Origin of the sequence: Pantoea sp. M_9 (assembly GCF_008631385.1) — a bacterium.
Classification (GTDB): Bacteria; Pseudomonadota; Gammaproteobacteria; order Enterobacterales; family Enterobacteriaceae; genus Pantoea; species Pantoea eucrina.
The window spans coordinates 519,045-576,715 of record NZ_VWUF01000002.1; the positions used below are offsets into that span (position 1 = coordinate 519,045).

Genomic DNA, 57,671 nt, shown 5'->3' on the forward strand with positions numbered 1-57,671 from the left:
TTAAGGATTGATGAGGCGTGGCGGGCGCGGGCAGATGCATTCTGCCCGCGCCTTTGCCTGCCAGGCTTATGGCGCTTTCTCGTCGTCCGCCGGGAACTGAGGTTCATCGATAGCAATCGACTTACCGGATTTAAGCAGCTGAATATCGAGCATGACGTAAGTCATAGTGGTGATAAACAGAGAGATCACGCTGCCAATAACGCCGCTGGTGGTAAAGGTAAAGAAGTTATACATCACCACCCAGGTGACGCAGATAAACAGCGCCAGCGCCACGCTGATAGCGGATTGTGAATAATTTGTCGTGCGCGCGCCCATTTCGTTGATCTGCATACTGAGGTTGCACCCTGTGTATTTCTCAAGTACCCAGATGCCCTGGTCCCAGCTGCGCAGACGACGGGCGCTGCCGCGCGTCACAAACAGAAACAGTAGCGAGATAAACAGGCCTGAGAAAGCGATCAGCACCGGCACTGCCGCCAGAGCATAAGCGATACTTTTATGCAGCGAATCCTGTGCCAGACCGGTGAGATCCAGGGTTAACGACGCGCCGAGTACGCCATATAAAAACAGAAACAGCACCAGATAGAGCGCGTTACGTTTCCAGTCGAGATCGGCTTCGTGGTTTTTCTGCTGACGAGCGATAACCAGAGCCTGCTGCAGGCGCTGCGATTCAGCGGAGCTCGCGTCGATGGTGTCAGGTTCACTGCCCAGCAGTCGGTGGATAAAAGGCCGATCGGCCGGATCGATAGTCACGTGCATAAGGGTTCCGCAAACAGAATATAAGTGGCAACAGTGTAACAGTTGCCGGCTCAAAATGATCGTTAAGGCGCGGCTGAAAGCCGTCCGGCGCACCGATCTTAATCAGCGCGTACCGCTGGTTATTGGCGATAGCGCATTATTCGGGTAACGTGGAATACTCACCGTTTTCTTCACCAGCCAGCCCGGACTGGCAGGAGCCTCTTTGATGTCAGCTTCCTCTTCACTTGTCGCGCTGATCTGCTGCGCGCCTGAAAATGTGGCAACCGCCCGTCAGCTCAGCGCATTCAGCGCTCAGCTCAACAAACGCGGCATGGTCAGCATACTGATCCATGCGCGGTCACGCGAGGAGCTGCAGCAGGCGCTGCATAATGCTGCCGCGCTGCCGGTTACACATCTGCTGTATCTCTCATCTGTCTGCGACGATGAGCAGACTCTGGCCGCAGAGATCCTGCCTGCGGTCGCGCAGCTTCATACTGATGCACTGGCCAGCGATCGCTACAGCGCCGGCGAAGCGCTCGCCCTGCTGCTGCTTTCGCAGGGGCATCAGCGGACAGGCTTTATGCACGCTGGTGACACGCCAGCTATAAACCAGCAGCTGGCAGGCGTGAATGCCGGTTTGCAGACGCAGGAAAAAGAGATACAGCTTTTGCTGACGGCCGGCAGTGAGCAGCGCGAAGCGGCATATCTGAGTATGATGACGTACCTGAAGAAAACCCGTGCCGCCGAACGTATCAACGCGCTAATCTGCAGCAGTGATGAGCTGGCGTTTGGCGCGCTACAGGCCGTGCGTGATTTTGGGCAGGGTGCGCACGTTGCGGTAACGGGCTATGGCAGCGTGCCCGAAGCGGCGACATCCACCTGGCATCTTACCCGCTGGGCACCGCGCAGCGAGTTACAGATAGCAGAAACGCTGAACCGGTTACTGGAACAGCGTGCTGACAGCAGCAACGGCTGGCAGCAGGGTGAGCTGGAAGTGCGTCATTCTCATCAGGGAAAATATATCCCGGGCGAAATGTCGCAATGTGGCTGCGCTATTCGCCACTGAAGCGCGGCTCCGGACAAGCATGAATGCGTATCCGGAGCCCTGCTCTTAACGCAGCACGCCGCTGCTGTCAGCCTGCGTGGCACCGGAAGGCTCAATCACCACCGGAATACTTTTATACGCGGGAATACCGCTTTGCGTATCGTGGCTGTCGAGCGGCACCATGATATTCGCTTCCGGATAGTAAGCGGCTACCGAACCAGGCGCCATGTCATAAATTACAAGGGTCAGGTTCTCCATACGACGCTGCGTGCGGTTGCCCTGCGGATCGAGCGCGGTCATATTGACCGTATCGCCGGAGCGCAGCTGCCGGCTCTCCGCTTCATCGGCAGAAATAAAGAGTACGTCGCGCCGGCCGGTAATGCCGCGATAGCGATCGTTCAGCCCATAAAGCGTCGTGTTGTATTGATCGTGGCTGCGCAGCGTGGTCAGCACCAGATCGTGACACTGCAGCGAGCGCGGATCCTCATTGATGCCCTGCATCACTTTAAACTGCGCGCGCTTCGACGGCGTCAGCCAGACACGTTCAGAAGCCGCGTTGTACAGGCGGAAACCGCCTGGCTGCATCACGCGCTGGTTGAAGTTCTCAAACGCCGGGAAGACGGCTTCAATCGCATCACGAATGTTACTGTAGTCGCTGACCATGTTGTCCCAGTTTACGCGGGAAGCCGGCAGCGTCGCTTTTGCCAGCCCTGCTACCAGCGCCGGTTCCGATTTAAGATGCGGAGAGGCAGGCTCCAGCGTGCCGCGCGAGGCGTGCACCATCGACATAGAATCTTCCACGGTAACACTCTGGTCGCCCGACGCCTGGCGATCCCGCTCCGTACGGCCCAGCACCGGCAGCAGATAACTATGTTTAGCCATCAACAGATGAGAGCGGTTGAGCTTCGTCGCCATATGCACCACCAGATCGAGCTTGCGCATCGCTTCAAAAGTGATTTGCGGATCGGAGATCGCTTCGGCAAGGTTGCCGCCCAGGCAAAGCAGCGCTTTTGAGCGTCCGTCACGAATCGCCTGAATTGCCGCTACCGCGCCGTGCCCGTGCTGCTGCGGAGGCGTGAAGCCAAAGACCTTCTGCAGACTATCCAGCAGCGTCTGCGAAGGAATCTCTGTAATGCCCACGGTGCGATCGCCCTGTACGTTGGAGTGTCCGCGCAGCGGGCAGATGCCTGCGCCGCGCCGGCCAATATTGCCGCGCAGCAGCAGCAGGTTCGCAATCTGCTGCACATTTTGCGTGCCGTACTGATGCTGGGTAATGCCCATTCCGTAGCAGATAATGGTGTTTTCCGCAGCGGCGTAGAGGTGGGCAATATTCTGGATTTCGGCGATATCCATGCCGGACACTTTCAGAATATGATCCCAGCTGGTGTCATCCAGATCCGCTTTCAGCGCCGCGAAGCCTTCAGTATGCTCACGGATAAACGTCTCATCCAGAACCGGCGGCTCGCCGGCCTCAAGCGCCTTATCATGCATAGCCAGCAGCGTTTTCATCACGCCTTTGAGCATGGCCGCATCGCCACCTACGCGAACTTTATAGTAGGTAGAGGCCAGCTGCGTGGATCCCATCGAGAGCATTTCGATCGGGCTTTGCGGAGAGGTAAAACGCTCCAGCCCGCGCTCGCGCAGCGGGTTAATGGCCACAATTTTTGCACCACGCTTAGAGACTTCCCGCAGCGTCCCCAGCATACGCGGATGGTTGGTGCCAGGGTTGTGACCAATACAGATCACCAGATCGGCATAATCGAAATCCTCCAGCTCTACCGTGCCTTTGCCGACGCCAATGGATTCAGGCAGGCCTACGCTGGTGGGCTCATGGCACATATTGGAGCAGTCGGGAAAATTGTTGGTGCCATATTCGCGGGCAAACAGCTGCCAGAGAAAGGCCGCTTCATTGGAGGCGCGTCCGGAAGTATAAAATTCCACGCTATCAGGATCGTCATAACCGCGCAGCAGCGCGCCAATCTCCTGCAGCGCGGTCTCCCACTCAATAGGCTGATAAGTATCGCTGGTAGCATCATATTTCATCGGATGCGTGAGCCGGCCTTCGCCTTCCAGTTCAAAGGCGCTGCGCTGCCAGAGTTCGCTGACGGTGTGCGCGGCGAAAAAAGCGGGCGTGGTGCGTTTGCTGGTCGCTTCCCAGGAGACAGCTTTGGCGCCATTCTCACAAAACTCAAACGATGAGGCGTGACGCGGATCGGGCCAGGCGCAGCCCGGACAGTCAAATCCCTCCGGCTGGTTGACCTTAAATAACGCAATCACATCCTGTTTCACCGCCATCTGACGGCGAATGGCATCTGCTACCGCTTTCAGTGCACCCCAGCCGCCGGCTGAGCCGCCATAAGGTTTAATGCCGGCATCCCGATTCTGCTCTTTCATCGCTGCTTATCTCGCGTAAAAAATTATCTCATAAGCCTGGAATAAGCTGCCGGGTCCGCAAGGAAACTATTTAAAACAGGTTATTTTAATGTTTACAGAATATTGCAGCGCTGCGATTGCTAAACGGGCATATAAGCGCATCAGTTTCTCGCCTTGCCGCTATAACATGCTATATAAATGATAATTATTATCAGCAAATTGATGCGGAACTGACAGAATGCCCAACGGTAAAACTCTCCATACTGACTGCTGTATTGCAGGCGGCGGCCCGGCCGGACTGATGCTGGGATATCTGCTGGCGCGTGCAGGCGTAAATGTGATTGTGATTGAAAAACATGCTGATTTTTTGCGCGATTTCCGCGGTGACACCATTCACCCTTCAACGCTGGAAGTGATGCATCAGCTCGGGCTGCTGGATGAGCTATTAACGCTGCCGCATCAGCGCGCTGAAAAGCTGCAGGCGGAAGTGGGCGGGGAAGAGATCACCATGGCGGACTTTTCCCGCCTGCCGGTGCGCTGCCGTTTTATCGCCTTTATGCCGCAGTGGGATTTTCTCGATTTTCTGGCGCGTAAAGCCCGCGCCTGGGACAATTTTACGCTACTGCAGGAGACCGGCTTTGCTGACTTTATCAAGGAGGGAGACCGGGTTACTGGCCTGACGACGTTGCAGGGACATACTATTCACGCACCGCTTGTGGTCGGGGCAGATGGCCGTCATTCACAGGTACGCGCCAAAGCCGGATTAACCAGCCAGAGTTTTGGCGCACCGCGTGACGTGCTGTGGTTTTCACTCCCTAAGCATCCCGACGATCCGGCGCTCGGCATGGGCCATAAAGGACCGAAGCAGAATTTTATTGTGATCGATCGCGGTGACTACTGGCAGTGCGGCTATACCATCGAAAAAGGTGAGTTTGAACGGCTCAAAGCGGGCGATGTCGCTGCGTTTATTACGCGGCTTGCTGAGGTTGCTCCCTTTAGTGAAGCGCGCCTGCAGGTGCTGACTCACTGGGGGATGTTTCACCTGCTGTCGATCCGGATCGACAGGCTCGACAGCTGGTGCCGGCCAGGGGTGCTGTGCATCGGAGATGCGGCGCATGCGATGTCGCCCATCGGTGGCGTAGGGGTCAACCTGGCTATTCAGGATGCGGTGGCCACCGCTAATCTGCTGACGCCTTCACTGCTCAGGGGCAGGGTGAGCCTGAAAACGCTACAGAAAGTCCAGCGGCGGCGTCAGTTTCCGACGGTTGCCACGCAGTTTCTGCAGATAAAGATGAGCAGTAAAAAACGCACGCGCAGCACGCCGTCAAAAGTACCGCAGTTCATCAGCCGCTACCCGTTCCTGCGTCACCTCTTTGGGCGTCTTATCGGGCTGGGATTTCGCCCGGAGCGCCCGCGCCTGACCGGCAAAGCCTGAATTGCAGCCAAAAAAAAGCCCGCGAGGCGGGCAGGCGAACGATAACCGGTAAACTTTCTCGTCAGCAACGCATTGCTGTTTAGCGTCACTATAATAGCAACGTTTCGGCGAGCGTACGAATTTTGTTCGATGAGTTAATTTTGCTGAACAGATAAGTAATTTATGCAGCCGGATCGGTTCAGGCTAATCCTTCGGTAATAACAATCGTTGCGTCAGCGATATCAGCACGCGCGGCACGCGCCTGCTGATATTCGGGTGAATGGTAACAGGCCAGGGCCGTCTGATAATCGGGAAACGCGATTAACACATGCCGGCCATAGCTTTCGCCTTCCAGCGTCAGCGCCTGTTCGCTCCGCGCGAGAAAAGTTGCCTGATATTTATTAAAGGCCGCCGGTGCAAGATCCCGGTAACGCTGATAGCGCTCAGCATCATGCACCGTCACGTGTGCTATCCAGTAAGCGGTCATGGTTACTCCTCCGTTGTCAGAATTGTTTTTGCCAGCTGCGCCGCTTCCGTCAGATGCTGTATCACCGCTTCTCTGGCCTGCTGCGGATCGCTGGCTTCAACCGCCGCACAGATACGCGACATACGTTCAAATCCGGCAACCTGGCGTTCAGGGCTGCGCAGCGTCATGGCGCGCAGCCGGCTGATACGGCTGTTGAGCCGCTGCACGATCTCCCAGGCGATATGATGCTCTGCAATCGAAAACAGCGTTTCATAAAACGCCTGAGACGCTTCAACCCGTTCAATATCGTCGTGATGTTCAGATGCTCTGGCGATACGCATCAGCCGGGTGTGCAGCCTCTGCTTATCTTCCGCTGTGGCTTTGCGGGCGCAATCTTCTGCAGCAGCAGATTCAAGCAGCTGCCGTATGCTGTAGATCTGCTGCGCAATCTCCCAGGTGAGCCGCGCCACAATAGGCCCTTTTTTAGGCAGATTTTCGATCAGTCCTTCCGCTTCCAGATAACGGATCACTTCCCGCACCACGGTACGACTGACCCCCAGCTCATCACACAGTGAGCGTTCAACCAGACGATCGCCCGCTTTAAAATAGCCCGAGATGATTGCCTGTCTTACTTTCACCAGCGCCAGTTCCCGCAGTGTCACCGGCGTGTTTTCAATCCTTAAGGAGTGAATCGCAATCATGATCTTCCCTATTGTCCTGCGTTAAGAATCGTTGCGCGAAGCCCCCTGCGCGCGCTCTTTTTTACTATTAGCACTGTTCCGGCAGTTAACGCAACGTCGCGGGCGTGGCGGCAACAGAGTCTGAGGTCATGAAGCCCTCAGCGGCGCTGTGATTGATCCTGTTATCGCCGGAACAGGAATTTGTCATTGCTCACATTTTTATCACTTATCGCTAAAGCATTTCTTTTTCCCGCGCTGAATTTAAAAATTATGCATATTTATCAGCCACATGATTTTTTTGCGCTGCGCTGGCCTGCATCACTTTTATGATGCCAGTCACACTCCGATAGCTGATTTTCTACCCGCTAAAACCTGCACTGGCAGCCCGCTTAAAATGGCTCAGGACCGCGTCTGGCGCATCCTGGCGCATAAAAAGCAGGCAATTTAGGTATTACCGTATGATGGTATACCATGTTTTGACATCTCGAAAACGGCAATGCTATACCCCTTTCACCAGTAGCAATTAACAAACCGTTAACTTGAAAGGGGTTTACATGCATCCGGATATTCGTAAAACCGTCGTCACCACTGAAACCGTGTATACCGATGGCGGCAAAGCGGCGGGCACGCCGCTGGTGATGATTGCGGCTGCAGCCGTGGTCAAAAATCCGTGGGCTGGCAGAGGCTTTGTTGAAGATCTGGCACCAGAAATCCGTGAGATGGCGCCGGTATTAGGCGAATTGCTGACCGGACTAATCGTTAAAGAAGCGGGGGGCGGCGAGCGCGTGGTCGCCTATGGCAAATGTGCCGTTACCGGACTAAACGGCGAGCTGGAGCACGCCTCGGCGCTGATTCATACATTGCACTTTGGTAACCACTACCGTTCTGCGGTCCAGGGCAAAACCTATCTGGCATTCAACAATACGCGCGGCCCGGCCAACACCCCGATCCTCGTCCCGATGATGGGAACAGAAGATGAGGGATCGCGCGAACACTATCTGACCATGCAGTTCACCATCAATGATGCCCCGTTCAGCGACGAGATCGTGATTGCGCTGGGCGCTGCGCTGGGCGGCCGCCCGCATCATCGCATCGGTAACCGTTATCTTGATCTTAAAGAGCTTGGCCATGATCAGAAAAATCCAGCCGCTGTCTGAGGCGTCAGCGCAGGTCAGCTATCTCGAAGCGGGAGCCGGCACTCCGCTGGTGCTGATTCACGGCGTGGGCATGAATGCGGAAGCCTGGTTTCCCCAGATAGCGGTACTGAGCCGCCATTTTCGGGTTATCGCAGTGGATATGCCCGGGCATGGCGACAGCACAGGCTTCGGGCATCACGCGACGCTGACCGACTACGTTTCCTGGCTGGCAGCCTTTCTCAAGACTCAGCCAGAGCAGCGTTTTGCGGTTGCCGGCCACTCAATGGGTGCCCTGATCACCGCCGGGCTGGCAATTGATTGTCCGCACTCTGTCAGCCGCGCCATCGTCATGAGCGGCGTCTTCAGGCGCTCAGCCGCGGCCCGCGCTGCGGTCCTGCAGCGCGCTCACGAGCTGGCGAGCGGCGATGTGCAGCTGGACGCGCCACTGGAGCGCTGGTTCAGCGCGACCCCGCAGGAGCAACCGCTGCGCCACAAAGTCGGCGAGTGGCTGCAGCAGGTCAGCCCGGCAGGCTATGCGCGCGCCTATCAGGCGTTTGCTGAAGGCGACTCGCTGTATGCCGATCGCTGGGCAGAGATGCGCTGTCCGGTGCTGGTCATGACGGGCGAACTGGATGCCAACTCCAGTCCGGAAATGACACGCCAGATGGCCAGCGCAGCACCTCACGGTGAGGCAGTGGTTATCGATAACGCCAGACACATGTTGAATCTGACCGATGCTGAACGGGTTACGCAAGAGATGCTCTCTTTCCTTAAGCCGGTTGCAGCCCCCGTCACGTCACAAGAGCTTATTCAGGAGTAACTTATGGACGCAGATAAACGCAGAGAGTTGCGCGACGCCTTTGGCGCCTTTATGACGGGCGTAACCGTGGTCACCACCCACGATGCGAAAGGTGAGCCGATTGGTTTTACCGCTAACTCTTTTTCATCGGTATCACTCGACCCGGCGCTGCTGCTGGTCAGCATCGACAAGCGTTCAGCTAACTTTGAACATTTTACGCAGTGCCGCCATTTTGCCGTCAATATTCTGGCAGAACAGCAGAAAGAGACGTCGAACGTATTTGCGCAGAAAATTGCCGATCGCTTTGCGCGCGTCAGCTGGCATCGCGGGGAGCAGGGCACGCCGCTGATTGATGAGAGTTCGGCCTGGTTTGAGTGCTCGCTGCATCAGGTGATTGATGCAGGCGACCACGCGATCCTGATTGGTAACGTGCTGCAGTTCGCTTCCAGCGGCACGGCGGGTCTGGGCTACTATCGCGGCGCCTATTTTACCCCTTATCAGCAGGCAGAGTCGCTGATTAGTGGGCCGGATGTCGTGGTCAGCGCGCTTATCGAGTCCGCCGGTAAGGTACTGCTGGTCAGGCAGCCAGAGGGGTATGGCCTGCCGGCACAAACCATGCGCGGTCGCAGCGTCGATGAAACGCTGACGCAGGTATTCAGCACGCTGCAGATTACCGCCAGTCCGGGCTTTATCTACTCCATGTGGGAGGATCGGCAGAAAAAGCAGCAGCATATTGTCTTTTTATGCGCGCAGCCCACCGGCAGTACGCTACCCGCTGTTGACCAGGGAGAGTGGCGTGATCTGCAGGATCTGGCTGCAGTACCGGTTGCGAACGGGGCGCTGCAGGCGCTGCTGGGACGCTATATGCGTGAATATGCGGCGGGTAATTATGGTCTCTATTACGGCGATGAAGCGCAAGGCTCGGTGCGCCAGTTCTCTGCGCCAGCCCATCAGGAGGTAGTATGAAGCTTTCTCTGTTTCTGCATATGGAGCGCGTCTCGGCTGATGATGCACAGGATAAGCTCTACGAAGAGATGATGACGCTGTGCGAAATCGCCGATCGCGGCGGGCTGCATGCGATCTGGACCGGTGAGCATCACGGTATGAACTTCACCATTGCACCGAACCCTTTCATCAATCTGGTGGATATTGCGCACCGCACCCGACATGTGCGCCTCGGTACCGGCACCATCATTGCGCCGTTTACCCATCCGATTCGGCTTGCCGGGGAGGCGGCAATGACCGATATCATCACTAACGGACGGCTGGAGCTGGGTATTGCGCGCGGTGCCTATGCGTTTGAGTATGAGCGTCTGCTGCCGGGCCTTGATGCCTGGGGAGCCGGCCAGCGCATGCGGGAACTGGTGCCGGCAGTAAAAGCGCTCTGGCGCGGTGATTATGCTCATCAGGGCGAGTTCTGGCAGTTCCCGTCCACCACGTCATCGCCGTTACCCAAACAGCAGCCGCATCCCCCCATCTGGGTTGCTGCCCGCGATCCCAACAGCCATGAATTTGCCGTTAAGCAGGGTTGTAACGTGCAGTGCACGCCGCTGCATCAGGGCGAAGAGGAGATTGTCCGCCTGATCACCACGTTTAAAGAGGCGCGTCGGGAGTACGCTCCGGAGCAGCCGCTGAAAATTATGCTGCTGCAGCACGGTTTCGTGGCGGCGGATGAGGCGGATGCACAGCAGGCAGCGCAGGAGCTGAACCGCTTCTACCACTACTTTGGCGCCTGGTTTAAAAACGAGCGTCCGGTGACGCAGGGGCTTATTGCGCCGCTCAGCGATGAAGAGATTGCCGCTAACACCTATTACAGCGCGGAAAAAATGCGCCAGAACCTGGCTATCGGTACGGCGGACGAAGTGATCGCCCGGCTGAAAAACTATGAAGCACTGGGCTATGACGAATATGCGCTATGGCTCGACAGCGGTATGACCTTTGAGCGCAAAAAGGCATCGCTGATGCGCTTTATTGATCAGGTCGTTCCGGAATTCCACTAAGCGGAGAGAGAGATGGACGCGTTTAAACTCTATATTGACGGGCAGTTTGTAACCGGCGCAGCCTCGTTCGCATCCCTTAATCCGGCGACCGCAGAGCCCTGGGCAACCATTGCCGGCGCAGAACAGCAGGAGACTGACCGCGCAGTGGAGGCGGCTGCCCGCGCGTTTACGTCAGAGGCGTGGCGCGCGCTTACCGCCAGCGCGCGCGGTAAACTGCTGCTGCGGCTGGCCGATCTGATTGAGCGGGATGCGGCGCGCCTGGCACGCATTGAAACGCTGGATACCGGCAAAATTATTCGCGAGACCCAGGCGCAGATAGCCTATGTGGCGGAGTATTACCGCTACTACGCGGGCATGGCCGATAAAATGGAGGGAGCCACGCTAAGTATCGATAAACCCGATATGGAAACGTGGGTTAGACGGGAACCGGTGGGCGTGGTGGCGGCAATTATCCCCTGGAACAGCCAGCTGTTTCTGTCAGCGGTGAAGATCGGCCCGGCGATCGCCGCTGGCTGTACGCTGGTGGTGAAGGCAGCAGAGGTGGCTCCGGCGCCCTTACTGGCACTGGCAGAGCTGATTGATGAAGCGGGTTTTCCGCCCGGCGTGATTAACGTCATCACTGGATTTGCTGAGCAGTGCGGTGCACGGCTCACCGCACACCCGCTTATCGATCATATCGCCTTCACCGGCGGCGCAGAAACCGCGCGCCATATTATACGCAGCAGCGCGGAGAACCTGGCCAGCACCTCACTGGAGCTGGGGGGCAAATCCCCCTTTATTGTCTTTGCCGATGCCGATCTGGAGAGTGCGGCTAACGCTCAGGTGGCGGCGATCTTCTCAGCCTCGGGACAGAGCTGCGTTGCAGGTTCGCGCCTGCTGGTTGAAGCCAGTATTAAAGAGGCGTTCATTGAGAGGCTGGTGAGTAAAGTGCGCAGCATTGTGATCGGCTGCCCGCAGCAGCCTGAAACGCAGTTTGGTCCGCTCTGCACGCTGCGCCAGAAACAGAATATTGAACAGGTCGTCAGCCGCACGCTGGAGCAGGGCGCTAAGCTGATTATCGGGCATGAGCCTGTTCACAAGCCTGGCTTCTATTATCCGCCTACTATTCTTGATTGCAGCAGCGTGCCGGCAGCAGAGAGTGTCGTGCAGGAGCTGTTTGGTCCGGTGCTCTCGGTGCTGACTTTTAGCGGGGAAGCGGACGCGCTGCGGCTGGCTAACGGCACCGAATATGGTCTTGCCGCCGGCGTCTTTACGCAAAATCTGACGCGCGCGCATCGCATCACGCGCCAGCTGCGCAGCGGTGTGGTCTGGCTGAACACCTATCGGGCGGTCTCACCGCTGGCACCCTTTGGTGGCTATGGCAAGTCAGGGTTCGGGCGCGAGGGCGGCACTGACGCCGCGCTCGAGTACACCACAACCAAAACGGTATGGCTGCGCACCAGCGATGAGCCCATCGACGATCCTTTCATCATGCGTTAATTCCCTTTCCGGCGCTGGCCATTCACATCCTCGCCCGCCGGATCGCCAAGTATCAGGAGTCTTACCGCCAGCAGTTTCTCCTGCGAGAAGACGAGACGCACATCGTCGGGATGGCTATGGCATGACAACGCCAGTGATGTATCTGCAACACATAATAATTCTGCATCTCAACTGGAGGGTAAGGTGGAAAAATCATCACGTCAGGGGCAGTTTATCGAGAACAAGTCGGTGGATTATGTGCCGGTGTCTGAGCGGCACGGCAAACCGCACAGCCTGTTCACGCTCTGGTTCTGTACCAATATTGCTCCGCTGGCGGTGGTCAGCGGGGCGATCGCAACCGAAACGTTTCACCTCAATGTGATCTCCGCGCTCTCTGCGATTATCGCCGGCCATCTCTTTGGTGGCATCTTTCTTGCGCTGACCTCTGCGCAGGGGCCGAAAACCGGCATTCCGCAGATGGTACAGAGTCGCGCGCAGTTCGGGCGCTATGGTTCGCTGCTGGTAATCAGCTTTACCACTGTGATCTATCTGGGGTTCTTTATCTCCAATATCTCGCTTTCGGGCCGGGTAATTAACAATGTTATTCCGGCGCTGCCGGTGGCCGGCGCCACGATTTTAGGCGCCGTGCTGGCAACGGCGATCGGCGTGATAGGTTACCGCTTTATTCACCGGATCAATAAAATCGGCGCATGGATCATGGGCGCGGCCCTGCTGCTGGGACTGACGCTGATGCTATCGCAGCCGCTACCGGCAGATTTCTGGCAGCGCGGGTCGCTGAGCGCGGCAGGCTGGTTCGGGACCTTTTGCATTGGTGCGGTGTGGCAAATCAGCTTTTCACCTTATACCTCAGATTATTCGCGCTATCTGCCTGCCGATGTGGGGATCGCCCGTCCTTTCTGGGCGACTTACCTCGGCGCCTGCGGCGGAACTATCCTGGCGTTTGTCTTTGGCATGATGGCCGTCAGTATTGCTCCGGCGGATGACGCCATGATGGCGGTGCGCCACGCCACCGGCTGGCTGGGACCGCTGCTGATGATCCTGTTTCTGGTGAATATCATCTGTCATAACTCCATGAACCTGTACGGGGCGGTGTTATCGCTGATAACGGCCGTGCAAACCTTCCGGCCGCACTGGACGCCGGGAGCGGCGGTGCGGCTGGTGGTGTCCGCTCTGGTGCTGACAGGCAGCATTTTGATTGCGCTGGCGGCGTCGCAGAACTTTGTCGCATTCTTTATCAACCTGATTCTGGCGCTGATCGCCGTACTGATCCCGTGGATTGTGATCAATCTGCTCGACTTCTACTGCGTCAATAAACAGCACTACGATGTGGCAGCCATATTTCAGGCGGACGGAGGGCGCTACGGGCGGCTTAATACGCAGGCGCTGCTGGTCTATTTTGCCGGGATCCTGGTACAGGTTCCTTTTATCGAAAATGCATTTTTCTCCGGTCCCTATGCAAAACTGATCCCTGGCGTGGATATCTCATGGATTATCAGTCTGGTCGTGACCAGTATCGCCTATCCGCTGTTTCATCGCAGGCATCAGCCGGTATTGACCGTAGTGCCTGAAAGCAAGGTGTAATCACCGGGCAGGGACGCCCCGGTCTGCTTCCCCGGCACGCCGCCCGCTGTAGTGATTAACGTCCAGCCGTCAGCTACCGCCTGATACACGACAACCACACGCGACAGAGGTGCGATTTATGCGGGATACCTGCTACCATAGCGCGCGGCAGCGGCGCGCTGTCGTCTGGTTAACCCGGTATAAATATTCTGATTACGCCGTGCGAATAACGCACGGTGAATGGAGCTATGGCACTGATGTTGCAAGATTTAGGCATTATCGATTTGTGGACGTTTCTGGCAGGTGCGCTGGTGATTATTCTGTTACCCGGCCCGAACAGCCTCTATGTTTTACGCACTGGCATGGGCCGCGGCATGAAAGCTGCGTCTAAAGCGATTGCAGGCGTCATGGCAGGCGATCTGATCCTGATTTTTCTTGCCTGGGCAGGGGTTGCTACGCTAATCCGCACCAGCCCGCACATCTTTATGATGGTGCGCTATCTGGGCGCGATGTTTTTGCTTTACCTGGGTATCAAAATCATCATGGGCGCGCTGCGCCAGCGTGCGGATGCGCAGCCTGCTGAGCCGGTCAAAGCAGAAAACTACTTTCTGCGTGCGGTACTGCTGGGGGTGACTAACCCTAAAGCTATCCTGTTCTACGTCTCTTTCTTTATTCAGTTTATTGATCCCAAAGTCACTCATACCGCGCCGGCGTTCGCCACGCTGGGTGCGCTGATCCAGCTTATCAGCTTCAGCTACTACTCCGTGCTGCTGGTGGCGGGCGCGGTGATGGTCCGCTTCCTGCGCAGCCGCACGCGGCTGGTTAAATTTGCCAATATGCTGACCGGTATGCTGTTCTTTGGTTTTGCCGTCCGGCTGGTGAGCGCTCAGAGCTGATGGCAACTACGCACGCTGCGGAGAGATAAATGATAGCCAGACAACGTCAGGCTGATGCCCTGCTGGTAAGCACCACGCTCATCGCGGCATTTGGCTGGATCTGCTCACGCGAAGCGATAGCCGGTATGCCCGCGCTGGCCTTTGTTGCGCTGCGCTTTCTCTCTGCCAGCGCGGTACTGCTGCTGCTGTGCCGTGCCGCCGAGCTGCGCCATACCCTGCGGAATATCAGGCCGGTTCTGATGAGCGGGCTGCTGCAGTCTGCTTATATGCTGCTGTGGATTTATGCCGTCGCCACCACGCGCTCGCTGGGTGAGGGGGCTTTTATCATGAGCCTGTCGATGCTGTTTGTGCCGCTTTTTGCCTGGGTCATACTGCGCAGCCGCCCGGCGCGTGCGTTCTGGTTCTCTCTGCCGGTAGGCATCGCGGGGCTGGCGCTGCTGACGCTCAGGCAGGATCTCCATTTTGAACTGAGCCAGCTGCTGTTCCTCGGTGCCGCGCTGGTTCAGGCAGTCTACTTCTGTTTCACCACCCGCTTTGCCGCGACGGTTCCTGTCTGTCCGCTGGCCACGGTGCAGCTCGCCTGCACCGGCGCGGTAGCAGGCGTGCTGTCGCTGCTCTCTGAAAGCTGGCCGCAGGAGATTGCGCTGGCCTCCTGGAGCTGGCTGGCGGCCAGCGCGCTGCTGGCGACCAGCCTGCGCTTCTGGCTGCAGCTGAAAGGGCAGAGCATGACCAGCGCGGCGAACGCCGCACTGATCATGATTCTGGAGCCGCTGCTGACGGTGCTGGCGGCGGCTCTCTGGTATGGCGAAGCGATGTCGGCCCGGCAGATGCTTGGCTGTCTGCTGATATTACTGTCGCTGCTCTATTACCGGCTGCAGCAGGCGAAAGCGCTGGCGTGATCGCTTACGCCAGGCGATACAGCGCATCGCTTACCGCATTAAACAGCCTGTCGAGTTCGTCAGGCTGAGCAGAAAACATCGGGCCAAACTGCAGCGTGTCGCCGCCAAAGCGAACATAGAATCCCGCCTTCCATAACAGCATGCCCGCTTCAAAAGGGCGCAGCGTGGCATCGCCTTCACGCGGCGCCAGCTGAATTGCCCCGACCAGCCCGCAGTTGCGAATATCCACCACGTGCGGACAACCGCGCAGCGCGTGGAGCTGCTGCTCAAATCGCGGTGCCAGCTCAGCCGACTGCGCTATCAGCGACTCCTTTTCCAGCAGGTCAAGCGTGGCGATAGCCGCTGCGCAGGCGACCGGATGGGCGGAATAGGTATAGCCATGCGCAAACTCCACCGCATGCTCTGGCAGCGGCTGTGACATGTAGGTGTGGTAGATTTCGCTGCTGGCGGCCACGCCCCCCAGCGGGATAGCGCCGTTGGTGATCTGCTTGGCAAAGTTAAGCAGATCCGGCGTCACGCCAAAGTACTCTGCGCCGGTCCAGCGTCCCATGCGACCAAAGCCGGTGATCACTTCATCAAAAATCAGCAGGATGTTGTGCTGCGTGCAGATCTCACGCAGGCGCTGCAGATAACCCCGTGGCGGAATGATGGCTCCGGCGGAGCCGGAAAGCGGCTCAACAATCAGCGCGGCGATGTTTGACGCATCATGCAGCTCAATCAGTTTCAGCATTTCATCAGCCAGCGCCTCGCCGCCGGTTTCAGCCTGACCTGGCGTAAAAGCGAGATCGCTTTGCAGCGTATGCGGCAGGTGATCCACATCCATAAACTGACCAAACATTTTACGGTTGCCGCCAATGCCGCCGAGGCTGGTGCCGGCGATATTCACACCGTGATAACCGCGGGCGCGACCAATCAGTTTGGTTTTGGCCGGCTGGCCTTTCGCGCGCCAGTAGCCGCGCGCCATTTTCACCGCGGTGTCTGCCGCTTCAGAACCGGAGCCGGTGAAAAAGATATGGTTGAGATCGCCCGGCATATACTGCGTGATACGTTCTGCCAGCTGGAACGAGAGCGGATGACCATACTGAAAGCCGGGGGAGTAATCAAGCACGCCGAGCTGCCGGCTTACCGCCTGCTGGATCTCACTGCGCGTATGGCCAGCGCCACAGGTCCACAGCCCTGACAGACTGTCATAGATGTGTCGCCCTTGATCATCGGTAAGCCAGCGTCCCTCCGCTGCCACGATAAAGCGCGGATCGCGCTGGAAATTACGATTGGCGCTGGAGGGCATCCAGTGCGACTGCAGGTTCAGGGAAGCGGTATCAGTGCGTTCGGACATGGCGGGTTCTCCAGAATGTATAGCCAGAGTTTGCAATCAGGCATCGGTTAAGTTAAATGCTAATTAACTCAAGTTTAGTCAGCGGAAAACTCACCTGAATGAAACCTAAAACGCTGGCGCAGGTTACGGATTTTGATCTGCGTCTGCTGCGGCTGTTTAAAGTCGTCAGCGAATGCGGCAGCTTTACGGCTGCCGAGAGCAGGCTGGGCATTACCCGTTCGGCGATTAGCCTGCATATGAGCGATCTGGAGAAGCGTCTCGGGATGCGGCTCTGTCAGCGCGGAAGGGCGGGGTTTGCCCTGACGGATGAGGGGCGCGAGATCCTGCGGCACAGCGCCAGCCTGATGGTGGCGGTTGAGGATTTTCGCCAGCAAATAAACCAGATGCATAAACAGCTGCGCGGTGAACTCAATATCGGCATTATCAATAATCTGGTGACGCAGCCGCGCATGCAGATTACGCAGGCGCTGGAAGCGTTACGCAAAAAGGGCGCGGAAGTCCGCATCAATATCAGTATGCTTACGGCCGCTGATATTGAGCAGGGCCTGCTTGACGGTCGCCTGCACGTGGGCGCGCTGCCCTATACCGCGCCGGTGTCGGGCCTGGTCTATACGCCGCTCTATGAAGAGATCTCCTGTCTTTACTGCAGCAGTACGCATGCGCTTTTCAGCCACGCGGATGAGGCTGATCCGGCGGTGCTGCATCGCTATGAAGCGATAGCGCCTGGCTACCGCCTGAGCGCGGAAGCCGCTGGCCTGCATCAGTCACTTAACTGTACGGCCACAGCCTCTGACCGGGAAGGTATCGCTTTTCTGATCCTGACCGGACGCTATATCGGCTTTCTGCCCGATCACTACGCAGCACGCTGGTGTGAGCTGCGGCAGATGCGTGCAATAGCGCCTTCGCGGCTGCGGTTCGGCAGCCAAATCGCGATTGTGACCCGGCAGGGAGAGCGCCAGAACGCCATTCTGCAGCATTTTCTGGCAGCAGCGGGTGCGGAAAGTAAAGCTGTCACGTCATGATAATTACAACATACTGTTAGTTGATCAACTAACTCATATCAGCTTCAGTGCCGGCAGGTGTAACCGGATATTCATAGCGACTTGTTTTACAGCGAGGATAGAACGGTTTGAAGCAGGGCAGCATTGCGCTGCCCTGCAGAGAGGTTATGCCCGTACAGGCTCACCGCGCACCGGGCGCTCGCCGGCAACATAGTAGTCGGCAGTGCTGCGTGGCAGCGGATCGCGACCGCGAATGTTATCCGCAATCTTCTCGCCGATCATAATGGTCGTCGCATTGAGGTTACCGGTGATAATCAGCGGCATGATTGAGGCATCGACCACGCGCAGCCCCTGCAGGCCATGCACGCGACCCTCACCATCGACCACCGCCATCTCATCGCTGCCCATTTTACAGGTGCCGCAAGGGTGGTAAGCAGTTTCACCGTGATTACGCACAAACTCATCCAGCTGCTCATCGGTCTGGCAATCGATTCCCGGACTGATTTCACGACCGCGATATTTATCCAGCGCCGGCTGGTTGATGATTTGACGCGTAATGCGAATCGCATCGCGAAACTCCTGCCAGTCCTGTTCATGTGACATGTAGTTGAACAGAATGGCCGGATGGCGGCGCGGATCGCGTGATTTAATCCGCACGTGACCCCGGCTTGGCGAGCGCATAGAGCCAACGTGGCACTGGAAGCCGTGCGCTTCAACCGCGTTAGAGCCGTTGTAGTTAATGGCAACCGGCAGGAAGTGATACTGGATGTTAGGCCAGTCAAACTCTTCCCGGCTGCGAATAAAGCCGCCGCCTTCAAACTGGTTGCTGGCGCCGACGCCGGTACCGTTGAACAGCCATTCGGCGCCAATTTTCGGCTGGTTCCACCACTTCAGCGCCGGATAGAGAGAGACCGGTTCTTTGCACTCATACTGCAGATACATCTCCAGGTGGTCCTGCAGATTTTCACCTACGCCGGGCAGGTCATGCACAACCGGAATATCAAACTGCTGCAGCAGCTCTGCCGGACCGACACCTGAACGCTGCAGGATCTGCGGCGAGGCGATGGCGCCAGCGCACAGCAGTACTTCACGCCGCGCATAGACTGTTTTCGGGGTGTTGCTGCCGCCTTCAAGATATTCAACGCCGGTTGCGCGCTTGCCGTCAAACAGAATGCGATCGGTGGTCGCATGGGTAATGATCTTCAGGTTCGGACGCTTTTTCGCGGTATCGAGATAGCCGCGTGCCGTGCTGGAACGGCGGCCTTTCGGCGTAACAAAGCGATCCATCGGGCCAAAGCCTTCCTGCTGATAGCCGTTCAGATCGTCGGTGCGCGGATAACCCGCCTGCACACCTGCTTCAATCATTGCCGCAAACAGGACGTTGTTATCCGGCTTACAGGTGGTGATGCTGACCGGGCCTTCGCCGCCGTGATAGTCATTTGCGCCGATATCACGCGTTTCTGACTTGCGATAGTAGGGCAGGCAGTCGAGATAGCTCCACTGCTCAAGACCGGGCGCTTTGGCCCAGTTGTCGAGATCCATCGCATTGCCGCGGATATAGCACATGCCGTTGATCAGCGACGAGCCACCCAGCCCTTTACCGCGCCCGCACTCCATGCGGCGGTTATTCATATAAGGTTCCGGCTCGGTCTCATACGCCCAGTTGTAGCGCTTGCCCTGCAGCGGGTAAGCCAGGGCCGCAGGCATCTGGGTGCGGAAGTCAAAGCGGTAATCGGGACCGCCTGCTTCCAGCAGCAGTACGTTGACATTGCTATCTTCGGTCAGACGGGTAGCCAGTACGTTTCCTGCGGATCCGGCGCCGATAATGACGTAATCAAATTCCATTAGTCGCTCCTCAGGTAAGCTCAATTAAAATACTGACTGAAAACGGGTCATTTCGATCTGTACCGATTTGACCTGGGTGTAATTCTGCAGCGTCATCACGCCGTTTTCACGGCCGATACCGGAGTGCTTGTAGCCCCCTACCGGCATTTCAGCGGCGGATTCGCCCCAGGTGTTGATCCAGCAGATACCGGCTTCAATCTGGTGAATAACGCGGTGCGCGCGGTTAAGGTCCTGCGTGACCACGCCCGCGGCCAGGCCATATTCGGTGGCATTAGCGCGACGCACAACCTCTTCTTCGCTCTCATAGGTGAGAATGGACATCACCGGGCCAAAAATCTCTTCCTGTACGATGGTCATTTCGTCGCGGCAGTCGGTAAAGACGGTTGGCTCAACCCACGCGCCCTGATCAAATTCAGCGCCGCTCATGCGCTTACCGCCGCACAGCAGCGTAGCCCCTTCGCTGATACCCGATTCGATATAGCGCATTACGTTATCGCGATGGGCAAAGCTCACCAGCGGACCAAAGTTTGTGGCTGGATCGGCGAGATCGCCCGCTTTGATACGCGCCACGCGTTCGCTGATTTTGGCCTCAAATTCCGCTTTTACCGCTGCAGGAATAAAGACGCGGGTGCCGTTGGTGCAGACCTGACCGGAGCTGTAGAAGTTTGCCATCATGGCGATGTCAGCGGCGAGGTCGAGATCGGCATCATCAAAGATGATCAGCGGAGATTTACCGCCCAGCTCCATAGTGACATCTTTCAGTGTCGAGCCGGCAGCGTTTGCCATCACTTTCTTACCGCTGGCCACGCCGCCGGTGAAGGAAACTTTATCGATACCAGGATGGTCAGTCAGCAGCTGGCCGGTTACCGCGCCGCGTCCGTTCAGCACGCTGAAAACACCATCCGGCACGCCGGCCGCGGTGTAGATCTCAGCCAGCTTCAGCGCGGTCAGCGGAGTGACTTCGCTGGGTTTGAAAATCATGGCGTTACCCGCAGCCAGTGCCGGTGCCGATTTCCACAGCGCGATCTGGATGGGGTAGTTCCACGCGCCGATCCCGGCCACCACGCCGAGCGGTTCGCGGCGGGTATAGACAAAAGAGGTGTCGCGCAGCGGGATCTGCTGACCCTCCAGTGAAGGGATCAGACCGGCATAGTACTCCAGCACATCCGCGCCGGTGACAATATCTACCGCCTGGGTTTCGCTGAACGGTTTACCGGTGTCCAGCGTTTCGAGTTCCGCCAGTTCGTCGTTACGTTCACGCAGGATCTCCACTGCACGCCGTAAGATGCGCGAGCGCTCCATGGCCGTCATCGCAGCCCAGATTTTCTGGCCTTTTTTCGCGGCCTCAACGGCGCGATCGACATCCGCACGCTCAGCTTCATGGACCTCTGCCAGCACATCGCCATTAGCAGGGTTGATACTCTGGAAGGTGTTACCTGCTGCAGAAGGGACAAATTTGCCATCAATGTAGAGGTGCTGTTCGGTGAATCGGGACATGGTTTCTCCTTCCTCAGTGATTCGGTGAGCCAGCCAGTTGCTGACGAATAAATTGGGTGGTAAGGGTTCGGGCAATCGCTAAATCAAAGGGCTTGCCACTCAACGCGGCACGCAGCCACAAGCCATCAATCATAGAAGCCAAACCGTAAGCTGCCAGTCGGGCCTGCTCGCGCGGCATTTCCCGGCGAAATTCGGCAGCCAGGCTGGAGAACAGGCGGCGACTGCTGACCCGCTCTAACCGGCCCAGCTGCGGCTGATGCATGCTGCTTGCCCAGAAGTCGAGCCACGCTTTCATGGCGGCACTGTGCAGCTGGGTATCATCAAAGTTACCTTCCACAATGGCCAGCAGGCGTGCTTCGGTGCTGGCGTCTGCCAGCGGTTTAAGCCGCATGGCAACGGCTTCGCGCAGCTGACGCGTGACATCACGCATGGTGGCTTCCAGCAGGCCATTTTTATCTTTGAAATAGTGACTAATGATGCCGGTAGAGACGCCAGCCCGTCGGGCAATTTGCGCGATGGTGGCGTAGTTAATTCCTACGTCGTTGATGGTATCCAGCGTCGCATCAATCAGTTGCCGGCGACGTATCGGCTGCATTCCTACCTTTGGCATCACTTCCGCTCCACCTCAAATTGAGACCCCTATTAAAACTTTTTTTGATTGCACGTTCAATATAAAAAAGAAAGTTGTTAGGATGGTGTGCTTCGTTTGTTACAAAAGCCAAACGGTGAGCTACGCTTGGTAGCGATTTATCACCGTGCCCAACTAACGGAGGTAAAGCAGGGAGTATAACAACAAGATCAGCCATACTGATCGTATCAATTTATTGAGTAGTTACAGGAAATTAACTAGAGGTTATCGATGATTAATCCACCTGCCAGTGAAAAGGACAGAATTAATCCCGTGGTGTTTTTCACCTCGGCCGGACTGATTCTGACATTTTCACTTGTCACCATTATCTATAGCGACCTTGCGGCCGCCTGGATCCAGACAGCGGTAAACTGGGTCTCAACCACATTTGGCTGGTATTACATGCTGGCCGCCACCCTCTATATCGTTTTCGTGATCTATATGGCCTGTTCGCGCTATGGCGCGATCAAGCTCGGGCCGGAGCAGTCCAAACCGGAGTTCAGCCTGCTGAGCTGGTCGGCGATGCTGTTTGCCGCCGGTATCGGGATTGATTTAATGTTTTTCTCCGTTGCGGAGCCGGTGTCGCAATATATGCAGCCACCGGAGGGCGCCGGACAAACCATGGAAGCAGCGCGTCAGGCGATGGTCTGGACGCTGTTTCACTACGGGCTGACCGGCTGGTCAATGTACGCACTGATGGGGATTGCGCTCGGCTACTTCAGCTACCGCTATAATCTGCCGCTCACCATTCGCTCTGCGCTCTATCCGATTTTTGGTAAACGCATCAATGGACCGATTGGTCATACCGTGGATATCGCAGCGGTAGTCGGCACCATTTTTGGTATCGCTACCACGCTGGGTATCGGTGTGGTGCAGCTGAATTACGGCCTGAAGGTGCTGTTTGACGTTCCTGAAGGGCTGACCGCGCAGATGGCGCTGATTGTCCTGTCGGTGATCATTGCGACGATTTCCGTCACCTCGGGCGTCGACAAAGGCATCCGGATCCTGTCTGAACTCAACGTGGCGCTGGCGCTCGGCCTGATCCTGTTTGTGCTGTTTATGGGCAAAACGGACTTCCTGCTGAACGCACTGGTGCTGAACGTTGGCGACTATATCAACCGCTTTATGGGCATGACGCTGAACACGTTTGCGTTCGATCGTCCGACCCAGTGGATGAACAGCTGGACGCTGTTTTTCTGGGCATGGTGGGTCGCCTGGTCGCCGTTTGTTGGCCTGTTCCTGGCGCGTATCTCACGCGGCCGCACCATTCGCCAGTTCGTGCTTGGCACGCTGATCATTCCCTTTACGTTTACCCTGCTATGGCTTTCCGTCTTCGGTAACGCCTCGCTGTATGAAATTATTCACGGCGATGCTGGCTTTGCGCAGGAAGTGATGGCGCATGCTGAACGCGGCTTTTACAGCCTGCTGGCGCAATATCCGGCGTTTAAGCTCAGCGCGTCGGTGGCGACCATTACCGGGATGCTCTTCTACGTTACCTCAGCGGATTCCGGTTCGCTGGTGCTGGGTAACTTCACCTCAAAGCTCAAGGATATCAATAGCGATGCGCCTAACTGGCTGCGTATCTTCTGGTCAATCGCGATCGGGGTGCTGACCATGGGCATGCTGATGACCAACGGTATTTCTGCACTGCAGAACACCACGGTCATCATGGGGCTGCCGTTTAGCTTTGTGATCTTCTTTGTGATGGCCGGCCTGTGGAAATCGCTGAAAGTGGAAGATCATCGTCGCGCCAGCGCCGTGCGTGAAACCGCGCCTTATATTCCCTCCAGCAGCGATCGCCTGAGCTGGAAGAAGCGGCTGTCGCGCCTGATGAACTATCCGGGCACGCGCTATACGCAGCGCATGATGAAGACCGTTATCTATCCGGCGATGGAAGATGTGGCGAAAGAGCTGGAGCTGCGCGGGGCACGCGCTATGCTGGAGAAAATGCCGGCTGAAGAGGGGCAGGCGCTGGGGCACCTTGAGCTGCGCGTGGATCTGGGTGAGGAGCAGAGCTTTATGTATCAGGTCTGGCCGCAGCAATACTCGATCCCCGGCTTTACCTACCGTGCACGCAGCGGTAAATCGCACTATTACCGTCTGGAGACATTTTTACTGGAGGGTAGCCAGGGCAACGATCTGATGGACTACAACAAGGAGCAGGTGATTATCGATATTCTCGATCAGTATGAGCGTCACCTGAACTTTATCCATCTGCATCGTGAGGCACCAGGCAGTAATCTGACCTTCCCTGAGATGTAACCCTGCGGGCAGCTGCGACCACACAGCTGCCCGTTTTCTTTCCTCTCCGCCTCGCGCATTCCTGTCAGAGAGCTAGACTCACTAGCTGCTGTTAAGGGGAATTCTATGAAACTGGGTTTTGCGTGTAAGTATTTCGATCATGAGGCGAAGCAGCCTTTCCCATTCAAAAGCACCACCCGTACCCGCTTTCTGGGTATGCAGGGTGACGCCGCCGCCACGCTGCTGGTTGGTCTGGCGCGTACTAACCTCACCAATCTTTATGCTCTGCTGGAACAGCTCGCCACGCTGCCTGATGCGCTGCGCATGATGCGTATCGGCAGCGATCTGCTGCCGCTCTATACCGTTCCGCAGGCTACGCCACTCTACCGCGAGGCGATGCCGGAGCTGGCGCCGCTGTTTGCCCGCTGCGGTGAACTGGCGCGCGCCCGCAACATTCGCCTCTCGTTTCATCCCGGACAATATACTGTACTGGCGTCTGATAATGAGGGCGTGGTGGAGCGTGCAATTGAGGATGTTGAATATCACGCCACCTGTGCCGTCCTGATGGGATATGGTCAGCAGTTTCAGGATTTTAAAATCAATATCCATATGAACGGCAAAAAGGGCTTTGCCGGTTTTCGCGATGCGTTTATGCGGCTCAGCCCCGAGGCGCGTAATATGCTCACCGTCGAGAATGATGAGGTTTCCTGCGCGCTCGATGATGTGCTCCAGGCGCGCGAGCTTTGCGCGGTGGTGCTGGATATTCACCATCACTGGGTAAAAGAGAACGCCTTTATCAAACCTGACGATGGCCGGATTGCGCAGATTATCGACTCCTGGCGCGGCGTGCGTCCGGTGCTGCACTACTCCATTGCGCAGGAAGGATTGATCCCCGATCACGGTTTTCCCGACCAGAATGCGCTGGCGGCCTCTAAAATGAAGCTGCGCGCGCATTCGGACTACTTCTTTAATCAGACGCTAAACGACTGGGCACTCTCGTTTGACCAGTTCGATATCATGTGCGAAGTCAAAATGAAAAACCTCGCCCGCGACCGCCTCTATTTCTATGCGCTGGAGCGCGGCGGCCACGCTACGGCGCAGTGATGACAATGGCGACGCGGCGGTTCTGTGCGCGCCCCTGCGAGGTACTGTTGCTGGCAACCGGCACCCGCATACCCAGCCCGCGCGTCACAATATTCGCGCGCGGGACGCCACTGCCGGCGGCCCACTGCTGCGCCACGGCGTTGGCGCGTTTGAGTGAAAGCTGCTGATTATAGCCCGCTTCGCCATAGTTATCGGTATGGCCGTCGATACGCAGATGCGTGATGCCGGTGGCTGCCAGCAGGCTTGCCGTGGAGGCGATGCGCTGTTTACTGGCCGCGGTAAGTTCTGACTCATTAATGCCAAACAGGATGCGGTTGGGTAATCCCAGCCCCCAGCCCTCGCTGTTCTGACTAAAACCCTCCTGCTGCAGCGCCGCAACCTGGGCACGGGTAAACCCGCCGGACTGGCAGCCCGCGCAGGTGAGTATCAGCGCCATCAGACAATAATAGATTTTCACAGCCGATCCTTATTGAGTTTTTTGTTTTTATACATATGCAAATCTGCCCGCTCCAGCAGTGAGGCTACGCTGTCGCCAGACTGCGCCCAGGCATAGCCGATGGTGACCGAGGTGGTAATCGTGCGATCTTCGCTGAGCGCGATAGGCTGGCGTACCGCATGCTGTATGGCATCCCGAAGCGCCTGCAGCCGGGCAGGCGTAGTGCGGCTGGTGAGGACAATCGCAAACTCATCGCCGCCCATGCGTGCCACCAGATCGCCCTCTGAGACCAGACCAGCCAGGCGTTCAGCGGTGGCTTTCAGCACTTCATCCCCGGCAGCGTGTCCCCAGCTGTCATTAATGCACTTAAAGCGGTCACCATCCAGAAACAGCAGCGCGAAGCGCGGCGGCGTTAACGGACGATCGAGCAATTGCGCCAGCCGCGCCACGAAAGCAGAACGGTTCGCCAGACCGGTAAGCGGGTCGGTCAGCGCTTTTTCGGCCAGCGAACGGTTATCGCGCAACAGCGATGCTTTCAGCGTCTGCATCTCACTCAGCAGCGCATTCAGATCGCTGGAAAGCAGCTGAAACTCATTGATCGGCTCAGGCGGCACGCGCTGGGTAAAATCACCGGTGCGGATCACATAGTGAATCGCGCGCGTAATAGTGCGCATGGAGAGCAGAATGCCGCGATGCAGAAATTCACTCAGCATAAAAGAGATCACCAGCACGCACAGCATGCCGCAGGTCAGGATCAGAATGGAGTAGTGGATAAATTCGCTGGCGCCGTTCACCGTTCCGGCCAGCGTCAGGCTGCCGGCCCGCGCGCCCGCGTGCTGTATCTCCACGTTGACCGGGCTGGCGTAGATCCATTGCCGCAGCTGTTTTTCATAGAAGCCGCTGTGCTCGCGGCGGTTGACCCAGTCAACCAGGACAGTATGGCTGGCGGTGACCAGCTGCGCAGACGCAAACATCCCTTCGTCGCCCAGCATGGCAATCTTACTGTGCGCATCATAGCTGTCTTCAAATACCGTTGCTGCAGTAAGACTGGTGCTCAGCGTGGTTGCCGTCAGCGCCAGATTGCGGTTTTCGTAACGTTTAATAAAGTAGAGAGAGGTCGAGGTCATCAGCAGCCAGCACAGCAGCAGGATCACCGCTGCATTTATGGTGCTGATGCGGCGCAGGCGGCCGCGCAGTGATGAACCCTGACGTTTTCTCAGTAAAAATTTCATCTTATTGGTTCTCTTTACGCGACAGCATCAGCACATCAGGGCTGACTTTAACGCCGCTGCGTGCCAGTGAATCGAGATTCACCGAAAAACGGGTACGGTCCTCACCAAAAATCATACAGAAAGTGGCGCCGGTTGCGCAGTCAGGGTTATTTTCCGCCATGCTGAGCACCGCTTTATCAGGCATTGCTGCCAGAGCTGCATGCTGCTGAGCCGGGGTTTCCGTGCCGAAATAGACCGCGTCGCAGTGCAGCGCGGGTAACCTGCCGGCGCTGTCAGCGCGCACGACGCTGTACGGCGTGGCAGGCGGCGCGTCGGCTGATGAAAGCGTGAGGTGTCGGGCGGAGGCCAGAATACAGAGCTGCGGCACCTGCACCGGAGGTGGCCAGCGGGTAAAGCTCAGAATACCGCTGACAATACGATTAGCGCGATTGTCAGCGGCAGTATGCTCAGCAGCATATGCCATCGGCCAGCTAAGCAGCACCAGCAGCGCAGGCAGTGCGCAGCACAGCCAAAGGCAGCATCCTTTTGAATACGGGGCAGGAAATCCTTTTATCTGCATGGCACTGTTCCTGGTCAGTAAAGCCGGGATAGTACCATTTACGCCATGAAATGCGTAACCAGTACGGGATGAAGCCTTTAAACCGGTTTATTGCCACCGCTCATTTGAAGCCACAGATTATGCGAGGCGCGACGTTAACTCCACGCCAGCGGGCGAACCGCGGCCAGCGTTTGCGGACAGACTCTGTTCAAATAGTCAAACATGCCCTGGGACAAAACCGCCGTGCATTCAAGTAATCCGTTATTTTCCTGGAATAACCTGCGCATGCTGTTGCGTCAATTGACTCCAGCATTCGCCAGGATATAGCGCAGGGCGAAAGAGAGTTTCCATGTTCACTTCACCTTTTAGGCAGCTTTGCAGCTTATCCGGTTGATAAAAATATTCCGGGCGGGGTTTAACAAATTGGGTTCTGGTATGCCATGCATAGTATCAAAATCCATCAGTAAAACCCTTTGCGCGAATTCTCAAATGGCAGTAAAAAGTTCATTATATTAATAGGTTGCGTATCTAATTGTACAGGCTTAGAAAAAACTGGTGTAGCTAAGACCTCAAAAGTGCATAAGAAGCGCAACTGCTCTGTTTTGAGGTAATGGTCACAACTTTTCTGAGCACAACTGGCAAGGTCAAATTTCCATAAGTTTCGAAAAATGCCGAGCCAGTTTTCTGCTAAAGTAATATTTCTTTGTGATAGTTAAGATGAATTGCGACTGCTCAAGCGAAGCAAAATGTCAGTTGTAACAGGAGATAAGAGATCGAGATTACAGTCTGAGCTATATTCGTCAGAATTAAACCACTCTTCCGTCAGTCTGTCATGCCATTGCCTGAGGCTGGGATCTGAACCAAAAGGTTCTTTGCCAAAAATCTCAAGTATCGGCATTGCTGTGCTGACTAAATTTTCTAAGGTGATATTTTGGCGCGATAACTCATTAACAATTTCTCTTGCCAGCTGGATTTTAAAATCGGCATAGCGATTATCAATACTCTGTAATGCCGTTAACGTTGTTTGTCCCGGGTATTTGTGATGATTAAAAAATAGGTCGATATCTATTTTATCGTCAGATAGTCTGGAAAAATCAAGCTGCATCAATGTGTTTTTAAATATTGTACTGGAAAGATCATGCTCTGTAATATCTCGCTTGCCAAGGGAGCTGTTGCTGAAATCCGCTTTTTCGAACATATCTCGGGGGATTTCTATGTCCTTAAGGTTCAGATTGCAAAAATTTATATGATTATCTTCAGTCAGCAGAGAGTTAGTCGCCGGAAGTTTATTATGCTCACGCATAAGTCGCGCTCGCTGGTCGAGCGTAATTCTGAAACCTAACACTGCTTCATAACTCTCCCTCCTGTAATCTATATTCTTCCCAGCTTTGAATTTATTAACAACCTTATCTACCATATTTAATGGGATAGCAGCGTCCATCGCAATTACATTAGGTAATTTATATACAAGCGAACCACGAACCGTACCTTCGCTATCTGCCTCTCTTCTTTTAATGCTGCACCGTCCAAGAGGAACGCCTAAAATATTTTCATGATAGAGAGATGCCATTAACCAGGATTTTTTATGGAAGGTGTGCTTAGTACTTTCACTTGCAAATATATGCCGGGAATTTACTGCGGACTTTATTTTCCCCCATATTGTTTCAGGTGGGTTTAATACGTCTACCAGCGCATCTATCTCTGGCCGAAAATGTGCTGTCGCTTCAAAATGCGAAAGTTTATTAAGAGGTTTTTGTTCCATAATTAAAGTATCGTCCTGAGGTTGGTGTAAAAATTGTACCTTTACTGTTTGCAGTTCGAGGGGGGATTAATGAACCGTTAATACAACGCCTGCCTGCAGTCAGAAGGCATAAAACCGGATGTGAAAAGAATACACAGGTTAGATGAACGTCTAATACAGTAAATCGCTCATCGACAAATTAACTATATGAATTGTAGTGAAATAGCAGACCTGTTGCGGAGAGCTGCAGGCCAGCTGGCTGGCCTGCGCATATTACTCAGAGCTGAGGTCGCGTCCGTTACTGGCGATCACTTTTTTATACCACCAGAAGGATTTTTTACGCATGCGCTGCAGGGTGCCGTTGCCCTGGTCATCCCGGTCAACGTAGACCAGGCCGTAACGCTTACTCATTTCACCGGTGGAAGCGGCGACCAGATCGATACAGCCCCAGGTGGTGTAGCCCATCACCGGTATGCCATCGGCGATCGCCTCTGCCATGGCCGCAATATGCTGCTGCAGATAGCTGATGCGGTAGTCATCATGGATCTCGCCTGCGGCGGTAAGCTCATCGCGTGCGCCGAGGCCGTTCTCCACCAGAAACAGCGGCTTCTGATAGCGGTCATACATCATATTCATGGTGATGCGCAGCCCCAGCGGATCAATTCCCCAGCCCCAGGCGCTGCGCGCAACGTGCGGGTTGGTCAGCGATTTGACAACGTTGGCGGCGCTGCTGTTCTGCTCATTCATCTCTGCCGAGGCGCAGCGCGATGCGTAGTAGCTGAACGAAATAAAATCTACTGTGTGACGCAGAATGGCTGCATCTTCATCCGTAACGTCGAGGGTTACGCCTTTTTCACGGAACAGCCGTGTGCTGTAAGCAGGGTAAGCGCCGCGCGCCTGAACATCGATAAAGAACAGGTTTTCACGATCTTTCTGCAGGGCGGCCCAGACATCCTCTGGCTTGCAGGACCACGGGTAGAAGTTACCGCCCGCCAGCATGCAGCCCACCTGATTCTGCGGATTCACCTCATGCGCAATTTTTGTCACCAGCGCGCTGGCGACCAGTTCATGATGCGCCGCCTGATACTTCACCTGCTCATGATTCTCGCCGGGTTCAAATACCAGGCCAGCGCCTGAGAAGGGACTGTGCAGCAGGATATTGATCTCATTGAAGGTCAGCCAGTACTTCACCAGGCCATCAAACGCTTCAAAGCAGGTTCGCGCGTACCGCGCAAAGAAATCGATCATCTTACGATTGCGCCATGAGCCATATTCAATGACCAGATGCATCGGCACATCAAAGTGAGAGAGCGTAACCAGCGGCTCAATGCCGTATTTGCGGCACTCGGTGAATACTTTATGATAAAAAGCGATCCCGTCCGCATTCGGCGTCAGCTCATCGCCGTCGGGAAAGAGCCGGCTCCAGGCAATAGAAGTCCGAAAAACGGTAAAGCCCATCTCTGCCATCAGCGCGATATCTTCTTTATAGCGATGATAAAAATCGATAGCGTCATGGCTGGGGTAGAACTCCTCTTCGCGCAGCGTAAACCGCTTCTCAAGCCCCAGCTTAACCGCCATACGGTTAGCGCCGTGCGGGATCATATCCACCGTGGTCAGCCCTTTACCATCGGCCAGGTAACTCCCTTCAGACTGGTTGGCGGCTAAAGCGCCGCCCCATAAAAAACCGGCCGGGAATGGCGTGTCAGACATAAAAAACCTCAATCATTAACGGGTAGGGATGGCGACATTACCGGGGGCCGGCTGCTGCTGTTCTGCTGGTGTGGTAACAGGTATATCCTCAAAGCCGAGCAGCAGCGTCAGCACAAATGAAACCACCACGGAAAGCACCATAACGCCGCCAACCCAGACAATGCTCATGGGATTAGCAGGATCAAAAAACTGGACGCTGGTAAACAGGCCCGGTGAGGCCATAGAGTGGCTGGCGAGTCCGCCAATGCCTGCCACCGCGCCGCAGATAAAGCCGCTGATCAGACTGGCGATCAGCGGGCGGCGCAGCCGCACGGCCACACCGTACAGCGCCGGCTCGGAAATACCGGCGACAATGGCAGAGGCGGCGGCGGCGAAAGCGGTCTGACGCAGCTCCGGATTTTTGGTTTTAAACGCGACTGCCAGCGACGCGCCGCCAAGCGAGAGGTTGGCACCAATCTCTGACGGCATAACCATGCCCTCTTTGCCGGTTTCAGCGATGGTCTGAATGATAGTAGGGGTAAAAACGCGGTGCATACCGGTCATCACCAGCAGCGGCCAGAGCGCGCCCATAATGGCGACCGAAAGCCAGCCCAGATAGCCGTGAATGGTGTAGACCAGCGCAGAGATACCGCTGCCGATCCAGATCCCCAGCGGTCCGACAAGCAGAATCGCTACCGGTGCGGCCAGCAGGACGATCAGCATCGGTTTGAGAAAGTTTTTCGTCACGGCGGGGGTGATGCGATCAACCCAGCGTTCGATCCAGGAGAGGATCCAGGTCATGACCAGCGCGGGGATCACGGTATAGGTATATTTCACCGCCGTTACCGGAATAAACGCGAACTCCACCGTCTGACCCTGCGCGGCTTTCGCCATCAGGTCGATAAAATTGGGGTGTACCAGCACCCCGGCAATGGCGATCGCCAGCGACATATTGGTATTGAATTTAAGCGCGGCTGAGGCCGCAACCATCACCGGCAGGAAAAAGAAAGCGCCGTCGCCGATTACGTTGAGAATGATCAGCGTTGAGCTGCCTTTCTCCAGCACGCCGCCCATCTCCAGCATCATCGCCAGCAGCTTAACCATTGAGCCACCGATGATGGCCGGGATCAGCGGTGACATCGTGCCCACCAGCGCATCAAGAATGCCGGCTCCGATGCGGCGCAGCGTGATTTTCCGCGCCGGCGCGGCTGCGATGGCGGAAGCGCCGGGCGTGCCGAGCTGCTGCACCGCCTGGTAGGCAAGGTTTACGTCATTGCCAATGATCACCTGACACTGGGTGTCGGTATAGACCACGCCCATCACACCCGGGATCGCTTTTAGCGCGGCATCATTAATCTTTTCGCGTGCCTGCACCACAAAACGCAGTCGCGTCATACAGTGGGTCACCGCCGTAACGTTCTCCAGGCCGCCAAGTGCAGCAACAATAGAGCGGGCGGCGTCTGCATACTTATTCGCCATGATTTCTGTCTCAGTTTTCAGGGTAAGATTGTCCGGCAGCAGGCTGCCTGTTTTTTATTCATGAGAAACCGGTTTCACAAAATCATGAGATGTGGATCATGTTCAGGCAAGAGAATTAAAATTTAATGTCTGCAATTGTGATGCGGATCAGATCGCGCCCGACGGGACAAAAGATAAATTTCTGTGCCTGTCCCGATACTTAGGTAAACTCAGCGCAGGAGAGCTTAAACAGGCAGATTATGACCACTATCACCGAAGTAGCGAAACGCGCAGGTGTCTCAAAAGCGACAGTGTCACGTGTTCTGTCAGGTAACGGCTATGTCAGCCAGGTTACGCGGGAAAAGGTGTATACGGCTATCGCTGAAACCGGCTTCCGGCCGAATCTGCTGGCGCGCAATCTGGCAACGCGCTCCAGCCAGACAATCGGGCTGGTTATTACTAATACGCTCTACAGCGGCAGCTACTTTACCGAAATGATGCAGCATTCAGCGCGCATGCTTGAACAGCAGGGGCGCCAGCTGCTGCTGGTGGACGGCAAACATAGCGCGGCAGAAGAGCGGGCCGCCATTGAGTTTCTGCTCGATCTGCGCTGCGATGGCGTCATTATCTATCCGCGCTTTCTTTCGATTGAAGAGATGGACAGCATTATTGCTCAGCACCGTCATCCGATTCTCGTCATCAACCGCCGCCTGCGTCAGCACACCAGCTACTGCATTTTTGCCGATCAGCACGCCACCAGCGCGGCAGCCGTTGAGCAGCTTATTCTGCTGGGGCATCGCGAGATTGCGTTTATCACCGGATCGCTTGATTCGCCTACCGGACGCGAGCGCCTGGCGGGTTATCAGGCGGCGCTGGCGAAACATGGCATTGCGTTCGATTCCTCGCGGGTGGTGGAAGGGCGCTGGCAGGCGGAACAGGGCGTCATGGCTGTTGAGCAGCTGCTGGCACAACACGTCCGTTTCAGCGCGGTGGTGGCAAGCAATGATGAAATGGCGATCGGCGCGCTCAGGGCGCTGGCCGTCCGGGGAATTGCCGTGCCGCAGCAGGTGGCGGTGGTGGGATTTGATGATATTCCACTGGCACCCTATACCCTTCCGGCGCTGTCGAGCGTGAAAATGCCGGTGACAGAGATGATCCATGAAACCATCGCCCGTCTGGTCGCCATGCTCGACGGCGGCGATATCAGGCCAGGCGCGCCGCACACCGGCACGCTTATCCGGCGTGAATCCCTGGCTGAAGGTCCCTGGCTATCCCGCGAGACTCAGTGATTAAGCAGCGCCTGCCGGAAAGAGAGAATATGCACCCGCGTAGCCGCTTCCGCCTGTTGCACGTCACCCTGCTCCAGCGCCGAGATAATCGCTTCATGCTCGGCGATCACCTCTTCCATATGCCGGACGCTGGAGAGCGTGGTTGCCCAGAAGCGCTGTGCCTGGGCATGAATAATGCTCAGAATGTCGGTCAGACGCCGGTTTCCGGCAATCTCCGCCAGCCCCTGATGAAATTCACGATCCAGCAGCATCATCGTCTCTCGCTCATGCGCCGCGCTGGCGCGCGCGATTTGCTGATTGAGCTGACGCAACGTAGTAATCTGCGCGTCACTGATGCGCGCCGCGGCCAGCCTGACGCATAGCGCTTCATTCACCAGCCTGACCTCAATCAGTTCAAGCGCATCATCAATAGAGAGCGGCGAGACCATCACACCTTTACGGGGAATGATCTGCAGCAGGCCCTCTGTCGCCAGACGGTGCACCGCCTGATTAACCGGCGTGCGGCCCATCTTCAGATCTTCCATCACCTGCGCCGTATTCAGATAGTCGCCGGGTTTATAGCGCAGCGTGATCAGGCGATGTTTAAACGCCAGATAGGCGCGCTCATTTAATGAAAGCGTCTTTGCCTCCGCCTGCGGGTTCACATTTTCAGCCATTACATCACTCATTGCGCACATCCTTTTTTGGGTACTGAGACATATTACACAAAAACCTGGCATGAAAATGGCTACTTTGAAATCACAGTGAAATTTCACAGTCATTTCAAGTCAGGAGAGCCGACCATGCAGCTACGTTTCAACACGCAGGAAAAACCGCCCCTGGCGCTGGACGTTACCATCAAACAGCTGGTTATCGCGGGCTGGGCCGGACGCGATCGGGAAGCCGTATTGCACCATATCCGTGAGCTGGAGGCGCTGGGCGTGCCCGCTCCTGGTGCAGTACCGTTGTTCTATCGCGCCACGCCGGGGCTGCTGAGCCAGCATGAGAATGTGGAAGTGGTGGGAGAGCAGACGTCGGGTGAGGCTGAGCCGTTTGTCTTTTTTCACCAGGGAGAGTGCTGGGTTTCGCTGATCTCTGACCACACCGATCGTCATCTGGAAACCTTCAGCGTGGCGCTCTCAAAACAGGTATGTGTGAAGCCAGTCGCGCAGCAGGCGTGGCGCATGACGGAGGTTGCCGCGCACTGGGATCGGCTGGAGCTGCGTGCGTGGATAATGGAGAACGGCGACTGGGTCACCTACCAGTCCGGCACGCTTGATGCACTGCTCTCTCCCCGGGAACTGATCGCGCGCTTCTCAGGTAAAACGGCGGAAGAGGAGGGATTCGCGCTCTCCTGCGGCACATTATCGGCTATCGGCGGTATTCGTCCCGCTGAGGCGTTTCGCATGGCGCTGCACGACCCGGTGCTGAACCGCACGCTGGAGCACAGCTACTCCCTCTCCACTCTGCCGGTGATTGCCTGATGGAGACGCGCGTTATGACAACATTATGGCAGGCCAGTCAGCAGCTGCAGGCTGGTGATACCACGTCAGTGGCGCTGACGGCGCAGGCGCTGGCGGCGATTCAGGCAGAGCAGGGCGAGGGTGCGCGCGCATTTACTCAGGTGTGGGCAGAGCAGGCGCAGCAGCAGGCCATCGCGGCCGATGCGCGCCGGGCGCGCGGCGCGGCGCGCTCACCACTCGATGGCGTGCCGGTCAGTATCAAAGATCTGTTCGACGTTGCAGGCTCCCCCACGCTCGCCGGGTCACGGCTGCCCGGCCTCCCGCACGCGACGGCTGACGCCACTATTGTGCAGCGCCTGCTGCAGGCGGGCGCCGTGATCGTGGGCAAAACCACTATGACGGAATTTGCCTTTTCCGGGCTGGGCATTAATCCGCATTATGGCACGCCAGCTAACCCGTGGCGGCGGCAGGAAAAACGCATTCCGGGCGGTTCATCATCCGGTGCGGCGGTCGCGGTTGCGGACGGTATGTCAGCCGGCTCCGCAGGCACGGATACCGGCGGCTCAGTGCGTATTCCGGCCGCACTCTGCGGTCTGACCGGCTTTAAGCCCAGCGCCAGCCGTATTGACCAGCGGGGCACGCTGCCGCTGGCACCGTCGCTCGACAGTATCGGGACAATTGCTCATGACGTGCGGAGCTGCTGGCTGCTGGATAGCGTGATTGCCGACGCGCCGCTGACGCTCGGGCCGCGCAGTCTGGCTGACGCACATTTTCTTATTCCTCAAACCCGCGTGCTCGACGGCCTGGATGAAGGCGTCAGCGCCGCCTGGCAGCGTGCGCTCAGGATTCTTCGCGAGGCGGGTGCGACGCTGACAGAGCAGCCGATGCCTCTGCTGAACGAGCTCGATACCCTCAACGCGCGCGGCGGTATCACCGCGTATGAAGCCTGGCAGTGGCATCAGACGTGGGTGAAGAGATCTCCGGCAGAGTACGATCCGCAGGTGCTGCTGCGGATACGGCGCGGCAGCGCGCTGACGCCGCAGGATGCGCAGCAGCTATATCAGCTGCGCCGGACGTGGCAGCAGCAGGTCAGCGATTTCCTGTTGCCCTTTGACGCGCTACTGATGCCTACCGTGCCGCTGATCGCACCCACCATTGCCGAACTGGAGGATGAAGAGCGCTACCACGAAGTCAACCTGCTAATGCTGCGCAACACCAGCGTTATCAACATGCTGGATGGCTGCGCTATTTCACTGCCTTGTCATACGCCCGGCGAGGCGCCTGCCGGCCTGATGCTGGCGTCAGTTCATAACCAGGATGCAGCGCTGCTTGGCTGGGCCGCTGCTGCCGAATCTGCCCTGCAACGAGGTTTACATCATGAATAACCCCCACGGTATGCTGTTTGTCGCCACCAGCGTGGCACCCGAAGATGATGCTGATTTTAACCAGTGGTATGACCATGAGCATGTTGTAGAGCGCGTCGCCATCGAAGGCTTTCTCAGCGGTACGCGTTATCGTGTCGTAGCGGCAGCGCGCCGCTATCTGGGGCTTTATGAAACTGCATCGCTGGAGACCTTTACCAGTGCCGCCTACCACGCCGCCTTTACGCGCCAGACGGAATGGTCAGTCACTAATCTCAACCGGATGATTAATCCGAAGCGACGGGTTTGCGCCGTGACACACCGGCATGGCCGGGGTCAGGGCGCGCATCTCGCTATTCTGACCCTGCCCGGAGACACTGACGGCGCGGCGCTGCAGGCGTGGCAGCAGCAGCTGCCGCCGGTGCCGGGCTATATCTCCTCCTGCCTGCTGACGCCGGATGTGTCACTCAGCACGCCGTTGCCGCGCGAAACCGATGCCGATCGTCCGATGCACGCCATGCTGCTGCTGCACTGCGCTGATGAAACCGCCTCTGTCACGCTGGCTGCTATGGCCGCGCAGACTTTCAATGCTGAAGCAGAGCGCTACGCGCTGAGCTGGCAGCTTACCCGACAGGAGATCTCCTATGAGTAATAATGACTCTGCACTGTCACAGGTTTCACAGCCTGATGTCACGCATTCTGCCGCTACGGGCGCCAGTAAAACCCGGCGGCTGGCAGCCGCCAGCTCTATCGGTACGGCGCTGGAGTGGTACGATTTTACCGTCTACAACATCATGGCGGCGCTGGTGTTTAACCATGTATTTTTCCCCAGCTTCGATCCGCTGGTCGGCACCATTCTGGCGTTCTCAACGTATGCCGTTGGCTATGTCTCCCGTCCGGCAGGCGGCTTTATCTTCGGGCATCTTGGCGACGTGGCCGGGCGCAAAGCGGTGCTGGTCACCACGCTGGTGATCATGGGCGTCACGACCGCGCTAATGGGTATGCTGCCCGGCTACGCCAGCTGGGGGATCTGGAGTCCGGTGCTGCTGGTCGCGCTGCGGTTTATTCAGGGCATAGCGCTGGGCGGGGAATGGGCCGGTGCGGTACTGCTCTCGATGGAGCATGGTGACGCTAAAAAGCGCGGGCGTAACGCCTCGTTTGCGCAGGTAGGACCGTCGTGCGGTACGCTGATCGGCACCGGCTTTATTACCCTTGTGACCCTGTCACTGAGCGGCGAAGCGTTTCAGGCATGGGGCTGGCGTATACCCTTCCTGCTCAGCCTGCTGCTGGTGATGTTTGGGCTGTGGCTGCGCCGCGGCGTGGATGAGACACCCACCTTTAAAGCGATGAAACAGGCCGATAAAACCACGCAGGCTCCGCTCAAAGAGGTGTTTACCCATCATCCGCGCGCGCTGCTGATTGCCGGTGGTTCACGCATCGGATCTGACGTGCTTTACGCGCTGGTGGTGGTCTTTACGCTGACCTACGTCACCACGGTGCTGGAGCTGCCGCGTCCGGTCGCGCTGCTGGCGACTATGCTCGGCGCCATCGGCAATGCGATTACGGTGCCGATGTTTGGTGCCTTATCCGATCGGCTGGGGCGTCGCCCGGTCTATATTGCTGGCGCACTGCTGGGCGTGATCTGGAGCTTTGTCTTTTTTGTTCTGCTCGACAGCTCGCAGCCGGTACTGATTGTGCTGGCGGTAATCGTCGGGTTGCTGATCCATGCGATTATGTATGGTCCGCAGGCGGCTTTTGTGACCGAACAGTTTCCCGGTCACGTCCGCTACGCCGGCTCTTCGCTCGCCTATACGCTGGCCGGTATCATCGGCGGCGGCTTTGCGCCGCTGATTATCACCTCGCTTTACCGCGAGTCGGGCAGCACGCTCTGGGTATCACTTTACGTGTCGCTGGCGCTTTTGATCACGCTGCTTGCCCTGTGGAAAGCGAAAGAGACAGCGCATAAACCGCTATAAATGTCGCTGGCGAGGGACCGCCGCATTTTTCCGCATCGGACTGTCTTCCGGCAGCACCATCGCAATCTGCGCCAGCGGACCCGGACGTCCGATATAGTAACCCTGTACCGCGTCGCAGGAGAGCGCCTGCAGCTGCGCCATATGTCCGGGAGTTTCCACCCCTTCAGCCGTAACTGACAGCGAATAGGCTTTACCCAGCCCAATCATATTTTCCACTACCTGACGCGCTTGCGGAGATTCACCCAGCGGGAAGATAAACGATTTATCGATTTTAAGGCCATCAAACGGAAACGCGCGCAGATAGCAGAGCGAGGCGTAACCGGTGCCGAAATCGTCAATCAGGAATTTTACGCCGAGCGCTTTAACCGCCTGCATCGTCGCCAGCGTTTTCTCCGGATCGCTCAGCAGCGCGTTTTCCGTGACTTCTATCTCCAGCCGGTGATTGGGCAGGCCGCTGAGCTGCAGCACCTGGGCAATACGTGACGGCAGCGCATCATTCTGGAGTTCAGTCGCTGAGATATTGACTGATACGGAGAGTGGCGGCTCAAACTGTACGATATCGCTGCAGGCGCGCAGCAGCACCCAGTCGCTCAGCGCGCCAATCAGGCCGGTCTCTTCCGCCAGCGGAATAAACTGATCGGGCATCAGCAGACCCAGCCGCGGATGCTGCCAGCGTACCAGTGCCTCAACTGCCGTCACCTGTCCGGCTGCCAGCTCATAGCGCGCCTGATACACCAGCGCCAGCTGCTCGCTGTTAATCGCATCGCGCAGCTCATGCTCCAGCTCGCGACGCTGCACAATCTTCTCTTCCATATCGCGATCGAAAAAGACCCACTGATTGCGCCCGTTATTTTTCGCCTTATATAGCGCGATATCGGCATAACGCAGCAAATCGCTGGCGTTATCGGCATCCTGCGGCGCCAGCGCAATGCCGAGACTGGCGCCAATATGCAGCGTGTTGTCACACACCTCAAACGCATCGTTGATACGCGCTATCAGCTGCTGACACAGCGCGATAATACGATCGCGGCTGTTCATTTCAGGCAGGATCGCCACAAACTCATCGCCCCCCAGACGTGCCGCCAGTCCGTGACTGCCGAGACAGGCGCGGATACGGTTCGATACCTCATGCAGAACTTTGTCGCCCGCGGTGTGACCGTAGATATCGTTGACCGGCTTAAATTTATCCAGATCGATCATGATAATCGCCAGGCGATGTTGCGGATCGGATGGCAGGCTGAGTTTGCCCGTCAGGAACTCCTGCATCTGCACCCGGTTAGCCAGCCCGGTCAGTTCGTCAAAATGGGAGAGGTAGTGCGCCCGCGCCTGCGCTTCGTACTCGAGCGTGATATCTGTAGCGCTGCCGCGAAAACCGCTGACGCCCTGGGTCAGCATGACCTCTTTCAGCGTCAGGTTACAGTAGCGCACGTGCCCCTGCGCGGAGCGGTAGCGGCAACCGGTCAGCGTCAACTGACCTCCGGATTGCTGAAACAGCGTCAGACGGCTGCGATATTTAGCGTAATCAAGCAGGAAATCCGCCAGCGTACGCTGTATCCACTCCTGGCTGCTGAAACCGGTGACGACCGGAAACCGCCCTGAAATCCAGACAAAGCGCAGCTGGCTGTCCATTTCCCATATCCAATCCGTGGTAGTTTCGGCGATGTCACGGAAGCGCCGTTCGCTGGCGCTCAGGGCGAGCTGGCTCTGTCCCAGCAGCCAGGCGCTCTCATCATTAAGCTGCGCTTTTCGCAGCGCGCTGCGCATCAGCATCAGCGCGGTAAACAGCGAGAGCAGCATAATCAGCACCAGCAGAGGCAGCAGCCCGGTCAGCAGCGCGCCGCCAGGATTTGCGCTGCGCCAGACCAGCGCAACGCGCTTGTCACCCACTGAAAGCAGCAGAGCGGGAGAGGCTGGCTGGCCGGCAGGCGAGGTATCCAGATGGAGGTTCTGAATACCATACTCATGACCCAGCTTAAGCAGTTTCTGTGGCGTCAGGCGATCGGTAAAAATCATCAGCGAAGGCGGGCCAGGCAGCGCCGTTACGCTGCGGTCGCCTCCTGGGGTGATCCACGCCGCGCTACAGAGTGTAAGTTGCCCCTTTGCCAGCACGTAGTCACTGATCGCTTTACCCGCGCTCGCCTGCAGCTGCGTTTTAATCCGGGGCAGGGGATCGGCGCCCAACCAGAGGGAAAGCGTTCTCGCTTCCGGTTGCCCACGGATCACGCTGTAGCGCGTTTCATCCTGCGGTGAGATAACAAACACCCCCTCATAGGCAAAGGTATCAAACAGCGAGGTGCCAAGATTCTGATTATCCCATGCCCAGCTGCGATTCAGCGTACGGTGCAGATTCTGATACGCCTCGCCCCACTCGGCGTTATCAGAGAGGTGAAACTGCATTGCCGCCTGACGCGTCTGAAGCGCTTTGTCCAGCAGCAAAGATTGCTGGCGATCGGATTGCTGATTTAAATCGCCGGCGATATATATCAGGCTGATAAACGCACCGGTAAATGCCAGCAGGATCAGCAGTACCATCATCATCATAGGCTGACGGATCAGCCCACGCATTTGCCCGCGTGTGGGAGAATCGACAAGAGAGGTCTTCGCTATCATAGGCTTAATACGCCAGTTAAAATGACATTACAAAAGTATGTTCAGGTTATCGGCACAGGCTGGCAAAACCTGATGCGTAAGCGTGATGTTGCGCTGTGACAACCCGGCCGGATAGCTGGTGCACAAAAAGATGCAGACAGTAAAACTGAATCTATCGGGCGATATGTATTAAACGGACCTGAATAAATGCGCGTTCCGGTAATCAGGTTCAAGTATAGCCAGCTCCGCAGGCATTACTGTGAGATAAAACCGCCGGAATTCGTAGCCAGAAATTTTTATAACATTTTGCTGTTTGCTTAATATAAATTTAATCTTAATAGGAATAAGCCTTATTGAATGTAAATCTGCGTCAATGCTAATTTGACTTATGTCTATTTATCATTGTCACTGAGAACATTATGCAGGCTCGTATCACTCACCTCGACGGTATGCGCGGTTTGGCTATTCTGATGGTTATCGCCTATCACGCCTGGGCGCGCTGGCCAGAACTGCTGCCTTATGTCGCCACCACCCAGCATCTGCCGTTCTTTTCTTTTGGCTGGGCTGGGGTACAGCTCTTTTTTATGATCTCGGGCTTTGTTATTTTTATGACGCTTGACCGATCGGAGAGCTATTCGGGCTTTCTGCAGAAGCGTTGGCTGCGGCTCTTTCCGGCGATGCTTATTGCCAGCCTGCTGCTCTTTCTGGCCGGCGGATTTTTCCCGGAGTGGTCTCTGATGACCCCCTATGTGAAAAATCTGCTGCCGGGTCTGCTGTTTATTAATCCGGAAACGCTGACGCAATTGACCGGCATTTCGTTTCACTCTATGGCGGGTTCTTTCTGGTCGCTTTATGTAGAAGCCCTGTTTTATCTGATTATCGGCGCTGTCTATTTCACTGCGGGACGTAAATATTGCCTGCCGGCACTGATTTTACCGATGCTGTTACTTTCCGGTGCGTCAGTTATTAAGTCGCTCGGCTATCCGCTGCTGGTGGATATTATCTCCAAACTGGGATTTATTCATTACGCCTGGTTTATGGTGGGCTGCCTGGTCTATGAGCGTCTGCACGGGCGTGACAGGCGCTACCACTATCTGCTGGTAGCCGTTGCGCTGCTGATCAACTTTAGCTATTACGTGAAAAACAGCGGGGCACTCGCGCTGGTGCCGCTGGTAGCGATGCTGCTGTTTTTCATCGCCAGCTTCAGGCTGCAGCGGATCCAGCACTTTCTTTCGCTGCGACTCTTTACCGCTATGGGCTTTGTCAGTTATGCGCTCTATCTGATTCATGAGAACCTGATGATTGCGATGCTGATTAAGCTTAACCGCTACGTCAAAAGTGACACTGTCATGATGATCATGCCACCTGTGATGGTTGCTGTGCTGGCCGGTATTGCGTATCTCATTACCCGCTACGCAGAGCCGGCGCTGCGTCGGGCGCTGCAGAGAAAACGGCAGCCCATCGCACCGGCTACGGGCAGCGGCGTATAATGGCAGGCGGGAAGCGGAGGCCTCCCGCCGGTTTCAGACATCAAGGCGGTGAATAACGTTAACAAATTCGTGAACGCCGCTGTTTATCTCCCGCAGGCTGCGCGACAGCATGCCGATTTTTTCCTGCTCAGCCACGACAAATTCACGCACCTCATCCAGCTGCTGATACATCTCTTGTATCAGCAGGCTGTTCTGCTGCACCACCTCAGTGATCTGCCGGGTCGCGGCAGCTGTGGAAGCTGCGAGGCGACGTACTTCAGCGGCAACCACGCTGAAGCCGCGGCCTGCTTCACCGGCACGTGCGGACTCAATGGCAGCGTTCAGCGCCAGAATATTTGTTTGTGACGCGATGAGATTAATTGTGTTAACCACCTCGCCAATATTTCTGGCAGACGCATTAAGCTGAACGCCGATTTCCGTCGCGGCACTAACCCGCTGAGCCACCAGAGCTGAATTGCGTACGGTTTCGTCCAGAACATCGTTGGCGTTGTCGGTGATCTGCGACGTTTCACCTGAGGTGGTGAGGGCTATATCTGCCACACGCTTTGCGGCCTCCACGCGTGCGGTGATATCAGAGGCGATTTTAATGACTTTATAGACCCGACCATCCGCATCCACTACCGGGTTATAGCTTGCCTCCAGCCAGATGCGCTCACCGCTGGCGGTTTTACGCTCAAAACGGCCGACAAAATGTTGCCCGCGCGCCATTTTTTGCCAGAAATCGGGCTGAGCGTGATAAAAATCGTCATAGCAGAACAGCCGGTGATGCTGGCCAACAATCTCTTCACTGCTGTACCCCATATGCTGCAGAAAATTGGCGTTGGCGCTGAGGATCTCGCCCTCAGGTGTAAATTCAATCACCGCCATGGAGCGATCCAAAGCGGTGATGACCGCCTCTTTATGCTCCAGCTCCTGATGGCGCGCGGTGATATCGCTGGCGACTTTGATTACCTTATACACCCGGCCTTTATCATCGCTGACCGGAAAGTAGGTGGCGCTCAGGTAGAAACGCTGCTGCTGACGATCGAAGCGCTCAAAAATGCCGGTGATTGACTCACCCCGCGCCAGCGTTTGCCAGAAACGGCGATAGCCTGCTGTCTGGCTGTAAAGCGGTGAACAAAAGAGTCGATGGTGCTGGCCCTGGATCTCCTGCAGCTGATACCCCGTCAGCGTCAGAAACAGTGCGTTAGCATCGACAATTTCACCCTCCGGCGTAAATTCAATCCAGGCAACATGCTGTCTGATAGCATTGATATCACGATGAATGCCGGCGCTGAACGGCAGCGCCAGGCGTGAAGTTTTCACCCCAAACATAAATGACCTCTGTCAGATAGTGTGCAGTTAAGTAGCGCGATCGCCTTACAAAGGGTCGCGTAATTTCATTCAGCGCAGAGCCTGTGCTGCGCTGGATGTTTCCCCCCCGATTCCCTGTTGTCCTGAGCGCCGGCAGCGGTTAAGCGTAAACGGGCATCAGTCAGGGGGATTTTTTTGACGTTCAGTTTCCCGGTGATGGCAATAAACGTGGTGCTGAATCTATGTTATCGACGGCAGAAAACAAAAACTGAGTAAATTTTCTAATTAAAACGCAGCGGGAGAATTTTGCCGTCAGCGGTCTGAAAGCCGCCGGGTGCCGTGCTGTCAGGCAATACGTCGCTGCCGCAGAGTGGGTCAGGCGGCTTGTTAAAGATGCAAATAAAATATAGGTTATCTCTGCTACAGAGAGCGGATATGCAGAATGGCTGCTACTGACGGAGAGCTTTGTGATGACGACATCCCTGTGTAAAGAATTGAATCTGCGCTATCCGATTATCCAGGCCCCGATGGCAGGCGTTTCAACCCCGGAACTGGCTGCCGCAGTCAGCAATGCCGGTGCACTTGGCTCGCTGGGATTGGGCGCCTCCTCTGCGCAAGAGGCCGCACGCCTTATACGGCAGACTCAGGCGCTTACCCGGCAGCCTTTTAACGTCAATCTGTTCTGCCATCCGCCTGCCCTGCGCAACGAGGCAGTTGAAAAGGCGTGGATAGCACGTTTCGCCGATCGTTTTGCGGCCTTTGGGGCTCAGGCACCCGTGAACCTGGAGGAGATCTATCCCACTTTTTGCGGTCATGAAGCGATGCTGCAGGTCATTGAGGATACGCGTCCGGCGGTCGTGAGTTTTCATTTTGGTTTGCCGCCCGCGGATACCCTGCGACGGCTGAAAGCGTGCCGGATAGTGACCCTGGCAACAGCCACCAGCGTGGCAGAAGCGGAAGCGATCGCGCAGCAGGGAGTGGATATGATTGTGGCGCAGGGCTATGAAGCAGGTGGCCATCGCGGCAATTTTGCCGTGGAGGAGGAGGATCATCAGCTCTCCACGCTGACGCTGGTACAGGCCATCTGTGCGCGGGTTACGCTGCCGGTGATTGCCGCGGGCGGGATCATGAACGGTGCAGCAATCGCAGCAATGCAGGCTCTGGGTGCCAGCGGCGTGCAGGCCGGCACCGCTTTTCTTCTCTGCCCTGAATCCGCTACTGCGCCTGCCTGGCGTCAGGCACTCCGGCGTGCCGCTGTAACGGGTACCACCATGACTGCGGCAATTTCTGGTCGTGAAGCGCGCGCGCTGCGCAACACATTCTGCACTATTACGCGCCATATCTCCCGGAGAGAGATCCCCGCTTATCCGCTGGCTTATTCACTGGGTAAGGCGCTGGCTAAGGCTGCGCTGACGCAGGGCGAGGCGGGGTTTGGCGCACACTGGGCGGGAGAGGGAGCAGCACTGATACGCGAAATGCCTGCGGCGGAACTCATCCGGCAGCTGGTCACAGAGTGGCATGCGGCCTCTGGTCAGGATAGCCCGGCTAATGCGATAGATCGATCATCTTTATAACGTGGCAGGAATGCATCATAAACACGATTGCGTTTCGGATAGCTGCTGGTTAAATAAAAAATCCGGGTTAGACAGCAAATAAGCGCAACGATAACTTTACCGCTGCGCTTATTTAGCGCCGATAAGATATCCGGGGATAAACTATTAACTCATCTGGACTGATATAAATTTAATGGCTTCACCATAAATTTTCTTAACGCCATCAATAGCCTGCGCTTCAGACTCTTGTAACTCCGCCAGAATGGCATATTTTTCAACGGGTACGCCCGCTGCAATAAGGGTGGTCACGGCGCGCCCTATCGCCTGATTAATATCATTAATAGGTTGTACATCAACCGGTTTCAACAGGTTTTCTCCACAGATAAAATATGCCAGTCCGTACAAATCCGGAGGCAGTAATACGTTAAGGCAATGATTGCCGATATATATAATGCCATAGAGGAAATAGATTTTAAATATAGATATGAGTCATGATTTATTGCCCGCTGAGGCCTCTTTTTAACAGAGCGGTCCGTTAAAAAAACGTGCTGCTTGCTAACAACGCACAATCGGGCTAGCCTGCTGAACGTTGAAATCATCACGCTAAATACAGGCAGACGTTAATGGCAGTTATACCGAAAAACTACTCGCGGCTGGAGAGCGGCTACCGTGAGAAAGCACTTAAAATTTATCCCTGGGTGTGCGGGCGCTGTGCGCGGGAGTTCGTTTACTCAAACCTGCGCGAGCTAACGGTACACCATATCGATCACGATCATACCAACAACCCGGAAGATGGCAGCAACTGGGAGCTGCTTTGTCTCTACTGCCACGATCATGAACACTCAAAATATACCGAAGCCGATCAGTACGGTACGCGAGTGGTGGCGGGGGAGGATGCGCAGGATGAGGTAGGTGCCGCGACATATAACCCCTTTGCCGATCTGAAATCGCTTATCAGCAAGAAGAAGTAATAGCGCTGCCACACACATTTACAGGTCAGTAAAACGAGACGGCGGGGAACCTGTGCTATAGTGCGTTTGCGTACTTTTCTAAGTCGCGAATTTCACTGGCGCTTGTGCCAACCCGATACGCTCAGCCGGGTGTCGGGCTCTTTTTAGCCCGGTTACGCGCACAAAAAAACCCGCACAAGGCGGGTTTTTTTATCAGCAGCATTTAACTGCTCAGACTACTGTCTTCATCGCTATCGTAAGCGCTGCCGATCGTCAGCGCAGCTTACAGTGCGGTAACGTTAGCAGCAGCTGGACCTTTAGCACCATTCTCGATGGTGAAAGAGACCTTCTGGCCTTCGTCCAGGGTTTTGAAGCTGTCACTCTGGATTGCAGAGAAGTGTACGAACACGTCTTTGCTGCCATCTTCAGGAGTGATAAAGCCGAAACCTTTATCTGCGTTGAACCATTTTACTAAACCAGTCATTTTGTTAGACATAGATACTTCCTTAATTGATGAGCCATAAACTATGGCGATGGTGGCCTGTATCAGAGCGTTACTTATTGGGCACTTAGGAGGAGGCTCATGAAGAAGGGGTATCTGTGGATAACACTTGAACTGAGGACTGCTTTACTAAAACTGCTTCATAAGGTCTGTATTCCAAACCGATGGCGCTATTAAGCCACACCTGTTCCGGTTTAGCAACACTTATATTACATCCCTTTTAACATCCCTTTCAGATAAGCCCTGCAGAATGTTTTACCTCCCGATCATCATCCGGGAGGCGCAAAACCACACAATAAAAGAGGTGTTTTTCCACGCCTTAAGCGAAATTGTGACAAAGATCACAAAATTATCCTTCAGAAACGCTGATGTAAAATTTACTGAAATTCACCTATTGAATGATAATAATTATCATTTATAATCGCATTCAAATTTTAAGGCCGACTTATACAGGTCTGCGCACGTATGCCGACTAATGGCATATGTTAATGATATTTATAACTTATTGTTTTTTAGATTTTTGCAGAAGCAACAGAGCCTATGACACCTGTTGTCTTATTCGTCAGCAGGACTTGAAGATTTTTAGTAACAGGAAAGGATTATGTTTACACGTTCATCTGCGCAATCATTACCAATCGTAACCTCTGAGCCGCGTTCAGGCGCGCCTGAGAGCTGGCTTTTTAACGATCGTCAGCTTGATGCCTGGGCCGGTCAGACGCAGGAGGTGCTTAAGCTGCTGACCCAGACGGTGCAGGGCGTGGAAAAGCCGTTCAGCGGTATTCTGCCGCACGAGCTGGCAGACGAGTTCCGCAGTGTGGATCTTAATTCTCCGCTGGGCAATAACGAAGCTGCACTGGCCGAGCTGTCTCAGCTTTATCTGCGCGATGCGGTCTGGTTTCACCATCCTAAATATGTTGCGCATCTGAATTGCCCGGTCGTCCTGCCGTCGCTGATGGCAGAGCAGGTGATGGCCGCCGTCAACAGTTCTGTCGACACCTGGGATCAGAGCGCCGGCGGTACGCTGATTGAGCAGAAAGTTATCGACTGGACGCTGGAGCGTATCGGCCTGCCCGCCGCCGCGGACGGTATTTTCACCAGTGGCGGTACGCAGTCAAACCTGATGGCGATGCTGCTGGCTCGCGACAGCTGGTGCGAGGCGCATCATCCGGGGCATCTGATCAAATATCGCGGTCTGCCAGAAACCGCCGGAAAGTGGCGCGTATTCACGTCTAAATTGAGTCATTTCAGTATCCAGAAATCGATGGCGATCCTCGGCCTGGGCTACGATGCCGTTGTGCCGGTTGACCATGATGCTGATTACCGTATGGATGCAGGTATGCTGGAGTACGAAATTCAGCGCTGCCGCGAAGAGGGACTAATCCCGATTGCGGTGGTAGCAACCAGCGGCACCACCGATTTTGGCAGCATCGATCCGCTGGAAAAGATCGCCGCGCTGTGTCAGCGCAATGGATTATGGATGCACGTTGATGCCGCCTATGGCTGCGGTCTGCTGGTTTCAGAACAGCACCGCCAGCGTCTGCGCGGTATTGAGCAGGCAGACTCAGTCACCGTTGATTACCACAAATCGTTCTTCCAGACGGTAAGCTGCGGGGCGTTCTTTGTACGTAACAAAGAGCATCTGAAGCATGTTACGCACCATGCTGACTACCTCAATCCACTGAGCGCGCAGCAGGAAGGGACACCAAACCTGGTCAACAAAAGTATTCAGACCACGCGTCGCTTTGATGCGCTGAAGATGTGGCTGACGCTGCGCGTCATGGGCCCGGCCGCGCTGGGTGAAGCGTTTGACTCGCTGATTGACCTTGCACAGCGTGCGCATCAGCTGCTGCGCGCGCATCCGGCAATCGAGGTGCTGCACGCACCAGAACTCACCACGCAAATCTTCCGTTTTGTGCCGCGCCAGTCGCTCAGCGGCCCGCAGCTCGACGATATCAACGCTGCGATCCGCAAAGCGCTGTTCCGTTCCGGCAATGCAATTGTGGCAGGCACAAAAGTCGACGGCCGGCAGTATCTGAAATTCACCCTGTTGAATCCTGCCACCACCGAGGCAGATCTGGAAGAGGTGATTAACCTGGTTGCACATTACGGGCGCGAGCAGCTGCGCACGACCGCGCTTCACGCGGCAAATCAGTGAGAACTCTGTTATGAATAACACCGTTTACGATTTTATAGGCATTGGTATCGGCCCGTTCAACCTCGGACTGGCCTGTCTCAGCGAACCGGTAGAGGGACTCAACGGCGTATTTCTCGATCAGAATGCGGGTTTTGACTGGCACACCGGCATGATGCTGGAAAGCGCACACCTGCAGACGCCGTTTATGGCCGATCTGGTGACGCTGGCTGACCCGACCAGCCCATACAGCCTGCTGAATTACATGAAAGAGAAAGGAAAACTCTACTCATTCTACATCCGGGAAGATTTTTTNTAAAGAGTATAACCAGTATTGCCAGTGGGCCTGCGAGCGCCTCAGTAACCTGCGCTGGAATCGTCACGTTGAGTATGTAAGTTATGATGCGGAGCGGGCGGTTTATCGCGTTCAGGCGGTCAATAATCAGAGCGGCGTGACCGAAGAGTGGCTGACGCGTCATCTGATCCTCGGCACCGGCCCGGTGGCCTGGCTGCCGGAGTGCAGTCAGCCACATCGTCAGCGTATTACGCACTCCAGCGACTATCTGAAAAACAAAGCAGAGTTGCAGCAGAAGCGGTCTGTTACCGTGCTGGGCAGCGGTCAGAGCGCGGCTGAAATTTACTATGACCTGCTCAGCGATATCGATCGGTTTGACTATCAGCTGAACTGGATCACCCGTGCGCCGCGCTTCTATCCGCTGGAGTACACCAAGCTGACGCTGGAGATGACTTCGCCGGAGTGGGTTGACTATTTTCATGCGCTGCCGCCGGCGAAGCGCGACCGGCTGAATGCAGACCACAAGAATCTCTACAAAGGTATCAACAGCAGCCTGATCAACGATATTTACGATCTGATGTATGTCAAACAGCTCGACGGCCCGCTTAACGTCAATCTCTTCACGCACTCAGCGCTGACCGATCTGCGCTGGCTGCCGGCAGGGGAGTTTGAACTCTCACTCTGGCAGCAGGAGCAGGAGTGCGCCTTTACCCGTCGTACCGAAGGGCTGGTGATGGCGACCGGCTATCACTACCGTCCGCCGATGTTTGTCGAAGGCATCAGTCAGCGGCTGCGCTGGGACGAGCAGGGGCGCTATGATGTGCAGCGTAATTACAGCATCGATCATCACAATCAAATCTTTGTGCAAAACGCAGAGCTGCATACGCACGGTTTTGTGACACCGGATCTCGGCATGGCCTGCTATCGCAACTCCGTTATTTTGCGCGAAATCACCGGACGAGAAGTTTATCCGGTAGAGCGGCAGATCGCGTTTCAGACTTTCCCGGCACAGACGGAGCGCTGACATGAGCACAGAGATGATTTACCGCGTTCAGCGACCGGCGGGCACCTTTAGCCTGCGCCCGATGGAGGCCACCGATGCCGCACTGATCCATAGCTGGGTAACGCGCGACTACGCCCGTTTCTGGGGCATGCAGAACGACACCCTGGAACAGGTCGCCGCCTTTTATCACGGGCTGACCGCAAATAATCCGCACGCCGCGTTAATTGGCTGCTGTGAAGGGCAGCCGGTGTTTCTGATGGAGTGCTACCGCGCCAGCGAGGATGAAATTGGACGGTTCTATCCGGCCGCGCCCGATGATTACGGGATGCATATTCTGATTGCGCCCGCCAGCACACCCATTCCGCAGTTCAGCTGGCAGGTCTTTACCGTTGCCATGGGATACCTGTTCAGTCTGCCGCAGGTCGGACGCGTGGTGGTGGAGCCTGACGTACGCAATGAGAAAATTCACCGGCTGAATAAGCGGGCCGGCTTTCGCTATCAGCACACGCTCGATCTCGGGCATAAAACCGCCTGGCTGGCGTTTTGCCAGCGGGAAGATTATCAACAGGCTCTGGAGCAGGATATTTTGACCATGAACACACCCTCTGCGCTGCTGACAGGATCCCACCTTACGGGCGATAACTGGGCACAGGCAAACCGGATGCTGATCCGCAAAGCGATAAGCGAGTTTGCCCACGAAAAGCTGGTTACGCCCGTTGAAAACGGTGCAGGCTGCTATACGCTGGCCGTACCGGGCGGCGAAGCAGATTATCAGTTCCGCGCAGAACGTCTGGCGCTGGACCACTGGAATATAGACGCCGCATCACTGCTGAAGCAGGAAAATGGCCGACCGCTGACGCTGGATGCGCTGCAGTTTATCGTGGAGTTTAATCAGCAAATCGGCATTCCGCAGGCGCTGCTGGCGACCTATATGGAAGAGATCAGCAGCACGCTCAGCAGCAGCGTCTATAAGCTGCAGAAGCAGAATCCGGATGCGCAGGCTCTGGTGCACGCTGATTTCCAGACCACTGAGGCGGCAATGACCGAGGGGCACCCCTGTTTTGTCGCCAATAATGGCCGCATTGGTTTTGACGCCCGCGATTATCTCGCTTTTGCGCCAGAGGCCGCCGCACCGGTCCAGCTCATCTGGGTTGCGGTACATCAGCGCAACGCCCATTTTTCCAGTCTGAGTACGCTGAGTTACGAACAGCTGATGCGTGATGAGCTGGGCACGGAGACTCTGGCGCGGTTTACAGAGCAGCTCAGCGCGCGCGGGCTGAATGCGGATGAGTATATACTGATGCCGGTGCATCCGTGGCAGTGGCAAAACAAACTGCTGACGGTATTCGCGGCCGATATTGCTCAGCAGGATATCGTCTGGCTCGGCGAGGGCGACGATCGCTATCAGGCGCAGCAATCGATCCGCACCTTCTTTAACCGCAGCCAGCCCGCAAAGCGCTACGTTAAAACCGCGCTGTCGGTGCTTAACATGGGCTTTATGCGCGGCCTCTCACCCTATTATATGGCGACCACGCCCGCGATTAACGAGTGGCTGGAACAGCTGGTCAGCAGGGATGCGTGGCTGCAGCGCTGTGATTTCCGTATTTTGCGGGAGGTCGCGGCGGTGGGCTATCACAACCGTTACTACGAGCAGGCCATCAGCGGCGATTCCGCCTATAAAAAGATGTTTGCTGCGCTGTGGCGGGATAATCCGGTCGCCCGCCTGCAGCCGGGTCAGCGCCTGATGACGATGGCCGCATTCCTGCATGTTGATCACCACCAGCAGGCGCTGCTGCCAGCGCTGATTGCTGACTCAGGCCTGCCGGCAAAAGAGTGGGTGGCGCGCTATCTGAACTGCTATCTCAGCCCGCTGCTGCACTGCTTCTATCAGCACGATTTAGTGTTTATGCCCCACGGCGAAAACCTGATCGTGCTGCTGGAGAACAATGTGCCGGTCAGCGCCTATATGAAAGATATCGGCGAAGAGATTGCCGTCATGGATCCGGACGCGCAGCTGCCGGAAAAAGTGAGCCGGCTGGCAGTGGATGTGCCGGACGATCTCAAGTTACTGTCGATTTTTACCGACGTATTCGACTGCATTTTCCGGTTTATCAGCGCCATTCTGCACGACGCCGGTACGCTGTCGCAGGATCACTTCTGGCAGGCGGTCGCGCAGTGCGTGAAAGAGTATCAGCAGGCGCATCCGCAGCTGGCCGCTAAATTTGCACGCTTTGATATGTTTACCCCGGCGTTTACCCGCTCCTGCCTTAACCGGCTGCAGCTGGCGAATAACCAGCAGATGATTAACCTCACTGACCCGGCGGAAAATCTCAAATTTGCCGGTACGCTGGATAACCCGATTGCCCGCTGGCGCTGATAAGGCGTCCGCTGGCTGACATCTGTGACGCGGTTGCTCCGGCAACCGCGTTTTTTATCACTCTGCAACGGGAAAGGATCGGTAATGGCCCTGTATGAACCGGTGTCGCAGCTCACGCGCCGCCGCATAATTTTTCCGCTCTCGCTGGTACTGTTTGAATTCGCCACCTATATCGCGCATGACATGATCCAGCCCGGCATGCTGCTGGTCACTGAGGAGTTTGGTGCCGGACCTGAGTGGGTTTCCGCTTCGCTGACCGCCTATCTGATCGGCGGTATGATGCTGCAGTGGCTGCTGGGGCCGCTTTCCGATCGCATCGGGCGGCGTCCGGTACTGCTCAGCGGCGTGGCTTTTTTTATGCTGACCTGCATTGCCACCCACTGGGTGCAGAGCATTGAGCAGTTCGTACTGCTGCGTTTTCTGCAGGGGGTTAGCCTGTGCTTTATCGGCTCTGTAGGCTACGCCGCTATTCAGGAGGCGTTCAGTGAAGCGCTGAGCGTAAAGATCATGGCGCTGATGGCAAACGTCGCGCTGCTGGCTCCGCTGGCCGGGCCGCTGGCCGGGGCCGCTTTTCTGACCATCAGCGACTGGCGCACCCTGTTCTGGCTCTTCGGCGGCGTGACGGCGCTTGCCCTGCTGGGCCTGTGGTGCACTATGCCTGAAACCGCAGGGGATCGTACGCGCCCGATCTCACCCGCCGCGCTGGGCAGGAATTACTATCAGCTGCTGCGCGAGCGCCAGGTGATGCGCGGCTCGCTGGCCATCGGCCTGGTGACCATTCCCTGCCTCGCCTGGGTAGCGCTGTCGCCGGTTATTCTGATGCATGATGCCGGCCTGAGCCGTATGGAATATGCGCTGCTGCAGCTGCCGGTGTTTCTGGCGATGATCGCCGGTAATCTGACGCTGGGGCGCCTCAGCAGCCGGCTGCCGATCCAGCGTCCGCTGCAGCTGGGAGCCTGGCCGGTGGTAGCCGGTCTTGCGCTGGCGGCGGTCGCGACCCTGGCCGATCGGCACAGCTATCTGTGGCTGACCGCCGGCCTCAGCCTTTACGGTTTTGGCACCGGACTGGTGAATGCCGGACTCTATCGTATGACGCTCTTTTCCAGTCAGGCGGGCAAGGGCAGCGTGGCAGCGATGGTCGGTATGGTCACAATTCTCATTTTCGCACTCGGCATTGAAGCGGCAAAATACGCCTATTTTAGCTTTAACAGTACCGGCTTCAGCCTGATAAATCTGGCCTGCGGATTGCTCTGGCTGGGGCTCACCCGCGCATTTCTGCGTGAAAACCGGCGGCAGCAGCCCGCGCTGCAGCAGGCCTGACGTTTTTATCTGAAGCGAGCCGCGGCTCGCTTTTCAGCCACCCCTCGCTTTTAAACTGGTTTCCGGCAGAAAATTTAACTGCCGACACATCTTGAAATGCCACCCTCAAAAAGATAATAATTCTCATTAATATTAGCATTACCATTGCCTCTGGCATCCATCGGCTCTCTGGCTGCACCGGAGAGAACTGCGTGTTTTTAAGGGAATTAACCATGCGAGTGCCTTTTACTTTGAAGCGTTCTGTTCTGTTCTGCTCCGTCGCGTTATCTGCATCACCGCTGCTGTATGCAGCTGAAACCCTGGTTGTCACCGCGCAGCCGGCTGAAACGGCTACGACTCCCACCACCGGCTATACGGCGAAAACCAGCCAGGGCGCGACTAAAACCGATCGCCCGCTGATCACTACCGGTCAGGCCGTTTCAGTGGTGACGCGTCAGCAGATGGAAGATCAGGGCGCGATGAGCGTGAATCAGGCGCTGAATTATACCGCAGGCGCCTTTACAAACTTCGCCGGTGCGGCGTCGCGTTACGATACGGTATCACTGCGCGGTTTCCACGGTGGCGATGTCGACAATGTTTTCCTGGATGGCCTGCGACTGATGAGCGATCCCGGCAGCTATAACGTGCTGCAGGTTGATCCCTGGTTCCTTGAGCGTATTGATGTGATTAAAGGTCCTTCATCTGCGCTTTATGGTCAGACGGTGCCGGGCGGGCTGGTGATGGAGACGTCAAAGCGTCCGCAGTTCCGGCAGGAAGGGCATTTCCGTCTTTCGGCGGGTAACAACAACACCAGCTCAGCCGCCTTTGACTACACCGACGCGCTGAACGATCAGCTGGCGTTCCGCCTGACCGGTATTACCCGCAACAGCGATACCCAGTACGAACACACGCGGGAAGAGAAATATGCGATTTCACCCTCGCTGCTCTGGCAGCCATCGGAAGATACCTCGCTGCTGCTGCGCGCCTATCTGCAGAAAGATCCGTCAGGCGGCTACCACAGCGCGGTGCCGGGTGAGGGCAGCATCACCGAACACAACGGCTATAAGCTGAGCAATGGCTTCTACGACGGTCAGAGTTCGCTCGACCAGTTCAAACGCCGCGAGCAGATCTACAGCGCCGAATTTGCCCACCGCTTTAATGACACCTGGGCGTTCCGCTCTAATGCCAGCTACTCTCACTCAAACGTCGATCTCGACCAGGTGTATCAAATCGGCTGGACAGGGAACAGTTCAGATCTGCTGAACCGCTACTACTCCGGCTCGCGCTCATCGCTGAAAGCGTACGCGATCGATAATCAGCTGGAAGCAGATTTCGCTACCGGCGCAGTAGACCATAAAGTGGTGCTGGGCGCGGAATATCACCAGTATAAAAATGATCTGCATGACGCAAGCGGCAACGCCAGCCAGCTGAATGCACGAACCGGGGCCTCCGTGGGTGCCAACGACGTGTATACCTTTGAGCGCTCGCAGCGCTACTACTATCAGACCGGCGTCTACCTGCAGGATGAGATGGTCTGGGATAAGTGGCATCTTGACCTCTCAGGCCGCTATGACCGCATTGTATCGCAGACCGAAAATTACGATCGGGCAACCAAAAACCGGCGTCAGGATGATCACGTTGGCGGGCGTGCCGCGCTGCTTTATGCGTTTGACAACGGCGTTTCGCCTTATGTGAGTTATAGCCAGGCCATCACGCCGCAGTCGCTCTCGGGCCAGAACGGCAACCTGCTGAAACCCACTACCGCTGAGCAGTATGAAGCGGGCGTGAAATATCAGCCGCCGGGGACCTCCGATCTCTACACCGCAGCGGTGTACGATCTTACGCAGAAGGATGTCGGCAACCGTATTGTGCAGGGCTCTTACTTTGTGCCTGCCGGTAAAGTGCATTCACAGGGGCTGGAGCTGGAGGCGCATACCCAGCTGACGCCGCGTCTCAGCACCATCGCTAACTACACGCTCAGCCACGTGCGTTATAAAGATTCGGTGGATGGTAACGATGGTCATACCCCTTATGTCACCCCCAACTCTATGGCTTCGCTCTGGAGCAAATATCAGTTTGACTACGGTCTGAGCGTGGGTGCCGGCGTGCGCTACATCGGCAAACAGTGGGCTGATAATGAAAATACCCGTCGCCTGCCTTCCGCTACTCTGTTTGACGCGTCGGTCCGCGCCGATCTCGGTGCCTGGAACAGCCAGCTGAAAGGGGCTTATGTGCAGGTTAATGCCAATAACCTCACCGATCGGGAATATGTCGCGGCCTGCTACGGCACGGGCTACTGCTACTGGGGCGCAGAGCGCTCAATTGTCGCGACCGTGGGTTACGATTTCTGATCGGATACTATGTGGCCGGCGTACAGCCTGACGCCGGCAAACATACCGCCCGTAAGCCGGTTTATCCGCTTACGGGCTTTTTTCTGGTCAGCAAGGGTTAAAAGCTTTCCCAGCTGGCGTCCGCTGTGGCCACAGGATGGGGTTTAGCCGGCGACGACGTCAGTACGGGCTTCGGAGCAACCCGGGCGGCGTTTTCCTGTTCCGCTGAAAGACGGAAGATGGCCACGGTTTTCTCCAGTTCAATCGCCTGCGACTCCAGCGAGCTTGCTGCGGCTGAAGACTCCTCAACGAGAGCCGCATTCTGCTGGGTGGTGGTATCCATCTCCGACATCGCCTGCGCAATCTGCGAAATGCCCCGGTTCTGCTCATCGGAGGCGGCGGCAATCTCACCCATAATATCGCGCACCTGCGTCACCGACTGCACGATATCATTCATTGTCGTACCGGCACGATCCACCAGCGCCGAGCCGTCGCTGACGCGATCCAGTGATTCACGGATCAGCGTCTCAATCTCTTTTGCCGCCACGGAGCTGCGCTGCGCCAGGTTTCTGACTTCGCCCGCTACCACGGCAAAACCGCGTCCCTGTTCACCAGCGCGCGCCGCTTCTACCGCTGCGTTCAGTGCCAGGATATTGGTCTGGAACGAGATACTGTTGATGACATTGATGATTTCACCAATTTTACCGGAGCTCTGGCTGATACCGCTCATGGTAGCGATCACGTCGCGAACAATCTCGCCGCCGCGGCCAGCATTGCCGGAGGCGTCGGCCGCCAGCTGGCTGGCGTGATGCGCATTCTCAGCGTTCTGTTTCACCGTTGAGGTCAGCTGTTCCATACTCGCGGCGGTCTGTACCACGGCAGCACTCTGCTGCTCGGTGCGGGAAGAGAGATCGGTATTGCCGGCGGCAATCTCTGCGGAGGCGCGCGCCACGCTGCTGACGCCGCTGCGCACGTTAGCGATAATGGTCTGCAGACTGTGGTTCATGCTGTCAACCGCCTGCATCAGCTCGCCCAGCTCATCGCCACGGGTGGTTTTCAGCGATGTGGTCAGATCGCCTGCGGCAATACGCTGGGCCGCGCTGAGCGTTTCACGCAGCGGGTGCGTAATGCTGCGCGTAATGCGCCAGGCAATCAGCAGGCTCAGCACCACACAGATCGCGGCAGCGATAGCGATGCGCCACTCAGCACCTTTGATAAACGAGGAGGAAAGCTGCGACTGATAGCTGAACATATCTGCCACGCCTGCATTCAGCCGCTCCGCCGAGCCTGTCAGGATGGCGGATTCACTTTTCTCGCTGTTAAAGGCGTTCAGGTAAGGCGTCAGGGCGGGGCGCTGCTGATTGATCGCGGCAAGCACGGCCTGCGTCGCGGTAGTGATATCCCCCTGATTAAAACTGTCGAGCAGTTCGGTCAGGGTAGTGATGGTGATGAATTTATCCGCGATGGCGTCTCTGCTGGTTTCGCCAGGATTTTTCAGGAAGTTCTCTTCGATATTAGCGGTGTCGTAGAGGGTCGCCGTAAGCTGCATAACCGGCGGCGCGG

General features: G+C 56.4%; 45 protein-coding genes and 1 pseudogene (1 of these 46 only partly in view). 26 read left to right on the top strand and 20 right to left on the bottom strand.

The features are described from left to right. Positions 1–66 precede the first annotated feature (66 nt). Positions 67–756, bottom strand: coding sequence for a hypothetical protein (locus F3I15_RS06295; protein WP_150017089.1), 690 nt, complete (start codon positions 754–756; stop codon positions 67–69). Positions 757–961: 205 nt separating this feature from the next. Here F3I15_RS06295 and F3I15_RS06300 point away from each other — a divergent pair, with 205 nt between their 5' ends. Beyond that, a complete protein-coding gene (locus F3I15_RS06300) occupies positions 962–1,801 on the top strand; it encodes a substrate-binding domain-containing protein (protein WP_150017090.1) in 840 nt (279 codons plus the stop codon). Positions 1,802–1,846: 45 nt separating this feature from the next. Here F3I15_RS06300 and F3I15_RS06305 read toward each other — a convergent pair whose 3' ends face one another. Then, a complete protein-coding gene (locus F3I15_RS06305; RefSeq protein ID WP_150017091.1) occupies positions 1,847–4,174 on the bottom strand; it encodes an FdhF/YdeP family oxidoreductase in 2,328 nt (775 codons plus the stop codon). Between the two features lie 217 nt (positions 4,175–4,391). On the opposite strand from F3I15_RS06305, the gene F3I15_RS06310 reads away from it, so the two are divergent. Beyond that, positions 4,392–5,588: an FAD-dependent oxidoreductase gene (locus tag F3I15_RS06310; protein WP_150017092.1), complete on the top strand. Its 1,197-nt coding sequence runs from the start codon at positions 4,392–4,394 to the stop codon at positions 5,586–5,588. Between the two features lie 178 nt (positions 5,589–5,766). Here the strand turns inward: F3I15_RS06310 and F3I15_RS06315 are convergent, their stop codons facing one another. Together F3I15_RS06315 and F3I15_RS06320 are read right to left on the bottom strand one after the other, a co-directional pair. Then, entirely contained in the window at positions 5,767–6,054 is a 288-nt protein-coding gene (locus F3I15_RS06315; RefSeq protein ID WP_150017093.1) for a DUF1330 domain-containing protein, read from the bottom strand. A 2-nt stretch (positions 6,055–6,056) separates the two neighbouring features. After that, complete coding sequence (locus F3I15_RS06320) at positions 6,057–6,734, bottom strand: GntR family transcriptional regulator (RefSeq protein WP_150017094.1); 678 nt, start codon at positions 6,732–6,734, stop codon at positions 6,057–6,059. Between the two features lie 533 nt (positions 6,735–7,267). Between F3I15_RS06320 and F3I15_RS06325 the strand changes: the two genes are divergently transcribed. The 8 genes from F3I15_RS06325 to F3I15_RS06360 all read left to right on the top strand — a co-directional run bounded on the left by F3I15_RS06325 (position 7,268) and on the right by F3I15_RS06360 (position 15,482). Then, complete coding sequence (locus tag F3I15_RS06325) at positions 7,268–7,870, top strand: amino acid synthesis family protein (protein ID WP_150017095.1); 603 nt, start codon at positions 7,268–7,270, stop codon at positions 7,868–7,870. Further along, on the top strand, positions 7,842–8,669 hold the full coding sequence (locus F3I15_RS06330) for an alpha/beta fold hydrolase (RefSeq protein WP_150017096.1): 828 nt from the start codon (positions 7,842–7,844) through the stop codon (positions 8,667–8,669). The genes F3I15_RS06325 and F3I15_RS06330 overlap by 29 nt, the downstream gene beginning before the upstream one ends. Positions 8,670–8,672: 3 nt before the next feature. After that, entirely contained in the window at positions 8,673–9,614 is a 942-nt protein-coding gene (locus F3I15_RS06335; RefSeq protein WP_150017097.1) for a flavin reductase family protein, read from the top strand. Next, the gene (locus F3I15_RS06340; protein ID WP_150017098.1) at positions 9,611–10,648 is read left to right on the top strand and encodes an LLM class flavin-dependent oxidoreductase; all 1,038 of its coding nucleotides are present in this window, start codon (positions 9,611–9,613) and stop codon (positions 10,646–10,648) included. Before F3I15_RS06335 ends, F3I15_RS06340 begins: the two co-directional genes overlap by 4 nt. Before the next feature lie 12 nt (positions 10,649–10,660). Next, positions 10,661–12,127, top strand: coding sequence for an aldehyde dehydrogenase (locus F3I15_RS06345; RefSeq protein ID WP_150017099.1), 1,467 nt, complete (start codon positions 10,661–10,663; stop codon positions 12,125–12,127). A gap of 183 nt (positions 12,128–12,310) precedes the next feature. After that, positions 12,311–13,708 carry a cytosine permease gene (locus F3I15_RS06350; protein WP_150017100.1) on the top strand — a complete coding sequence of 466 codons (1,398 nt, stop codon included), beginning with the start codon at positions 12,311–12,313 and terminating at the stop codon, positions 13,706–13,708. 236 nt (positions 13,709–13,944) lie between these two features. Beyond that, positions 13,945–14,583, top strand: a complete 639-nt coding sequence (gene leuE / locus F3I15_RS06355; RefSeq protein WP_040113891.1) for a leucine efflux protein LeuE — start codon at positions 13,945–13,947, stop codon at positions 14,581–14,583. A 32-nt stretch (positions 14,584–14,615) separates the two neighbouring features. Beyond that, complete coding sequence (locus F3I15_RS06360; protein ID WP_150017212.1) at positions 14,616–15,482, top strand: DMT family transporter; 867 nt, start codon at positions 14,616–14,618, stop codon at positions 15,480–15,482. 4 nt (positions 15,483–15,486) lie between these two features. Here F3I15_RS06360 and F3I15_RS06365 read toward each other — a convergent pair whose 3' ends face one another. Beyond that, positions 15,487–16,818, bottom strand: coding sequence for an aspartate aminotransferase family protein (locus F3I15_RS06365; RefSeq protein ID WP_150017101.1), 1,332 nt, complete (start codon positions 16,816–16,818; stop codon positions 15,487–15,489). 98 nt (positions 16,819–16,916) lie between these two features. On the opposite strand from F3I15_RS06365, the gene F3I15_RS06370 reads away from it, so the two are divergent. Then, complete coding sequence (locus F3I15_RS06370; protein ID WP_150017102.1) at positions 16,917–17,840, top strand: LysR family transcriptional regulator; 924 nt, start codon at positions 16,917–16,919, stop codon at positions 17,838–17,840. 144 nt (positions 17,841–17,984) lie between these two features. Here the strand turns inward: F3I15_RS06370 and betA are convergent, their stop codons facing one another. From betA to betI, 3 genes are read right to left on the bottom strand one after another with little or no spacing between them, the layout of a single operon-like run. Beyond that, complete coding sequence (betA, locus tag F3I15_RS06375) at positions 17,985–19,664, bottom strand: choline dehydrogenase (RefSeq protein WP_150017103.1); 1,680 nt, start codon at positions 19,662–19,664, stop codon at positions 17,985–17,987. A gap of 24 nt (positions 19,665–19,688) precedes the next feature. Continuing rightward, a complete protein-coding gene (gene betB, locus F3I15_RS06380) occupies positions 19,689–21,161 on the bottom strand; it encodes a betaine-aldehyde dehydrogenase (RefSeq protein WP_150017104.1) in 1,473 nt (490 codons plus the stop codon). Between the two features lie 13 nt (positions 21,162–21,174). Further along, positions 21,175–21,771 (bottom strand): transcriptional regulator BetI, encoded by a 597-nt coding sequence (betI, locus tag F3I15_RS06385; protein ID WP_150017105.1) that lies wholly within the window; start codon positions 21,769–21,771, stop codon positions 21,175–21,177. Between the two features lie 249 nt (positions 21,772–22,020). Between betI and F3I15_RS06390 the strand changes: the two genes are divergently transcribed. Both F3I15_RS06390 and F3I15_RS06395 read left to right on the top strand, forming a co-directional pair. After that, complete coding sequence (locus tag F3I15_RS06390; RefSeq protein WP_150017106.1) at positions 22,021–24,051, top strand: choline transporter; 2,031 nt, start codon at positions 22,021–22,023, stop codon at positions 24,049–24,051. Positions 24,052–24,156: 105 nt separating this feature from the next. Then, positions 24,157–25,134 (top strand): UV damage endonuclease UvsE, encoded by a 978-nt coding sequence (locus F3I15_RS06395; protein ID WP_150017107.1) that lies wholly within the window; start codon positions 24,157–24,159, stop codon positions 25,132–25,134. Here the strand turns inward: F3I15_RS06395 and F3I15_RS06400 are convergent. From F3I15_RS06400 to ascF, 6 genes are all read right to left on the bottom strand, one after another. Next, positions 25,121–25,591, bottom strand: a complete 471-nt coding sequence (locus tag F3I15_RS06400) for an OmpA family protein (protein WP_370513334.1) — start codon at positions 25,589–25,591, stop codon at positions 25,121–25,123. The two genes, F3I15_RS06395 and F3I15_RS06400, sit on opposite strands and share 14 nt — an antisense overlap. Continuing rightward, positions 25,588–26,802: a diguanylate cyclase domain-containing protein gene (locus F3I15_RS06405; protein WP_150017108.1), complete on the bottom strand. Its 1,215-nt coding sequence runs from the start codon at positions 26,800–26,802 to the stop codon at positions 25,588–25,590. The genes F3I15_RS06400 and F3I15_RS06405 overlap by 4 nt, the downstream gene beginning before the upstream one ends. Position 26,803: 1 nt before the next feature. After that, positions 26,804–27,283, bottom strand: a complete 480-nt coding sequence (locus F3I15_RS06410) for a YfiR family protein (protein WP_190314941.1) — start codon at positions 27,281–27,283, stop codon at positions 26,804–26,806. Positions 27,284–28,052: 769 nt separating this feature from the next. Next, a complete protein-coding gene (locus F3I15_RS06415) occupies positions 28,053–29,102 on the bottom strand; it encodes a hypothetical protein (RefSeq protein WP_150017110.1) in 1,050 nt (349 codons plus the stop codon). 252 nt (positions 29,103–29,354) lie between these two features. After that, positions 29,355–30,791, bottom strand: a complete 1,437-nt coding sequence (locus tag F3I15_RS06420; protein WP_150017111.1) for a 6-phospho-beta-glucosidase — start codon at positions 30,789–30,791, stop codon at positions 29,355–29,357. Positions 30,792–30,806: 15 nt separating this feature from the next. Then, the gene (gene ascF / locus F3I15_RS06425; RefSeq protein ID WP_150017112.1) at positions 30,807–32,249 is read right to left on the bottom strand and encodes a PTS cellobiose/arbutin/salicin transporter subunit IIBC; all 1,443 of its coding nucleotides are present in this window, start codon (positions 32,247–32,249) and stop codon (positions 30,807–30,809) included. A gap of 239 nt (positions 32,250–32,488) precedes the next feature. On the opposite strand from ascF, the gene F3I15_RS06430 reads away from it, so the two are divergent. Continuing rightward, complete coding sequence (locus tag F3I15_RS06430) at positions 32,489–33,517, top strand: LacI family DNA-binding transcriptional regulator (RefSeq protein ID WP_150017113.1); 1,029 nt, start codon at positions 32,489–32,491, stop codon at positions 33,515–33,517. Here F3I15_RS06430 and F3I15_RS06435 read toward each other — a convergent pair. Continuing rightward, positions 33,511–34,185 (bottom strand): GntR family transcriptional regulator, encoded by a 675-nt coding sequence (locus tag F3I15_RS06435; RefSeq protein ID WP_150017114.1) that lies wholly within the window; start codon positions 34,183–34,185, stop codon positions 33,511–33,513. The two genes, F3I15_RS06430 and F3I15_RS06435, sit on opposite strands and share 7 nt — an antisense overlap. A gap of 114 nt (positions 34,186–34,299) precedes the next feature. Here F3I15_RS06435 and F3I15_RS06440 point away from each other — a divergent pair, with 114 nt between their 5' ends. From F3I15_RS06440 to F3I15_RS06455, 4 genes are read left to right on the top strand one after another with little or no spacing between them, the layout of a single operon-like run. Further along, positions 34,300–34,980 (top strand): DUF2848 domain-containing protein, encoded by a 681-nt coding sequence (locus tag F3I15_RS06440; RefSeq protein WP_150017115.1) that lies wholly within the window; start codon positions 34,300–34,302, stop codon positions 34,978–34,980. Positions 34,981–34,994: 14 nt separating this feature from the next. Next, complete coding sequence (locus tag F3I15_RS06445; protein ID WP_150017116.1) at positions 34,995–36,344, top strand: amidase; 1,350 nt, start codon at positions 34,995–34,997, stop codon at positions 36,342–36,344. Further along, positions 36,337–36,972, top strand: coding sequence for a DUF4286 family protein (locus F3I15_RS06450; RefSeq protein ID WP_150017117.1), 636 nt, complete (start codon positions 36,337–36,339; stop codon positions 36,970–36,972). Before F3I15_RS06445 ends, F3I15_RS06450 begins: the two co-directional genes overlap by 8 nt. After that, positions 36,965–38,296, top strand: a complete 1,332-nt coding sequence (locus F3I15_RS06455; RefSeq protein ID WP_223810691.1) for an MFS transporter — start codon at positions 36,965–36,967, stop codon at positions 38,294–38,296. The genes F3I15_RS06450 and F3I15_RS06455 overlap by 8 nt, the downstream gene beginning before the upstream one ends. Here F3I15_RS06455 and F3I15_RS06460 read toward each other — a convergent pair. Next, positions 38,291–40,861 carry an EAL domain-containing protein gene (locus tag F3I15_RS06460; protein WP_223810692.1) on the bottom strand — a complete coding sequence of 857 codons (2,571 nt, stop codon included), beginning with the start codon at positions 40,859–40,861 and terminating at the stop codon, positions 38,291–38,293. The two genes, F3I15_RS06455 and F3I15_RS06460, sit on opposite strands and share 6 nt — an antisense overlap. Before the next feature lie 443 nt (positions 40,862–41,304). Between F3I15_RS06460 and F3I15_RS06465 the strand changes: the two genes are divergently transcribed. Then, on the top strand, positions 41,305–42,375 hold the full coding sequence (locus F3I15_RS06465) for an acyltransferase (RefSeq protein ID WP_150017118.1): 1,071 nt from the start codon (positions 41,305–41,307) through the stop codon (positions 42,373–42,375). 33 nt (positions 42,376–42,408) lie between these two features. Here the strand turns inward: F3I15_RS06465 and F3I15_RS06470 are convergent, their stop codons facing one another. Continuing rightward, positions 42,409–43,689, bottom strand: coding sequence for a PAS domain-containing methyl-accepting chemotaxis protein (locus F3I15_RS06470; RefSeq protein ID WP_150017119.1), 1,281 nt, complete (start codon positions 43,687–43,689; stop codon positions 42,409–42,411). Positions 43,690–44,138: 449 nt separating this feature from the next. Between F3I15_RS06470 and F3I15_RS06475 the strand changes: the two genes are divergently transcribed. After that, positions 44,139–45,242: a nitronate monooxygenase family protein gene (locus F3I15_RS06475; RefSeq protein ID WP_150017216.1), complete on the top strand. Its 1,104-nt coding sequence runs from the start codon at positions 44,139–44,141 to the stop codon at positions 45,240–45,242. 144 nt (positions 45,243–45,386) lie between these two features. Here the strand turns inward: F3I15_RS06475 and F3I15_RS06480 are convergent, their stop codons facing one another. After that, complete coding sequence (locus tag F3I15_RS06480; protein ID WP_150017120.1) at positions 45,387–45,587, bottom strand: hypothetical protein; 201 nt, start codon at positions 45,585–45,587, stop codon at positions 45,387–45,389. A gap of 257 nt (positions 45,588–45,844) precedes the next feature. Here F3I15_RS06480 and yajD point away from each other — a divergent pair, with 257 nt between their 5' ends. Beyond that, a complete protein-coding gene (yajD, locus tag F3I15_RS06485; protein ID WP_065647414.1) occupies positions 45,845–46,192 on the top strand; it encodes an HNH nuclease YajD in 348 nt (115 codons plus the stop codon). Positions 46,193–46,454: 262 nt separating this feature from the next. On the opposite strand, the gene cspA is transcribed toward yajD, so the two are convergent. Next, positions 46,455–46,667 (bottom strand): RNA chaperone/antiterminator CspA, encoded by a 213-nt coding sequence (gene cspA / locus F3I15_RS06490; protein ID WP_071668354.1) that lies wholly within the window; start codon positions 46,665–46,667, stop codon positions 46,455–46,457. Positions 46,668–47,274: 607 nt separating this feature from the next. On the opposite strand from cspA, the gene F3I15_RS06495 reads away from it, so the two are divergent. The 5 genes and pseudogenes from F3I15_RS06495 (at position 47,275) to F3I15_RS06515 (ending at position 56,129) form a co-directional block, all read left to right on the top strand. Continuing rightward, positions 47,275–48,828: an aspartate aminotransferase family protein gene (locus tag F3I15_RS06495; protein WP_150017121.1), complete on the top strand. Its 1,554-nt coding sequence runs from the start codon at positions 47,275–47,277 to the stop codon at positions 48,826–48,828. A 10-nt stretch (positions 48,829–48,838) separates the two neighbouring features. Continuing rightward, a pseudogene (locus F3I15_RS06500) lies at positions 48,839–50,123 on the top strand (lysine N(6)-hydroxylase/L-ornithine N(5)-oxygenase family protein). A gap of 1 nt (position 50,124) precedes the next feature. After that, on the top strand, positions 50,125–52,479 hold the full coding sequence (locus F3I15_RS06505) for a GNAT family N-acetyltransferase (protein ID WP_150017122.1): 2,355 nt from the start codon (positions 50,125–50,127) through the stop codon (positions 52,477–52,479). A gap of 84 nt (positions 52,480–52,563) precedes the next feature. Next, positions 52,564–53,799, top strand: coding sequence for an MFS transporter (locus F3I15_RS06510; RefSeq protein WP_150017123.1), 1,236 nt, complete (start codon positions 52,564–52,566; stop codon positions 53,797–53,799). Between the two features lie 212 nt (positions 53,800–54,011). After that, entirely contained in the window at positions 54,012–56,129 is a 2,118-nt protein-coding gene (locus F3I15_RS06515) for a TonB-dependent siderophore receptor (protein ID WP_150017124.1), read from the top strand. A 97-nt stretch (positions 56,130–56,226) separates the two neighbouring features. Here the strand turns inward: F3I15_RS06515 and F3I15_RS06520 are convergent, their stop codons facing one another. Beyond that, a protein-coding gene (locus F3I15_RS06520) for a methyl-accepting chemotaxis protein (protein WP_150017125.1) crosses the window boundary here: on the bottom strand, positions 56,227–57,671 show its 3' portion. 481 nt of this gene lie beyond the right edge of the window; the window shows 1,445 of its 1,926 coding nt (coding positions 482–1,926); its start codon lies beyond the right edge, outside the window; the stop codon is at positions 56,227–56,229.

What these genes read in the sequence shown, in the direction of transcription:
- F3I15_RS06335 (WP_150017097.1), top strand. Translation starts at nt 8,673, where the DNA reads ATGGACGCAGATAAACGCAGAGAGTTGCGCGACGCCTTTGGCGCCTTT.
- ascF (WP_150017112.1), bottom strand. Translation starts at nt 32,249, where the DNA reads ATGGCGAATAAGTATGCAGACGCCGCCCGCTCTATTGTTGCTGCACTT.
- F3I15_RS06450 (WP_150017117.1), top strand. Translation starts at nt 36,337, where the DNA reads ATGAATAACCCCCACGGTATGCTGTTTGTCGCCACCAGCGTGGCACCC.
- F3I15_RS06325 (WP_150017095.1), top strand. Translation starts at nt 7,268, where the DNA reads ATGCATCCGGATATTCGTAAAACCGTCGTCACCACTGAAACCGTGTAT.
- betA (WP_150017103.1), bottom strand. Translation starts at nt 19,664, where the DNA reads ATGGAATTTGATTACGTCATTATCGGCGCCGGATCCGCAGGAAACGTA.
- F3I15_RS06415 (WP_150017110.1), bottom strand. Translation starts at nt 29,102, where the DNA reads ATGGAACAAAAACCTCTTAATAAACTTTCGCATTTTGAAGCGACAGCA.
- F3I15_RS06345 (WP_150017099.1), top strand. Translation starts at nt 10,661, where the DNA reads ATGGACGCGTTTAAACTCTATATTGACGGGCAGTTTGTAACCGGCGCA.
- F3I15_RS06420 (WP_150017111.1), bottom strand. Translation starts at nt 30,791, where the DNA reads ATGTCTGACACGCCATTCCCGGCCGGTTTTTTATGGGGCGGCGCTTTA.
- F3I15_RS06320 (WP_150017094.1), bottom strand. Translation starts at nt 6,734, where the DNA reads ATGATTGCGATTCACTCCTTAAGGATTGAAAACACGCCGGTGACACTG.
- F3I15_RS06495 (WP_150017121.1), top strand. Translation starts at nt 47,275, where the DNA reads ATGTTTACACGTTCATCTGCGCAATCATTACCAATCGTAACCTCTGAG.
- F3I15_RS06435 (WP_150017114.1), bottom strand. Translation starts at nt 34,185, where the DNA reads ATGAGTGATGTAATGGCTGAAAATGTGAACCCGCAGGCGGAGGCAAAG.
- F3I15_RS06515 (WP_150017124.1), top strand. Translation starts at nt 54,012, where the DNA reads ATGCGAGTGCCTTTTACTTTGAAGCGTTCTGTTCTGTTCTGCTCCGTC.
- F3I15_RS06370 (WP_150017102.1), top strand. Translation starts at nt 16,917, where the DNA reads ATGAAACCTAAAACGCTGGCGCAGGTTACGGATTTTGATCTGCGTCTG.
- F3I15_RS06295 (WP_150017089.1), bottom strand. Translation starts at nt 756, where the DNA reads ATGCACGTGACTATCGATCCGGCCGATCGGCCTTTTATCCACCGACTG.
- F3I15_RS06465 (WP_150017118.1), top strand. Translation starts at nt 41,305, where the DNA reads ATGCAGGCTCGTATCACTCACCTCGACGGTATGCGCGGTTTGGCTATT.
- F3I15_RS06475 (WP_150017216.1), top strand. Translation starts at nt 44,139, where the DNA reads ATGACGACATCCCTGTGTAAAGAATTGAATCTGCGCTATCCGATTATC.
- F3I15_RS06310 (WP_150017092.1), top strand. Translation starts at nt 4,392, where the DNA reads ATGCCCAACGGTAAAACTCTCCATACTGACTGCTGTATTGCAGGCGGC.
- F3I15_RS06390 (WP_150017106.1), top strand. Translation starts at nt 22,021, where the DNA reads ATGATTAATCCACCTGCCAGTGAAAAGGACAGAATTAATCCCGTGGTG.
- F3I15_RS06455 (WP_223810691.1), top strand. Translation starts at nt 36,965, where the DNA reads ATGAGTAATAATGACTCTGCACTGTCACAGGTTTCACAGCCTGATGTC.
- F3I15_RS06300 (WP_150017090.1), top strand. Translation starts at nt 962, where the DNA reads ATGTCAGCTTCCTCTTCACTTGTCGCGCTGATCTGCTGCGCGCCTGAA.
- F3I15_RS06305 (WP_150017091.1), bottom strand. Translation starts at nt 4,174, where the DNA reads ATGAAAGAGCAGAATCGGGATGCCGGCATTAAACCTTATGGCGGCTCA.
- F3I15_RS06430 (WP_150017113.1), top strand. Translation starts at nt 32,489, where the DNA reads ATGACCACTATCACCGAAGTAGCGAAACGCGCAGGTGTCTCAAAAGCG.
- F3I15_RS06330 (WP_150017096.1), top strand. Translation starts at nt 7,842, where the DNA reads ATGATCAGAAAAATCCAGCCGCTGTCTGAGGCGTCAGCGCAGGTCAGC.
- F3I15_RS06470 (WP_150017119.1), bottom strand. Translation starts at nt 43,689, where the DNA reads ATGTTTGGGGTGAAAACTTCACGCCTGGCGCTGCCGTTCAGCGCCGGC.
- F3I15_RS06395 (WP_150017107.1), top strand. Translation starts at nt 24,157, where the DNA reads ATGAAACTGGGTTTTGCGTGTAAGTATTTCGATCATGAGGCGAAGCAG.
- F3I15_RS06445 (WP_150017116.1), top strand. Translation starts at nt 34,995, where the DNA reads ATGACAACATTATGGCAGGCCAGTCAGCAGCTGCAGGCTGGTGATACC.
- F3I15_RS06505 (WP_150017122.1), top strand. Translation starts at nt 50,125, where the DNA reads ATGAGCACAGAGATGATTTACCGCGTTCAGCGACCGGCGGGCACCTTT.
- F3I15_RS06315 (WP_150017093.1), bottom strand. Translation starts at nt 6,054, where the DNA reads ATGACCGCTTACTGGATAGCACACGTGACGGTGCATGATGCTGAGCGC.
- F3I15_RS06440 (WP_150017115.1), top strand. Translation starts at nt 34,300, where the DNA reads ATGCAGCTACGTTTCAACACGCAGGAAAAACCGCCCCTGGCGCTGGAC.
- F3I15_RS06365 (WP_150017101.1), bottom strand. Translation starts at nt 16,818, where the DNA reads ATGTCCGAACGCACTGATACCGCTTCCCTGAACCTGCAGTCGCACTGG.
- F3I15_RS06510 (WP_150017123.1), top strand. Translation starts at nt 52,564, where the DNA reads ATGGCCCTGTATGAACCGGTGTCGCAGCTCACGCGCCGCCGCATAATT.
- yajD (WP_065647414.1), top strand. Translation starts at nt 45,845, where the DNA reads ATGGCAGTTATACCGAAAAACTACTCGCGGCTGGAGAGCGGCTACCGT.
- F3I15_RS06340 (WP_150017098.1), top strand. Translation starts at nt 9,611, where the DNA reads ATGAAGCTTTCTCTGTTTCTGCATATGGAGCGCGTCTCGGCTGATGAT.
- F3I15_RS06405 (WP_150017108.1), bottom strand. Translation starts at nt 26,802, where the DNA reads ATGAAATTTTTACTGAGAAAACGTCAGGGTTCATCACTGCGCGGCCGC.
- F3I15_RS06460 (WP_223810692.1), bottom strand. Translation starts at nt 40,861, where the DNA reads ATGCGTGGGCTGATCCGTCAGCCTATGATGATGATGGTACTGCTGATC.
- betI (WP_150017105.1), bottom strand. Translation starts at nt 21,771, where the DNA reads ATGCCAAAGGTAGGAATGCAGCCGATACGTCGCCGGCAACTGATTGAT.
- leuE (WP_040113891.1), top strand. Translation starts at nt 13,945, where the DNA reads ATGTTGCAAGATTTAGGCATTATCGATTTGTGGACGTTTCTGGCAGGT.
- betB (WP_150017104.1), bottom strand. Translation starts at nt 21,161, where the DNA reads ATGTCCCGATTCACCGAACAGCACCTCTACATTGATGGCAAATTTGTC.
- cspA (WP_071668354.1), bottom strand. Translation starts at nt 46,667, where the DNA reads ATGTCTAACAAAATGACTGGTTTAGTAAAATGGTTCAACGCAGATAAA.